General features: G+C 41.4%; 53 protein-coding genes and 1 pseudogene. 30 read left to right on the forward strand and 24 right to left on the reverse strand.

What is annotated here, in order from left to right; translation table 11 throughout:
- Together FTT74_RS14005 and metH are read right to left on the reverse strand one after the other, a co-directional pair.
- A pseudogene (locus FTT74_RS14005) lies at positions 1 to 66 on the reverse strand (helix-turn-helix domain-containing protein); the annotation flags it as partial.
- A 543-nt stretch (positions 67 to 609) separates the two neighbouring features.
- The gene (gene metH / locus FTT74_RS09275) at positions 610 to 4,299 is read right to left on the reverse strand and encodes a methionine synthase (protein WP_131261618.1); all 3,690 of its coding nucleotides are present in this window, start codon (positions 4,297 to 4,299) and stop codon (positions 610 to 612) included.
- A gap of 497 nt (positions 4,300 to 4,796) precedes the next feature.
- On the opposite strand from metH, the gene FTT74_RS09280 reads away from it, so the two are divergent.
- A complete protein-coding gene (locus tag FTT74_RS09280) occupies positions 4,797 to 6,413 on the forward strand; it encodes an inorganic phosphate transporter (RefSeq protein WP_004972047.1) in 1,617 nt (538 codons plus the stop codon).
- A gap of 128 nt (positions 6,414 to 6,541) precedes the next feature.
- On the opposite strand, the gene FTT74_RS09285 is transcribed toward FTT74_RS09280, so the two are convergent.
- The 3 genes from FTT74_RS09285 to FTT74_RS09295 form a co-directional block, all read right to left on the reverse strand.
- Positions 6,542 to 8,089 carry a hypothetical protein gene (locus FTT74_RS09285; protein ID WP_004972044.1) on the reverse strand — a complete coding sequence of 516 codons (1,548 nt, stop codon included), beginning with the start codon at positions 8,087 to 8,089 and terminating at the stop codon, positions 6,542 to 6,544.
- Positions 8,090 to 8,341: 252 nt separating this feature from the next.
- Positions 8,342 to 8,536 (reverse strand): hypothetical protein, encoded by a 195-nt coding sequence (locus FTT74_RS09290; protein ID WP_004972042.1) that lies wholly within the window; start codon positions 8,534 to 8,536, stop codon positions 8,342 to 8,344.
- A 317-nt stretch (positions 8,537 to 8,853) separates the two neighbouring features.
- The gene (locus FTT74_RS09295) at positions 8,854 to 9,471 is read right to left on the reverse strand and encodes a rhomboid family intramembrane serine protease (RefSeq protein WP_004972041.1); all 618 of its coding nucleotides are present in this window, start codon (positions 9,469 to 9,471) and stop codon (positions 8,854 to 8,856) included.
- Between the two features lie 157 nt (positions 9,472 to 9,628).
- On the opposite strand from FTT74_RS09295, the gene nfuA reads away from it, so the two are divergent.
- The gene (nfuA, locus tag FTT74_RS09300; RefSeq protein ID WP_096900978.1) at positions 9,629 to 10,267 is read left to right on the forward strand and encodes a Fe-S biogenesis protein NfuA; all 639 of its coding nucleotides are present in this window, start codon (positions 9,629 to 9,631) and stop codon (positions 10,265 to 10,267) included.
- A gap of 73 nt (positions 10,268 to 10,340) precedes the next feature.
- Here nfuA and FTT74_RS09305 read toward each other — a convergent pair whose 3' ends face one another.
- Both FTT74_RS09305 and FTT74_RS09310 read right to left on the reverse strand, forming a co-directional pair.
- Entirely contained in the window at positions 10,341 to 11,354 is a 1,014-nt protein-coding gene (locus tag FTT74_RS09305; protein WP_096900977.1) for a hypothetical protein, read from the reverse strand.
- A gap of 18 nt (positions 11,355 to 11,372) precedes the next feature.
- Positions 11,373 to 12,434, reverse strand: a complete 1,062-nt coding sequence (locus FTT74_RS09310; RefSeq protein ID WP_026438298.1) for an alpha/beta fold hydrolase — start codon at positions 12,432 to 12,434, stop codon at positions 11,373 to 11,375.
- A gap of 299 nt (positions 12,435 to 12,733) precedes the next feature.
- On the opposite strand from FTT74_RS09310, the gene FTT74_RS09315 reads away from it, so the two are divergent.
- The gene (locus tag FTT74_RS09315) at positions 12,734 to 13,348 is read left to right on the forward strand and encodes a carbonic anhydrase (RefSeq protein ID WP_004972031.1); all 615 of its coding nucleotides are present in this window, start codon (positions 12,734 to 12,736) and stop codon (positions 13,346 to 13,348) included.
- A gap of 39 nt (positions 13,349 to 13,387) precedes the next feature.
- Here the strand turns inward: FTT74_RS09315 and FTT74_RS09320 are convergent, their stop codons facing one another.
- Positions 13,388 to 14,017, reverse strand: coding sequence for an arylesterase (locus tag FTT74_RS09320; protein WP_234113847.1), 630 nt, complete (start codon positions 14,015 to 14,017; stop codon positions 13,388 to 13,390).
- A gap of 12 nt (positions 14,018 to 14,029) precedes the next feature.
- On the opposite strand from FTT74_RS09320, the gene FTT74_RS09325 reads away from it, so the two are divergent.
- Positions 14,030 to 14,779, forward strand: a complete 750-nt coding sequence (locus FTT74_RS09325) for an ABC transporter ATP-binding protein (protein WP_179988964.1) — start codon at positions 14,030 to 14,032, stop codon at positions 14,777 to 14,779.
- A 1-nt stretch (position 14,780) separates the two neighbouring features.
- Positions 14,781 to 17,270 carry an ABC transporter permease gene (locus FTT74_RS09330; protein ID WP_179988963.1) on the forward strand — a complete coding sequence of 830 codons (2,490 nt, stop codon included), beginning with the start codon at positions 14,781 to 14,783 and terminating at the stop codon, positions 17,268 to 17,270.
- Between the two features lie 46 nt (positions 17,271 to 17,316).
- On the opposite strand, the gene FTT74_RS09335 is transcribed toward FTT74_RS09330, so the two are convergent.
- Complete coding sequence (locus FTT74_RS09335; protein ID WP_096900974.1) at positions 17,317 to 18,132, reverse strand: rhomboid family intramembrane serine protease; 816 nt, start codon at positions 18,130 to 18,132, stop codon at positions 17,317 to 17,319.
- A 76-nt stretch (positions 18,133 to 18,208) separates the two neighbouring features.
- Here FTT74_RS09335 and mtgA point away from each other — a divergent pair, with 76 nt between their 5' ends.
- Together mtgA and ppk1 are read left to right on the forward strand one after the other, a co-directional pair.
- Positions 18,209 to 18,883 carry a monofunctional biosynthetic peptidoglycan transglycosylase gene (gene mtgA, locus FTT74_RS09340; protein ID WP_004972019.1) on the forward strand — a complete coding sequence of 225 codons (675 nt, stop codon included), beginning with the start codon at positions 18,209 to 18,211 and terminating at the stop codon, positions 18,881 to 18,883.
- Between the two features lie 133 nt (positions 18,884 to 19,016).
- Positions 19,017 to 21,098 (forward strand): polyphosphate kinase 1, encoded by a 2,082-nt coding sequence (ppk1, locus tag FTT74_RS09345; RefSeq protein WP_179988962.1) that lies wholly within the window; start codon positions 19,017 to 19,019, stop codon positions 21,096 to 21,098.
- 121 nt (positions 21,099 to 21,219) lie between these two features.
- Here the strand turns inward: ppk1 and FTT74_RS09350 are convergent, their stop codons facing one another.
- From FTT74_RS09350 to rubA, 5 genes are all read right to left on the reverse strand, one after another.
- Positions 21,220 to 21,855 carry a LuxR C-terminal-related transcriptional regulator gene (locus tag FTT74_RS09350; protein WP_179988961.1) on the reverse strand — a complete coding sequence of 212 codons (636 nt, stop codon included), beginning with the start codon at positions 21,853 to 21,855 and terminating at the stop codon, positions 21,220 to 21,222.
- 365 nt (positions 21,856 to 22,220) lie between these two features.
- Positions 22,221 to 23,126 (reverse strand): LysR family transcriptional regulator OxyR, encoded by a 906-nt coding sequence (gene oxyR / locus FTT74_RS09355; RefSeq protein WP_096900971.1) that lies wholly within the window; start codon positions 23,124 to 23,126, stop codon positions 22,221 to 22,223.
- Positions 23,127 to 23,139: 13 nt separating this feature from the next.
- Positions 23,140 to 24,078, reverse strand: a complete 939-nt coding sequence (locus FTT74_RS09360) for an alpha/beta fold hydrolase (protein WP_131261612.1) — start codon at positions 24,076 to 24,078, stop codon at positions 23,140 to 23,142.
- Positions 24,079 to 24,134: 56 nt separating this feature from the next.
- A complete protein-coding gene (locus FTT74_RS09365) occupies positions 24,135 to 25,313 on the reverse strand; it encodes an FAD-dependent oxidoreductase (RefSeq protein WP_179988960.1) in 1,179 nt (392 codons plus the stop codon).
- A 72-nt stretch (positions 25,314 to 25,385) separates the two neighbouring features.
- The gene (gene rubA / locus FTT74_RS09370; RefSeq protein WP_004972007.1) at positions 25,386 to 25,550 is read right to left on the reverse strand and encodes a rubredoxin RubA; all 165 of its coding nucleotides are present in this window, start codon (positions 25,548 to 25,550) and stop codon (positions 25,386 to 25,388) included.
- 495 nt (positions 25,551 to 26,045) lie between these two features.
- Here rubA and FTT74_RS09375 point away from each other — a divergent pair, with 495 nt between their 5' ends.
- A complete protein-coding gene (locus FTT74_RS09375) occupies positions 26,046 to 26,588 on the forward strand; it encodes an adenine phosphoribosyltransferase (RefSeq protein WP_004972003.1) in 543 nt (180 codons plus the stop codon).
- A gap of 111 nt (positions 26,589 to 26,699) precedes the next feature.
- Here FTT74_RS09375 and FTT74_RS09380 read toward each other — a convergent pair whose 3' ends face one another.
- Complete coding sequence (locus FTT74_RS09380; RefSeq protein ID WP_026438299.1) at positions 26,700 to 27,206, reverse strand: YqiA/YcfP family alpha/beta fold hydrolase; 507 nt, start codon at positions 27,204 to 27,206, stop codon at positions 26,700 to 26,702.
- A 316-nt stretch (positions 27,207 to 27,522) separates the two neighbouring features.
- On the opposite strand from FTT74_RS09380, the gene lysS reads away from it, so the two are divergent.
- Entirely contained in the window at positions 27,523 to 29,049 is a 1,527-nt protein-coding gene (gene lysS, locus FTT74_RS09385; RefSeq protein ID WP_096900968.1) for a lysine--tRNA ligase, read from the forward strand.
- A 73-nt stretch (positions 29,050 to 29,122) separates the two neighbouring features.
- Here lysS and FTT74_RS09390 read toward each other — a convergent pair whose 3' ends face one another.
- From FTT74_RS09390 to FTT74_RS09400, 3 genes are all read right to left on the reverse strand, one after another.
- A complete protein-coding gene (locus FTT74_RS09390; RefSeq protein ID WP_004971994.1) occupies positions 29,123 to 29,404 on the reverse strand; it encodes a HigA family addiction module antitoxin in 282 nt (93 codons plus the stop codon).
- A complete protein-coding gene (locus FTT74_RS09395; protein WP_096900967.1) occupies positions 29,401 to 29,709 on the reverse strand; it encodes a type II toxin-antitoxin system RelE/ParE family toxin in 309 nt (102 codons plus the stop codon). The genes FTT74_RS09390 and FTT74_RS09395 overlap by 4 nt, the downstream gene beginning before the upstream one ends.
- A gap of 126 nt (positions 29,710 to 29,835) precedes the next feature.
- Positions 29,836 to 30,366, reverse strand: a complete 531-nt coding sequence (locus FTT74_RS09400) for a hypothetical protein (protein WP_096900966.1) — start codon at positions 30,364 to 30,366, stop codon at positions 29,836 to 29,838.
- Between the two features lie 354 nt (positions 30,367 to 30,720).
- Between FTT74_RS09400 and cysD the strand changes: the two genes are divergently transcribed.
- Positions 30,721 to 31,629: a sulfate adenylyltransferase subunit CysD gene (cysD, locus tag FTT74_RS09405; RefSeq protein ID WP_026438300.1), complete on the forward strand. Its 909-nt coding sequence runs from the start codon at positions 30,721 to 30,723 to the stop codon at positions 31,627 to 31,629.
- Positions 31,630 to 31,773: 144 nt separating this feature from the next.
- Entirely contained in the window at positions 31,774 to 33,390 is a 1,617-nt protein-coding gene (cysN, locus tag FTT74_RS09410; RefSeq protein ID WP_096900965.1) for a sulfate adenylyltransferase subunit CysN, read from the forward strand.
- Between the two features lie 101 nt (positions 33,391 to 33,491).
- On the opposite strand, the gene FTT74_RS09415 is transcribed toward cysN, so the two are convergent.
- A complete protein-coding gene (locus FTT74_RS09415) occupies positions 33,492 to 33,959 on the reverse strand; it encodes a GNAT family N-acetyltransferase (RefSeq protein WP_131261606.1) in 468 nt (155 codons plus the stop codon).
- Positions 33,960 to 34,240: 281 nt separating this feature from the next.
- Between FTT74_RS09415 and FTT74_RS09420 the strand changes: the two genes are divergently transcribed.
- The 5 genes from FTT74_RS09420 (at position 34,241) to FTT74_RS09440 (ending at position 37,091) form a co-directional block, all read left to right on the forward strand.
- Positions 34,241 to 34,717, forward strand: coding sequence for a hypothetical protein (locus FTT74_RS09420; RefSeq protein WP_167845869.1), 477 nt, complete (start codon positions 34,241 to 34,243; stop codon positions 34,715 to 34,717).
- Between the two features lie 157 nt (positions 34,718 to 34,874).
- The gene (gene pnuC / locus FTT74_RS09425) at positions 34,875 to 35,453 is read left to right on the forward strand and encodes a nicotinamide riboside transporter PnuC (RefSeq protein WP_154320936.1); all 579 of its coding nucleotides are present in this window, start codon (positions 34,875 to 34,877) and stop codon (positions 35,451 to 35,453) included.
- A 12-nt stretch (positions 35,454 to 35,465) separates the two neighbouring features.
- Positions 35,466 to 35,750, forward strand: a complete 285-nt coding sequence (locus FTT74_RS09430) for a hypothetical protein (protein ID WP_096900962.1) — start codon at positions 35,466 to 35,468, stop codon at positions 35,748 to 35,750.
- Positions 35,751 to 35,915: 165 nt separating this feature from the next.
- On the forward strand, positions 35,916 to 36,413 hold the full coding sequence (locus FTT74_RS09435; RefSeq protein WP_004971978.1) for a DUF2505 family protein: 498 nt from the start codon (positions 35,916 to 35,918) through the stop codon (positions 36,411 to 36,413).
- A 258-nt stretch (positions 36,414 to 36,671) separates the two neighbouring features.
- Positions 36,672 to 37,091, forward strand: coding sequence for a DsrE family protein (locus tag FTT74_RS09440; RefSeq protein ID WP_004971976.1), 420 nt, complete (start codon positions 36,672 to 36,674; stop codon positions 37,089 to 37,091).
- Positions 37,092 to 37,151: 60 nt separating this feature from the next.
- Here FTT74_RS09440 and mobR read toward each other — a convergent pair whose 3' ends face one another.
- The gene (gene mobR, locus FTT74_RS09445) at positions 37,152 to 38,825 is read right to left on the reverse strand and encodes a phenol degradation transcriptional regulator MobR (RefSeq protein ID WP_179988959.1); all 1,674 of its coding nucleotides are present in this window, start codon (positions 38,823 to 38,825) and stop codon (positions 37,152 to 37,154) included.
- A gap of 417 nt (positions 38,826 to 39,242) precedes the next feature.
- Between mobR and FTT74_RS09450 the strand changes: the two genes are divergently transcribed.
- The 9 genes from FTT74_RS09450 (at position 39,243) to FTT74_RS09490 (ending at position 47,512) form a co-directional block, all read left to right on the forward strand.
- Complete coding sequence (locus FTT74_RS09450) at positions 39,243 to 39,536, forward strand: phenol hydroxylase subunit (protein WP_004971972.1); 294 nt, start codon at positions 39,243 to 39,245, stop codon at positions 39,534 to 39,536.
- A gap of 19 nt (positions 39,537 to 39,555) precedes the next feature.
- Complete coding sequence (locus FTT74_RS09455) at positions 39,556 to 40,560, forward strand: aromatic/alkene monooxygenase hydroxylase subunit beta (RefSeq protein WP_004971970.1); 1,005 nt, start codon at positions 39,556 to 39,558, stop codon at positions 40,558 to 40,560.
- 11 nt (positions 40,561 to 40,571) lie between these two features.
- A complete protein-coding gene (locus tag FTT74_RS09460) occupies positions 40,572 to 40,838 on the forward strand; it encodes an MmoB/DmpM family protein (protein WP_004971969.1) in 267 nt (88 codons plus the stop codon).
- A gap of 92 nt (positions 40,839 to 40,930) precedes the next feature.
- Entirely contained in the window at positions 40,931 to 42,457 is a 1,527-nt protein-coding gene (locus tag FTT74_RS09465; protein WP_004971966.1) for an aromatic/alkene/methane monooxygenase hydroxylase/oxygenase subunit alpha, read from the forward strand.
- Between the two features lie 117 nt (positions 42,458 to 42,574).
- On the forward strand, positions 42,575 to 42,937 hold the full coding sequence (locus tag FTT74_RS09470) for a phenol hydroxylase subunit P4 (RefSeq protein WP_104853300.1): 363 nt from the start codon (positions 42,575 to 42,577) through the stop codon (positions 42,935 to 42,937).
- Between the two features lie 68 nt (positions 42,938 to 43,005).
- Positions 43,006 to 44,067: an NADH:ubiquinone reductase (Na(+)-transporting) subunit F gene (locus FTT74_RS09475; protein ID WP_004971960.1), complete on the forward strand. Its 1,062-nt coding sequence runs from the start codon at positions 43,006 to 43,008 to the stop codon at positions 44,065 to 44,067.
- Positions 44,068 to 44,267: 200 nt separating this feature from the next.
- Positions 44,268 to 45,188, forward strand: a complete 921-nt coding sequence (gene catA, locus FTT74_RS09480) for a catechol 1,2-dioxygenase (RefSeq protein WP_004971957.1) — start codon at positions 44,268 to 44,270, stop codon at positions 45,186 to 45,188.
- A gap of 155 nt (positions 45,189 to 45,343) precedes the next feature.
- Positions 45,344 to 46,216, forward strand: a complete 873-nt coding sequence (locus FTT74_RS09485) for a transporter (RefSeq protein ID WP_004971953.1) — start codon at positions 45,344 to 45,346, stop codon at positions 46,214 to 46,216.
- A 240-nt stretch (positions 46,217 to 46,456) separates the two neighbouring features.
- Positions 46,457 to 47,512 (forward strand): ArsO family NAD(P)H-dependent flavin-containing monooxygenase, encoded by a 1,056-nt coding sequence (locus tag FTT74_RS09490; RefSeq protein WP_371972051.1) that lies wholly within the window; start codon positions 46,457 to 46,459, stop codon positions 47,510 to 47,512.
- Between the two features lie 138 nt (positions 47,513 to 47,650).
- On the opposite strand, the gene FTT74_RS09495 is transcribed toward FTT74_RS09490, so the two are convergent.
- Together FTT74_RS09495 and FTT74_RS09500 are read right to left on the reverse strand one after the other, a co-directional pair.
- Positions 47,651 to 48,343: a pirin family protein gene (locus tag FTT74_RS09495; RefSeq protein WP_004971950.1), complete on the reverse strand. Its 693-nt coding sequence runs from the start codon at positions 48,341 to 48,343 to the stop codon at positions 47,651 to 47,653.
- Positions 48,344 to 48,545: 202 nt separating this feature from the next.
- Complete coding sequence (locus FTT74_RS09500; RefSeq protein WP_004971948.1) at positions 48,546 to 49,790, reverse strand: L,D-transpeptidase family protein; 1,245 nt, start codon at positions 49,788 to 49,790, stop codon at positions 48,546 to 48,548.
- Between the two features lie 271 nt (positions 49,791 to 50,061).
- On the opposite strand from FTT74_RS09500, the gene hemE reads away from it, so the two are divergent.
- From hemE to FTT74_RS09525, 5 genes are all read left to right on the forward strand, one after another.
- Positions 50,062 to 51,132 carry a uroporphyrinogen decarboxylase gene (hemE, locus tag FTT74_RS09505; protein ID WP_004971944.1) on the forward strand — a complete coding sequence of 357 codons (1,071 nt, stop codon included), beginning with the start codon at positions 50,062 to 50,064 and terminating at the stop codon, positions 51,130 to 51,132.
- 72 nt (positions 51,133 to 51,204) lie between these two features.
- Complete coding sequence (locus FTT74_RS09510; protein WP_096900957.1) at positions 51,205 to 52,023, forward strand: DUF817 family protein; 819 nt, start codon at positions 51,205 to 51,207, stop codon at positions 52,021 to 52,023.
- 233 nt (positions 52,024 to 52,256) lie between these two features.
- On the forward strand, positions 52,257 to 52,727 hold the full coding sequence (locus tag FTT74_RS09515) for a DUF3015 family protein (protein ID WP_096900956.1): 471 nt from the start codon (positions 52,257 to 52,259) through the stop codon (positions 52,725 to 52,727).
- Between the two features lie 94 nt (positions 52,728 to 52,821).
- Complete coding sequence (locus FTT74_RS09520; RefSeq protein ID WP_179988957.1) at positions 52,822 to 54,771, forward strand: DUF4105 domain-containing protein; 1,950 nt, start codon at positions 52,822 to 52,824, stop codon at positions 54,769 to 54,771.
- Positions 54,772 to 54,876: 105 nt separating this feature from the next.
- Positions 54,877 to 56,232: a diguanylate cyclase gene (locus tag FTT74_RS09525; RefSeq protein ID WP_096900955.1), complete on the forward strand. Its 1,356-nt coding sequence runs from the start codon at positions 54,877 to 54,879 to the stop codon at positions 56,230 to 56,232.
- Positions 56,233 to 56,331: 99 nt separating this feature from the next.
- Here the strand turns inward: FTT74_RS09525 and folE are convergent, their stop codons facing one another.
- Positions 56,332 to 56,880, reverse strand: a complete 549-nt coding sequence (gene folE, locus FTT74_RS09530; RefSeq protein ID WP_171062567.1) for a GTP cyclohydrolase I FolE — start codon at positions 56,878 to 56,880, stop codon at positions 56,332 to 56,334.
- A 93-nt stretch (positions 56,881 to 56,973) separates the two neighbouring features.
- Positions 56,974 to 57,663, reverse strand: a complete 690-nt coding sequence (locus FTT74_RS09535) for a Smr/MutS family protein (RefSeq protein WP_179988956.1) — start codon at positions 57,661 to 57,663, stop codon at positions 56,974 to 56,976.
- Positions 57,664 to 57,671 lie beyond the last annotated feature (8 nt).

Consider the following 57,671-nt stretch of genomic DNA (forward strand, 5'->3'; position numbering starts at 1 on the left):
CTTGGCCAGAAAAATGAGTCGTTCTCGCTGTTCTAAACTAAGTGGTACAGAAACAATTCGAGGCATGTGTGAACATCTGTTAACTAAAAAAACTTTTTCGCATGATTAGTTATTTTTGTCAACTTAATCAAGCAAAGAGTAAAGCTACGAATAAATCACGGTTAAGACTTATTGATGGTAAAGAGATTGTAGAGTTAATTTATCGTTATTATGAAGATTTTAAACCACAATATAGAGCTTTAATCCCTTTAAAGCAGGTTTTTATTCCTGATATTGGTGACTAATTCCTAGTATCGTCAGGATTTGTTGCCTAAACATTCAGAAGCCGAATTTTCCGAAATCCATTCAAATTTAAGTAACAACTCGGATATGTGGTCTGTCTAAGTCCGTAAATTTATTTAATGTAGTCATACGTACATGAATCTTAAAAGAAAATTCTACTTTTAGATTATTTTATTTTAGGGGGATTACGATCTTCCAATAATTTGATGCAATTTAGCTAAAACTTCCTTTTAACAAAAAACCAGTGAATTTTACAATTCACTGGTTTTTGAAATGACATTATGTAGAGCGCATGGGCCGATGTACTACCCAAGCGGCATAAAGCAATTAATTAATCGAATCATCCAAGTTTGGAGCTAACCAACGCTTCGCTTCATCTAAACTCCAGCCTTTACGCTGTGCGTAATCTTCAAGCTGATCTAACGAGATTTTACCTGCGTTAAAGTACTCAGAAGCAGGGTTGGCATAGTAGAAGCCACTCACAGATGAAGGCGGCCACATCGCAAAGCTGCTGGTCAGCTGTGTGCCAATCTTTTCAGTTGAACCTAACCAGTTAAACAGTGTCGCTTTTTCAGAGTGTTCAGGGCAAGCAGGGTAGCCTGGTGCAGGACGAATCCCCACATATTTCTCTTTAATTAGCTCTTCATTACTTAGCTGCTCATTCGGCTGATAGCCCCAGAATTCTTTACGAATACGCTCATGCAAATGCTCTGCAAATGCTTCTGCAAAACGGTCACCCAAAGACTGCACCAAAATGGCAGAATAGTCATCGCCTTTGGCTTTAAACTCATTGGCCATTTCTTCCGCACCAAAAATCGACACGGTAAAGCCGCCCAAGTAATCTTGCCCTTGCTCTGTAGTTGCGACAAAGTCTGCCAAAGACAAGTTTGGTTTACCTGTGACTTTGTCTGACTGTTGACGAATATGATGGAAGGTATGCGTTACTTGATTACGTGCTGCATCATATACTTGTACTGAATCTGCCGCAGAACGGTTGGCAGGGTAAATCCCAAAGACTGCACGTGCATCAAAGCGATTATTTGCAATAATATCTTTGAGCATGGCTTGCGCTTGGTTATATAAGTCGGTTGCAGCTTCGCCCACCACTTCATCTTCCAGAATTTTCGGGAATTTGCCCGCCAAACTCCAAGAAATAAAGAATGGTGTCCAGTCAAAGTATGGCAACAAGGTTTCAAGCGGGTAATTGGTCAGCACTTGTGTACCAATTAATTTTGGTACTGCAGGCGTGTAGTTGTCCCAATCAATTTTTAAACCATTGTCGATGGCTTCTGCATACGACAATTTCGCAGCTTTTGGTTGCTTATTGGCAATACGTTCACGAATTTTAGCGTATTCCGCACGATGCTCTGCAACAAAAGCAGGTTTCATTTCAGGGGAGAGTAAGGTTGTCGCAACACCAACGGCACGCGAAGCATCGGCAACATAAATCACTGCATCATTTGAGAACTGTGGATCAATTTTAACTGCAGTATGTGCTTTAGATGTGGTTGCGCCACCAATCAACAATGGAATGTTAAAGCCTTTACGCTGCATTTCTTTGGCAACAAAAACCATTTCATCTAAAGATGGGGTAATCAGACCAGACAAGCCAATGATATCGACTTTTTCGTCAATGGCAGTTTGCAGGATTTTTTCTGCAGGTACCATCACACCGAGATCGACAATATCGTATCCATTACAGCCCAAGACTACGCCCACAATATTTTTACCAATGTCGTGAACGTCGCCTTTTACCGTTGCCATCAAGACTTTACCTTTAGACTGACCTTCGGTTTTTTCAGCTTCGATGTACGGGTTGAGCCATGCAACGGCTTGTTTCATCACACGGGCAGATTTCACCACTTGTGGCAGGAACATTTTACCTGCACCAAACAAGTCACCGACCACGTTCATGCCATCCATCAACGGGCCTTCAATCACATCTAATGGACGTTTGGCTTTCAGGCGCGCTTCTTCGGTGTCTTCATTAATAAAGGTGGTGATGCCTTTAACTAAAGCGTACTCAAGACGTTTTTCGACAGATTCACTACGCCATTCTAAGTTTTCTTCGGCTTTTTGTGCGCCTGATTGACCACGATATTTTTCTGCCACTTCTAGCAGTTTTTCTGTGGCATCCTGACCGCTTTCACCTTGGTTCTGGTTCAGAATAACGGCTTCAACTGCTTCTTTCAGTTCTTTCGGGATGTCATCGTAAATTGCCAACTGACCTGCGTTGACAATCCCCATGGTCATGCCTTGCTGAATAGCGTGATATAGGAATACCGCGTGAATGGCTTCACGTACAGGTTCGTTACCACGGAATGAGAAAGATACGTTCGATACACCGCCTGAAATCATGGCATGCGGCAGGTTTTGTTTAATCCAGCCTGTGGCTTCAATAAAATCGACTGCGTAGTTGTTGTGTTCTTCAATACCTGTCGCAACTGCAAACACGTTCGGATCAAAAATAATGTCTTCGGCAGGGAAGCCAACATCATTGACCAAAACGTCATAAGAGCGTTTACAAATTTCGCGCTTACGTGCCACAGTATCGGCTTGTCCGACTTCGTCAAAGGCCATAACAATGACAGCTGCGCCGTATTGGCGGCAGAGGCGGGCTTTTTCGACAAACTCGTCATAACCTTCTTTTAAGGAAATAGAGTTGACAATGGCTTTACCTTGTACGCATTTCAAGCCTGCTTCAATGATTTCCCATTTAGAGGAGTCAATCATGATAGGTACGCGAGAAATATCAGGCTCAGATGCCACCAAGTTCAGGAAGTGCACCATCGCACCTTCTGAATCGAGCATGCCTTCATCCATGTTGATGTCGATGATTTGCGCACCGCTTTCTACCTGTTGACGAGCAACATCTAAGGCTTCGGCAAAGTTTTCTTCACGAATTAAACGCAGGAATTTTTTAGAACCTGTGACGTTGGTACGTTCGCCCACGTTTACAAATAAAGAGTCATCATAAATGTTAAATGGTTCTAAACCACTTAAACGGCATGCAGGTTTAATCTCTGGAATTTTACGCGGTGGAATGTCTTTTACCGCATTGTAAATCGCGCGGATATGATCAGGCGTTGTACCACAGCAACCGCCTGTAATATTGATCAAGCCGCTTTCAGCAAATTCTTTGAGGAAAGCTGCGGTTTCTTCAGGCGTTTCATCATAACCACCAAATGCGTTGGGTAAGCCCGCGTTCGGGTGTGCAGAAACAAACACATCGGCAACGTCTGAAACGGTTTTAACGTGTGGACGCATGGCATCTGCGCCCAAAGCACAGTTAAAACCAATTGAAAGTAAATCGCCATGACGTACCGAGTTCCAGAAAGCTTCTGCAGTTTGACCCGTTAAGGTACGTCCTGAAGCATCGGTAATGGTACCTGAAATCATCAACGGCAATTCACGCCCGAGCTGTTTAAACACTTCTTTGACCGCAAAAATCGCAGCTTTACAGTTTAAGGTGTCAAATACAGTTTCAATGAGCAGGATATCTGCACCACCTTCAATTAAGGCATGCGCAGCTTCAATATAGTTTTCTTTGAGTGCATCAAAGCTAATGTTACGAAATGCAGGGTCGTTTACATTTGGTGAAATTGAACAGGTACGCGATGTTGGCCCAAGTACACCTGCCACAAAACGTGGTTTGTCTGGTGTTGAATATTTTTCACAGGCAGCTTTGGCTAAACGCGCTGCTTCGCGGTTAATTTCTGGAACCAAATCTTCCATGTGATAGTCAGACATAGAAACGCGTGTGCCGTTAAAGCTGTTGGTTTCAATAATGTCTGCACCCGCATCTAAGTAGGCTTCGTGAATACCCTGAATAATGTGCGGTTGGGTCAGTACCAATAAATCATTGTTGCCTTTGAGGTCATGTGCCCAATCTGCAAAACGCTCACCACGATAATCGGCTTCTTCCAATTGATGGCGTTGAATCATAGTACCCATAGCACCATCGATAATTAAAATTCTTTGGGCAAGAAGCGCTTTCAGGGTGGTAAGCGTGGACATAAAAAACCCTTTATGACTGAATCCGAAATGAGCGCTATTTTAGCAGAGTTCGCACGGCTTTCGTGCACTTGAAGCGACCAGAGAGAGTGGAAGTCGTAAAAATAGTGCATAAAGCAGTATTTTTAGGATTTTGCTGTAGCTTTTGAACCTAAATAAAAGTTGTGATGAGGAACATTCTAATTTTGATTTTACTTTGATGCGTCATCGCTTTGTCATATTGCTCAGGCAAAATTGGCTCACGGTAAATTTTGTCTGAAATTTTAGGCAAATATGACAAAGGTGTAACAATCTAAATTTGAGAGAATGGCATAAGAAAAGTAGGTTTATTTATTCTAAGTGTTTAAATTTAAATGTTAATTTTAATTTTATGCACAAAAAAAACAGCTTAAAGTGTGAAAATAAAGTATGAAAGTTGCTTTATATAGCAGCTCTTTGTCATATAATTGTCACAATTTAATTGAACAATAAGGGGATTTTAAATCCTCTTTTCTGCTTGCATGAATTCTAATCCAACTCCTGTAGATTCAGCACACAAGTCGACCACTAAATCGACCAATGTTCATGTGCCTACACCGAAATTTTTTATGCCGGTGTTTTTAACGATCATCGTTTCTACCCTTATTTATATTGGTTTCCAATTGTCTGCGGACTTATCCCACGTGCCTGCGCTAAGCATGTACTCGGTGATTTTATTGGCGACCGCTTTATTCATTGCCTTAGGCTTTGAATTTGTGAATGGTTTCCACGACACAGCTAACGCAGTGGCAACGGTTATTTATACCAATGCCCTGTCTGCACCTGTGGCAGTAATGTGGGCGGGTTTCTGTAACTTCCTTGGGGTGATGGTCGCCAGTGGCGCAGTTGCCTACGGTATTATTGCCTTACTTCCAGTCGAATTGATTATGAATGTCGGTTCAGGCGCAGGCTTTGCCATGGTTTTTGCCATGTTGATTGCCGCGATTGTCTGGAACTTAGGAACGTGGTTTTTCGGTATTCCTGCTTCAAGTTCGCACACTTTAATCGGTTCGATTTTAGGTGTGGGGATTATGAACTACTTGCTGAACTCAGGTGCGGGTGCAAGTGGCGTAGACATGGAACAAGTCATGAAAGTGGGCAAGGCTTTATTGTTCTCGCCACTGATTGGTTTTGCCTTTGCTGCGATTTTGTTCTTCTTGGTGAAAAAAATCTTCAAGAAACAAATGGAGTTGTTCCAGCCACCTGAAGGCAATAAGCCACCACCACCACTGATTCGTGCCATTCTAATTTTTACTTGTACTGGGGTAAGTTTTGCGCATGGTTCAAACGATGGTCAAAAGGGCATGGGTTTAATCATGTTGATTTTGATCGGGATTGTGCCGTTGGCGTACTCGTTAAATAAAGAGTTAGACCAAAACCACATTCAATCGTTCCAACAGCTTTCAACGCAAACAGCTGATGTGATTTATGCACAACATGTCGATATGCCAGATGAAAAAGCACGTCAGGTCATCACTAGCTATATTCAGACCAAAGAAATTACCCCTGAAGTCGTGCCTGCTTTGGCAAGCTTAACTGACCATTTGGGTGAGCGTGTGGGTCAATATGGCAACTTGAAAGATGTGCCTGAAGCTGAAGTAGCAGAAATGCGTAATGATATGTATTTAAGCACGACTTCATTCAAGCGTTTAGACAAAGCCAATGCCTTGCCTGAAATGTCGGAAGAACAGAAAAAAGTGGTTAAAAGCTACCGCAGCCATTTAGATTCATTCTTACAATACATTCCAACTTGGGTCAAAGTTGCCGTTGCCTTAGCACTAGGCTTGGGTACGATGGTCGGCTGGAAACGTATTGTGGTGACTGTTGGTGAACGTATCGGTAAGCAGCACATGACTTATGGTCAAGGTATGTCTGCCGAGCTTGTGGCAATGTCAACTATTGCTGCTGCAGATGGTTTGGGGATGCCAGTTTCAACTACACACGTACTGAACAGTGCGGTGGCAGGTACCATGGTGGCAAATAAATCGGGTCTGAATTTCCAAATGGTGCGTACAATTCTTTCGGCTTGGATTTTCACTTTACCTGCGACAATTTGTTTATCGGGTAGCTTGTTCTGGTTGTTCTTAAAAGTGTTTTAATCCATTCTCAACTTTTTTGAGTGGTTGAAAAAAGCGCTGTGATGATACAGCGCTTTTTTTATACCTGCAGATCAGTCTAGAGAAATATTTGCAGGCAAGTTTTTGAATAGATAGATTAGCGGTTTACATTACTTTTTAAATTTTTGGATGACTTTGTCCAGTGGTAATTTATCTGCAGCAAAGCCATAGAGCGCAGCGAAAGGTAGGGCCGTTCGTGCCAAATACGCCACGCGCCACAATCCACCATGGTTCGCACCTTCCATCATCAATTCGAGCGGATGCTCAAGTTTCACTTCAGGATTGGCTGCCGAGTTTGGATTGCGTAAGTCATGAATCCACAATGCCGCCATAATCGCATTGGTGGTTTCAGGGCTAAATGCTTCAACATCAAACAAACTTGCGCCACTAAATGCTGCTTTGAGTAATGGATTTTTGGTCACAGAGTGTGTGGTGGTCGAAGGTGCAATATTGATGCTGACATGCTGTCCTTGATGACGCGCTAAAATTGCACGCCATTGCTGGATGCGTTTTGCTAAAGCATAGTTTGGCCCTTGTTCAACCACCAAACAGTCGGCAATACCATAATGTTGACCATTGTCTGAAGCAATTAAATTATGCAGATTCTTTTGGAAGAAATGACTGCGTGAAATGGTTTCAATACTTTTGGTGAGTAGCTTTTGCCCTTGTGAACGCTGCTGAAACTTCTCTGCCGATGCGCTAATCACTTCTTCAGGAACGGCATAAACATCGGTTGGGGTACACATAAACATAAGGCTGCTATCAGCTTTGTGTTCGCTGACATATTGCATAATGGCATCCATCGCCATCGCAACACGCACGTGTTTTTCACCATCTAAATAGGCAATGGCTGCTAAATCTAGCGTTTCAGGTTTTTGAGCTAACCATTGTGCAATTTCTGGGGTTTGTGTCAGTAGATTTGCACCCAACTGTTCTGTTAAAATATCAAGTGGGGTATCTGCCGCGAGTTGTGTTGTACTGGGTGCATATAAGGTGGCATTGCCTTGTTGCACAGTGCTTAAAATTTTATTCCACACACGGCTATTTGGTAAATCGACTGCAATAATATTGGCTTTCCATTTGGCTAACCATGTGAGTGGCCCTGCTTCTGAAGCTGCACCAAATAGCACCATGTTACGGTCAGACAAATCAAACCATTCAGGATGCGCCATTGCAGCATTTAACGCTTCGGCATGACTTGGTTCAATAATGCCTGCTGCTAGCCAAATTGCAATTTGATCTAGTAGAGCTTGACCTTGTAACTTTTGCCCACGATACGGCACATACCATTCGGGTGCTGCTTGGCTGCTGCCTTGTAATTTAAAGGTATGTAAAGTTTCAGTAGGCAAGAGCATGACATCTTTCAGCACATATTTTTGCTCATGACGATAAAACTCAAAACTTTGATGCGCTTTTCTTAAACCATCTTCTGCAATTTGAATTGCGTTAGCTTGTTCACGAATACCATTGGTCACGAGGGCTTTAAAGTATTTTGGATAGTGTTTACGCCAGTTTTTTTCTGCCAAAGCATCGACTGAGCTTTGATGATCGACTGTGGCTAAGGCTTCGGCAATAATTTGTTTGCCCGTGCTTGAGGTGCTGGGTTTATGATTTTCTGGATGAATTGGAAACTGTAAGCCATCGTAAGAAGTGGACATGCAAAAACTCGCAAACTAAATTGAAATTAATATACAGATGTATACATTATCTATGCCAAGTTGCGATATGGGGTAGCAAAAACTACCAAAATTGAGTGAAATTTGAATAAAAAAACCTTCACGAAGTGTAAAGGTTTTTAATGTGAATGAAATGTTGTTGAGATTTAAAGGTTAGTGTTTAAATGTCTAGGTTCGAATCATAAATGAGTCTGATGCTGTATCAACAATGTTTTATTCACTCAGACCAACAGCTTAACAACGTCCTTTTTTCGCCTGACCTGGAGGACAAAAATCACCATCACCATGCGGATGTTGGTGTGGATAATAGCCTTTCGGGTAGATCGTGCGGTCAGGATCAATCACCACACTGCCTTCAGGGGTATGTACGGCACAGGCGCTTAATCCTAGACTGAGTAACAGGGCGCTTAGAAGTGCAAACTTTTTCATGGCTGACTCCTGATTGCTTGATAGTTTTAGTCTTTATATTCTTAGTATAAGTGCTTGTCGAGTAACTGCATGTTATTTGTTGTGTGCTTTATGCTGTATTGGATCATTCAGATGCTTTCATCAATCAAAAATACTTATCAGCAGTTCATAAAATGACGATTGAAAGTCGTTTTTCCCAATGAGAGAGGCTGAAGATGAGAGGCAATAAATGATGGTGTTAAGCGGATTTATGAAAGCAGTCTATTGACGGATTTGAAAATTCTTTAAAGTAGCAACGACTCAGTGGTAGATGTACCGAGTCGTTATAGTTTCAAAAGTTAAAACGGCAGTTGCGCCAGTTTATTCAGGAAGTGAGGCAAGATGCGTGGTTCAATTAAAATAGTCACAATCACACCATAGGCCGCACCCCATAAATGCGCACTGTGATTAATATTGGAATTGCCGCGTTTACCCGACCAAATGCTATACGCTACATACAGTATTGCAAAAATAATGGCAGGCACTGGAATAAAGAACACGAAAATCAACTTCCACGGCTCAAACAAAATATAGGCAAACAACACCGCAGATACAGCACCAGATGCGCCTAAGCTCGCCCAACGATGGTCATTTTTATGCTTTAAATAACTTGGAATAATCGCGGCAATCAAACCACCCAAATAGAATAAAACAAAGCCTAAATCATAGACGTATTGGCGATAAAAACTTTCAATAATGCTGCCAAAGAAAAACAGGGTAATCATATTGAACAGCAAATGCGCACCATCGGCATGCACAAAACCATGGGTAATGAAGCGGTCATATTGACCACGTTGCATAGCAGGCGGCCAAAAAATCAGACGATTCATTAATTCTTGTTTGGAAAACGCCAACATAGACACAATGACCGTAATAATGATAATGGTCACGGTATGATTAAAAGGTAAATCGAGCATAAACGCCTATTCTTTTACTTGAATTCTGCTGTAATAATGCATCAAAACTGAGTTTGAGTCGAACTTTAGGAATAAATCCGACAATTTTGGTTGATTTTTTTTTATTCCCCCGCATCTTCAGTTAAAATAGCCACTTCAGCTTGAGGAAATTATTGTTATGTCGACTGAGAACAGCAGCACAGCAGTTGTAGATGAAATTCCAAACTTATTGATTACGCCAACTGCTCAAGAGTATTTGAAGGATTTATTGGCAAAGCAAAATACACCGGGTATTGGTGTGCGTGTTTTTGTGGAAAATCCTGGTACACCGCGTGCTGAATGTTGCATGGCTTATAGTGCGCCCGATGAAGTTGTACCTACAGACTACAAACAGGAATATCCAGACTTTCCTGCATTTATTGATACGCCGTCTATTCCGTATTTATTGGATGCCGTAATTGACTACAACAAAGACCGTTTTGGTGGTCAATTGACTTTCCGTGCACCGAACTCAAAAGTGCCACGCGTAGGCCCAGATGCTTCAGTAGAAGAACGCATTACTTATGTTTTACAGTCTGAAATTAACCCAGGTTTAGCAGGGCATGGTGGTAACTGTGCTTTGGTTGAAGTGGTTGAAGATGAAGAACACGGCTTAACTGCAGTATTGAAATTTGGTGGCGGTTGCCAAGGATGTTCAGCGATTGATGTGACTTTAAAGCAAGGTGTTGAAACAACCTTGAAACAACACGTACCTGAATTGATGCGTGTGGTGGATCAGACTGACCACAGTCAATCTGAAGGTGCTTATTTTAAATAAGCTCTAAGCCTCGCTTAAAAATAACCTCCTAAATTTTAGGAGGTTATTTTTTATCTGAAATTGTCAACAGACCCTATTCATTCGTTTGTAGATTTAAAATTTGTTGTGTTTTTTCAGAATAATAAAATTTCTCTAAATAATGGCGCGCACGTTGCTTTAAATAGCCTTCAGCGATCATTTTTTGAATGACTGGATTTAACAGTTGTTGTAATTGTTGTTGGACTAGCGCTTCATCAATGTTTAAGTCGTGCAATAACAAGTCAAAAGGGCGCGCCTGATTGCGTACATACCACGCATAAACCCCATCATGCACTTGCTGTTTCAAATAGTCACTTTGGCGTAAATGATCCCAAATTTCATGTCCTAAATTGACAGTTTGGGATAGGTCTTGTACTTCAATATAATTTTTTAAAACGGAAAGTGGCAAGTCTTTAACTTTGTGCCATAAATTGGCTTGGAAGTGATACAGTTTTTCCTCATCAAAATGTTGATTAAGCACCGACTCGCTCATTTGAGTCAGCTTCTGCACATTTTTTTGCAAATAATGCTGAATGGTCTGGTCTAAATTGGTATCGGTAACGCTTTCCAAAACCGATTTACCCATTTTCATAAAACGCGATACGCCAGGCACGCTTTTGGCGATCACCGAATTATCCATATAATCCTGAATGGAATGTTGAATGAGTTGGGTAATCATGGCGGCAAAGGCAGGATTATTCACCACGGCTTTAATCAAACGCTGACGATGTCCACTTTTACTTGCAACATATTGTGCAATTTTGTCGATGGTCAGCACAGGTATCACATCGGCAATTTTACTGCTGTCATTAACAGGGTGTACCAGTGCAAAACGAATATGCTCAGCAATTTGTTCCACTAAAAATGAACTGGCAGGTGTATTTAAAATTTGATGTTGAATCAGTTGATGAATGGCTTCAGATGTCCATAAATCTTGTAAGCTTTGTTTGCGAAACCATTGGTAAAACTGCACAAATTCAGTTTGTACCATTTCACTTTGGTTAAATTCTTGATCTAAAAAATCAAGCTGAGCTTCAATTAGTTGCTCAATGATGGGATGTTTCTGCATGAAGGTTTTATATAATAATTAATTTAGAGGAATCAGTTTATCAGCAAGTGGGTTTTTTAGGTTCTGAGTTTTAGCCAGAAACGGCAAATAATATTGTGCGACTTGTTTTTCAGCTTCCAATAACGGCATGTGTCCAACATTATTAAGAATCACAGGTGTTTCGGCGCGTTTGAGTAAAGATTGTAATTCCTTCGCCACTTCAACATTAATAATGCGATCTTGCTTACCCCATAAAATCAGGGTCGGTGCTTCAATTGATCCTGCTAAACGTGCAAATGAGTCTGGAGTATAAATACGGTTGAGTTTGACAATTTGCTCAATTGCTTTACGGGTTTGTTCTGAGCGAGAAATCAGGACTTCTTCTTGCGCATGTTGAATTTGTGAGGTCATGGCAGGCGGGCTTTGCATGATTTGTTTGGCGACGTCGGCTAAATCGCCATGTTTGCTCACAATTAAGTCATTTAAAGATAATGGATTTTTGGTGTAAGGCGTATTAGCAAGTTTATAAATGCCTGCACTATTGAGTAAAAATAAACTTTGCGTATCAAAAGGATATTGCGAGGCATACACGGTTGCAATTGAGCCGCCTAAAGAATGTCCTGCCACGTGTAAGTTTTCTTCACAGTCAATTGCTTCAATAAATTGACGCAGTTGTGAAGTTACATTCGGAACTGAATTATCAAAATTGCTTGGAGTTTTGGTGTCACCGCTATTGGGTAAATCTGGAATAATCACATGATAATGTGGGGTTAAAAATTGCGCGACACGGTTCCAATTATCACGTGTGCCTGCCAAACCATGAATCAATAAAATTGTGGGTTTGCTGTGCGAGCCACCTTCGTTATAGCTCCAGACGACATCTCCAACACGAATGCTTTTAGAGCTTAGTCCTGCTTGTTTGCGCTGTTGCTGAAAATGATTTTGTAATAGTTTAAGTTCAGTTGCGTTGCTGTTACTGGCGTTATTGTTTTTTGTGAAGGTATATGGATTGGGCGCAGCGCTTTGCACAAGGCAAGATGTACTTAGTCCCAAAGCCAATAAAGTCGTATGTAGATAACGTGATCGAATAAATTTCATCATGAAAACGTCTTCCCCTGACGAACCCAAAACAGGCTCCAATAATGATAGGCACTAGCTCTTAGGTCTAATTGCACAAGTGTATTCTGTCTATTGTAGGCGTTTAAAAATGAAAGTCATCCCTTGCTTTTTTGATCAAAGCTTTGAAATTGGTAGAAAATGTGACCTATCTCAATAAAAAGTGAAAAAATTTATAACAAAAATGAATAAAGAAAAGCGCAGCTGCATATTTTTTTGCAAGTGACATTCATAAAAACTGGCTTTAGAATATCGCAACTTCAAAGATCGGTGGTAAATCAAGAATGCTAACAGCTCAAGAAGCTTTAGAACGTCTTAAACAAGGAAACCAACGTTTTGTTTCTGGTGATACCAGACATCCGAAGCAATTGTCGCACCAACAGCGTGCAGAAATGGCAGAAGACCAAAATCCATTTGCCATTATTTTAGGATGTTCAGATTCACGTGTTCCTGCAGAAATGGTATTTGACCAAGGATTGGGTGATCTTTTTGTAATTCGTGTTGCGGGCAACGTGGTTGCGCCATCACAGGTAGGTAGTGTTGAATTTGCGGCAGAGCGTTATGACTGTGCTGTGGTTGTTGTCTTAGGACACAGTCACTGTGGTGCAATTCAAGCGACAATTGATACTTTAATGTGCCCAGACTGTCCACCATCGGCAAATTTAATGTCGATTGTGAACCGTGTTCGCCCTTCAGTTGAAACCTTAATGCAGACTGAACTGAAAAATGATTTGGCGAAATTGTCTAAGCATGCAGTACGTTCCAATGTATTTGCATCGGTAAATCAATTGCGTCATGGTTCAGCAGTTTTAGAAAACCTGATTGAACAAGGTCAGTTGAAAGTAGTCGGTGCAGAATATTCACTGGAAACAGGTGAAGTGGTTTTTTTTGATTTTTAATCCGAACTGCACAGCAATTAGATTTTCCTCAAAGGCGCTTTATAAAGCGCCTTTGATATATGGATAAGCATTATTTAGCAAAATAGGCTGAGCTTTGGCATTTGGATGAATTAAATCTTTTTGCATCAATTGCTTATTGCCCGCAATACCTTCCATAAAAAATGGCAGTAATTTGACTTTATATTGCTGACTCACCACTTTATAGTTATTTTCAAATGCTTTGCTATACGCCGAGCCGTAATTTGGCGGCATTTTCATCCCAAAAATCACCACTTTCGCTTTGGCTTTTTGGCTATGCTGAATTAAGTTCGCTAAATTTTTTTGAATCATTTGTGGCGGTTGTCCACGCAAGCCATCATTTCCGCCTAACTCAATGACTACAACGTCTGGACGATGGGTCTGCAGCAATTTAGGCAGACGCGCCAAAGCACCACTGGTGGTTTCGCCACTGACACTTGCATTGACCACTTTATGCTGTTTCGGATACTGTTGTTCTAAACGTTTTTGCAATAAGTGAACCCAACCTTGTTGTGGTTGTATGCCGTAACCTGCACTTAAGCTGTCACCTACAATCATAATGGTTTTTGCAGATACCACGAGTGGGCTGAAACATAGTCCGAGCAGCAACACACGCGGGAAGACACGACTAGTTAGATTGCGATTTTGCATAATGGGAAACGTATGACTCAAAACACTAAAGAATCTAATATCATGCCACAAACGATTATTTCTGCCCAAAATTTGACACAAAAGATACAACTTGCACAAAAACAATTGACCATTTTTGAGAATTTAAACCTCGATATTCAGGCAGGCGAACAAGTTGCTATTACTGGTCGTTCGGGTTCGGGAAAATCGACCTTATTGGGTATTTTGGCAACTTTAGATCAAGCCAGTAGTGGAAAATTGCTGATTTGTGGTGAGTCGATTGCAGAATTAAATGAAGAACAACGTGCAGAAGTTCGTTTAAAGCATATTGGTTTTGTGTTTCAGTCTTTTCAGTTGTTGCCACATTTAACTGCACTGGAAAATGTGATGTTGCCCCTGCGTTTACAGGAAAAATTTAAATATGCAGAAGCTGAACAAAAAGCGCTGAATTTGCTGAAACGTGTCGGTTTAGAGCGTCAGGCACAGCAAACGCCGAAAGTGCTTTCGGGAGGCGAGCAACAACGTGTCGCCATTGCGCGTGCTTTAATTCGTGAACCTAAAATTATTTTTGCCGATGAACCGACAGGAAACTTGGATGGTGAAACTGCAACTGAAATTGAGCAATTGTTATTTGAATTGAACCGTGAGTTGGGCACAACTTTGGTGTTGGTCACGCATGACCCGAAACTGGCGGCACAATGTCAGCGCCATTACGCTTTAATTGATGGGCAATTGGTTGAGCAATTTGCAGCTAAGCCAACCGCTGCCATAACAGGAGGATGAAATGAACGCATTATTTCATCCACTGTTAAAGCAGAGTTTTAAAAGCAGTGGTGTCTATTTACTGATTATTGCGCTGACTTTAGCGATTAGCGCGACCACAGCCTTAAAGTTTAGCAATGAGCAAATTCAAAATGCTGTAGCGTTGCAAGCGGCAGAAATGTTGGCGGGTGATTTAGTCCTGAGCGACAATGAACCCATTGCACAAGACTGGCAGGATCAGGCGACTGCACATCAGTTACAACAGTCGCATGTGACTGTATTTAGTTCGATGGCACATACTCAAGCACAATTTGTGATGGTGAATGTCAAAGCGATTGAGCACAATTTTCCGTTACGCGGTGAATTACGGGTCAATCCTGCAGCGGACAAGATTCAGTCTGGCGAAATTTGGCTAAGCCAACGTGCTATGGATTTACTTCACGTTAAACTGGGTGAAACAGTAAATATTGCCGATGCAGCATTTACCGTAACTGCCAAAATTGAACATGACTCCAATCAGGAACTCGGTTTTTCAGGTTTTTCGCCGACAGTGATTATTTCACAGGCAGATGTAGCACGTACCCACGTAATTCAAGTGGGTAGCCGCATAGATTATCGTTTGTTGTTGGCAGGCAGCGCCAAAGATACACAAAATTTTGAGCAGTACTTTAAAACACATACACAGCAGCCTGCACAGGTGCAGCAGAGCGCTAGCCCTGAACAAAACTTTGAAGAACAAAGCAGTTTAAGACTACGTAATGCCAGTGAAGGCAATACGCGCTTAATGCGCCCAATTGCCAATTTAGACACCTTTTTGCAGTTGGCTAACATCCTGACCATTTTATTGTGTGGCATTGCGATTGGGTTGACCAGTCAGCGCTATGTGCAACAAAATCAGGATCATATCGCCTTATTACGTTGTATTGGTGCAAGTAAACGACAAATTTTAGCCGCTTATTTGGCGTTGCTGGCTTTGGTCTTAAGTATCGCTATGGGCATTGGCAGTATTTTGGGCGTGACGTTGGGCTATGCTTTGTTGCAAATCATGCTGCAACTGATTCCGCACCTGGAAATTCAATTTTCAGCCATGGCAATGTTGCTTGGGCCATTGCCAATCGCCATGCTCACCAGTGCTGTGGTGTTGTTGGGTTTTGTGCTGCCTAATTTATTGCAATTGCTGAATACCGCACCGATTCGCGTGATTCGCCAACAAGACAAAAGCATGCGCGCTTGGTGGTGGATGTTGCTTACAGGGACGCTAAGTCTAATCGTATTTTGTATGGTCTTGACCGAAAGTTTAGTGCTTAGTACATGGGTGATTGGTGCGATTATTGCGCTGTGCGTATTGCTGTATGGAGTGGTGTGGAGTTTATTAAAATTATTGCGTCATTCTAAAGGCAGACTCGCAGCGTATATTCGTGCGCCTGCTGTCACGGCATTTCAAATTACTGCATTGGCTTTAGGATTAAGTTTAATTACGGTACTTGCAGTGTTGCGTACCGACCTGCTAGATCGTTGGCAGCAGCAATTGCCCGAAGGAACACCCAATCAGTTTGTTTACGGCTTGCCACCGTTTGATATGCCTGAGTTTCAACAACAATTAACGCAGCAGCAGTGGCACAGCACGCCACTTTATCCAAATATACGCGGGCGTTTGGTCGCCAAAAATGATCAACCTTTTGCCGACGCCTTAATTCAGCAAAGCAATACGTTAAGACGCGAACTCAACCTGACACAGTCTGACCGTTATCCTGCCGATAATATCATTGTAAATGGGCAAGCCAATTTCAGTGCAGTGGGACAAGTGTCAGTAGAAGCAGATACGGCTGCCGAGTTGGGCATTCAAATTGGTGATCGACTCAGTTTTAGTTTGCCTGAAGGCATACTTGAAGCCGAAGTGATTAATCTGCGTACGGTGGAGTGGGAAAGCTTTAGTCCAAATTTTTTCTTTATTTTTTCACCGCACACTATGGATGAAAATGCAGGCAGTTATTTGGGCAGTTTCTATGTGCCTGAAGCAGATAAACCGAAACTAATTCAATTGATTCAGCAATTTGCCAACACAGTGTTTATTGATGTCAGCCTAATTTTGGATGAAATTAAACGCATTGTGAATGTGTTGGTGCAGATCATCACCATTTTAGCCATTTTGGTGAGTGTGTCTGGGCTGTTGGTATTAATCGCGTGTTTAAACTTGCTGATGGATGAGCGCAAACGCGAAGTCGCATTACTGCGTTCTTTTGGTAGTTCTAAACAAAAACTCAAACGTATGTTGAGTCTGGAAATCGGTTTTATGGGCTTTATAGCGGGAATAGTGGCGTGTTTATTTGCCGAAGTCATTAGTGCTGTTGCCAGTTACCGCATGGATTTAATGCTGCAACCACATTGGGAAATCTGGCTGATTTTGCCTGTATTTATGACCGTGCTGTGTGCCTTGATTGGACGTTATCGTTTAAGTTATTTATGCGATATTCCGCCACTGCAAAGTTTAAGGGAGATGAATCAGTCCTGATTCATCTCTAGTTGATGTTGTTTTACTTGCTGTAAAGGTTGATTGTTCAACCCAGACTGCGTTGCATCATGCTAAGCAGTTCTTGCCAAAGGGGTTGAATTGGAGCAAGCAGTTTATGGCAATACCAGTAAAATGCAGCACAACCCAATGGTGCAAGGAGCATCGCAAAACTGTTCACTAAGTTACTGTGTTTGCTGCGTTGTCCAAGGTACCAAATGATTGTCATGGCTGCGCCCATGAGCATGCCGCCAATATGTGCAGCATTATTAATGCCACTGATCATAAAGCCCATACCTAAGTTCAGTGCCATCACCATCACCAAAGTCTTGCCATCCAACAGAAATTTTTGGCGAGGTAATTGGGGCAATAACGCCAATACCGTCAGTGCAGCTCCAAGTCCCATCACTGCACCCGATGCACCTGCACCCACGCTAGGTAACAGCTTTGGATTAGCGACACCTTGTTCGAGCAGGGTATAGCTGTCTTGAATGCTGACATAGCCACTAAGCAGGCTACCCATCAAACCTGCGCAAACATATAACACTATAAAATAGACACGCCCAAACAACTGTTCACTGACGCTGCCAAAAATATACAAGGCCCACATATTTAACATTAAATGTACTAAACCGAAATGAAAAAACATGCTGCTGAACAGGCGAATGGGTTCCGCCAAAAAGGTTAAAGGTGCATAATCAGCACCCCAGCGTATTGCATCTTGCGGGCTAGGATTGCTAATGTTCATGCCGTTGAGCACTTGCCATGCAAACAAAGCCACGTTTATTGCAATCAGGGCTGCGGTAATCCACCACAGGTGAATTTCAACTTTATTGTTGCGCAGGTTTGGGGGATGTTGGGACATATATTTGAATATTGTGTCGTAGTGATCAATCTAAGCTTAACACGAAAAAATAACGCTTCAGGAGCCATGCACCAAGATGAAAGCTTTTTTTATACGAACTTTGTTAATTCTTGTTAGTGTGGTGCTTTTGGTTCAATTATGGATTTTTAGCAGCTTGGTGTGGTGGCGTACGCAGCCTGTGCAATCGACCATGATGATGCGTTTGGATTATTGGGCTGAACCGAGCAAGCCTATTCAACACCAATGGCGCGACTATGACCAACTCAGTGACAACTTAAAACGTGCTGTAGTGACTGCCGAAGATGGCAAATTTATGCAGCATCATGGTTTTGACTGGGAAGGTATTCAAACTGCGCTGGAACGGAACAAAGATGAAGGCAAGGTTGTTGCAGGTGGTTCTACAATTTCTCAGCAGCTCGCCAAGAATTTGTTTTTATACAATAAGCGTTCTTTTTTGCGTAAAGGCCAAGAAGTTGTGGCGACATGGATGATGGAACGCATGTGGTCAAAGCAGCGTATTTTAGAGGTCTATCTCAACTCGGTAGAATTTGGCGATAATATTTATGGTGCCGAAGCTGCGGCACAGCATTATTTTGGCAAAAGTGCAAAAAGTTTAAGCCGTGATCAAGCAATTTTCTTGGCTGCGATTTTAACCAATCCAAAATATTTTCAGGAACATCGTAATGCGGGGGCATTAAAAGCCCGTAAACAGATGGTGCAGCGCTATATGCGTTATGCGGAAATTCCCTAAATTGAGCGAAAACAAACTATAAAATGTGAAAATATCCACAAAGCCTAATTTTTTAGGCTTTTTTTATGAAAATGTCACAAAATTGAAGCATACTTGTAGCAGTGCCAAACATTTTAAAAAAGCATAGGTGGGTATGAATACGGCAACAGGCGCGACTCCTGCGCAAACAGAATATACATATAATGATCGCTACATTAACCGCGAACTGTCTATTTTAGATTTCCATTTGCGCGTGCTTGAGCAAGCTGTCGATCCGTTGCATCCTTTGTTGGAACGCATGAACTTCCTGCTGATTTTTTCACGTAACTTGGATGAGTTTTTTGAAATTCGTGTTGCGGGCATGATGGAACAATTGGACTTGGGCAATGAAAGCCGTAGTCCAGATGGTTTAACCCCTAAGCAGGTGTTAGATCAAATTTCTAAAACAGCACATGCTGCTATTGAACGCCAGTACCGTATTTTAAATCAGGAAATTTTGCCAAAATTACGTGAAGAAGACATTTGTTTCTTACGTCGTGGTGAATTAACCCCTGCACAATCGGCATGGGTGAAAAAATATTTCCAAGAGCAAGTTGCCCCTGTATTAACCCCAATTAGCCTAGACCCTGCACATCCATTTCCACGTTTGGTCAATAAAAGTCTGAATTTTATTGTGACTTTAGAAGGGAAAGATGCTTTTGGTCGTCAAATTGATTTGGCGGTTGTTCCTGCACCACGTTCATTACCACGTGTAGTTCGTTTACCCGATGAACTTACAGGCGGTAAAGAGCACCACGTCATGCTTTCAGCAATTATTCATGAGCATGTGTCTGACTTATTCCCGGGCATGACTGCGACTGGATGCTATCAATTCCGTGTGACCCGTAATGCAGATTTGGCGTTAAATGAAGATGTAGAAGACTTGGCCAAAGCCCTAAAAGGCGAATTAAACTCACGCCGTTTTGGTCGTGCGGTACGTTTAGAAGTAACGCACAACTGCCCGAAAGCCATTTATGATTATTTGCTAGATGAGTTCGATCTTGAAGAAGAACAACTTTATAAAGTAGATGGCCCAGTGAACTTGGCGCGTTTATTGTCTAATTTTAAACGTCCACATTTACGTTATGATTCACATACACCCGCCATTCCAAAGGTGTTAAAAAAGTCTGAAAATATTTTTTCAGCGATGCAAAAGCAAGACATTTTATTACACCATCCGTTTGAATCTTTTGCACCCGTGATTAACTTGCTGCGTGAAGCTGCACGTGATCCACAAGTCTTGGCAATCAAACAAACTTTATATCGTAGTGGCGCAGATTCTGAAATTGTACAAGTGCTTGCAGAGGCTGCACGAAACGGTAAAGAAGTGACTGCGGTGATTGAACTGCGTGCACGTTTTGATGAAGAATCTAACATTGCTGTGGCTAACGTGTTGCAAGAAGCGGGCGCTGTGGTTGTGTACGGTATTGTGGGGTATAAAACCCACGCCAAAATGATTTTGGTGGTGCGCCGTGAAAATAATAAATTGGTGCGTTATGTACATTTAGGCACAGGTAACTACCACGCAGGCAATGCGCGTATTTATACCGACTATGGTTTACTGACCACAGACAAAGAGCTGTGTGAAGATGTGCATCGTATTTTCCAAGAGCTAACAGGCATGGGTAAAATGGCAAAACTGAAAAAGTTGTTGCATGCACCATTTACCCTGCACGTACAGTTGGTGAATTATATTGATGAAGAAATTGCCAATGCTAAAGCAGGTAAGCCCGCACAAATTATTGTGAAAGTGAATGCACTGACTGAAATGCAATTGATCAATAAATTGTACGAGGCGTCTCAGGCGGGTGTGCAAATTGATCTCATCATCCGTTCAATTTGCTGCTTGCGCCCAGGTTTGCCGGGCTTATCGGAAAATATCCGTGTGCGTTCGATTGTCGGACGTTTCCTTGAACATACCCGTGTCTATTATTTCTCTAATAATGGCAATCCACGTATTTATTGTTCAAGTGCTGACTGGATGGATCGTAACTTATTTAACCGTGTTGAAGCGTGTTTCCCAATTGAAGATCCTGCCTTGAAAAAGCGTATTTATGAGCAAGGTTTATTGACCTACATGCAAGACAATCAACAGGCGTGGTTGTTGCAGGGTGATGGAACTTGGGTGCGTGTAAAAGCAGCTGAGGGTGAAGAGCCACACAATGCGCAGCGTATACTGACCGATAGTATTGTTTAGTTTAAAGCATTTATAACAGGTAAAAAGAGCGATGCCAGACATCGCTCTTTTTTGTTTCTAATTAATTGTTTGATGCTTATTTAATACTTATGTTTTTGATTTATCTTTTATATTGATCAGCTTAAGAAAAACAGCACATCGCATCATCCGCATTCATAATTTTCCGATAAATACTTTTCACATAACCATGCACCAGTTGTTCCGAAGCATGCAAGTTGGCTGCGACTTGTTGTGAGGGCAAACCTTGTCCTGAAAGCGCCAATATTTCATGTTCAGTTTTAGAGAGTGCCAAAGAATGGCCATGTGCGACAATGGATTGTTCGCAGGCTAAAATTTCATTGGCCAAGTTGACATCTAGCGGTGAGCCACCACGTAAAATAGTGCGAATCTGGTTTTGCATGCCTGTAGCAGATTGGTCGCTAAAGACATAGGCTGAAATGCCTAAATGGATGGCTTGTAGCAATTGTTTGGGCATACTGGAAGGCAGCACTGCCACAATTAAGGTGTCTTTACGGAAATGTTTGAGATTTTGAATAAAATCAATTTGAGCTTTTGACCAAGACTGTAAATTGATAAATACCAAATTAGGTAAATGTTGCTGCACCATCAACACTGCATTTGCGAGCGATGAGCTACAAAGCAAAACCTCTTTAGGGTAGCCAAAATTTTGTAAAATGTGGCTTAAATTTTTTAGTGCTTCTACCTGATCATCAATCAGCAGAACAGGCACAGGTAAAACGAGATCTCTGTGAATCATGACAAATACTCCTGTGCTGTTCTATAAATAATTTTGATAAATAGATTGTGCGTGATATTGCTGTAACTGAATATCCTTAAATATAGTGATTTTTATATAAAAAGGGTAAATATAAGTAATTGTTGCTGAATATGTTTTTTTGAAATGTGTTGAAAATGTGAGTAATGTAACTCGATCCTGTTCTTTCGTTCAGTGGTAAGAGTGAATTGTTGAATTTGTGATGAATCTCACATTTTAAAAACTTGTTCATATTTATAAGTCACTTAAATCATCCTGAACTGCAAAAACAATACACATTTTTGAACGAAAAATAAAAAAGGAGCCAGATTGGCTCCTTAATGAAATGTTGGATCATGTGTCTAAATTTAGACTGCGTTTTGAGTGATTTTCTGTAAAATCTGCAGCAAAACGTCAAATTCACTTTGTAATGGCGTGCTTTTACGCGTCACTAAAGCCAAAGTACGGCTTGGTGCAGCCTCAATACTTTTGATCTGTAAATCTGGATTCGATTTGATCATGGCATTATGAATTGCAATTTCAGGCAATAGGGTAAAGCCTAAATTTGCAGACACCATTTCAACCAAGGTCGGCAAAGAGCTGGCTTTTAAACGATGATCGTTTTTGCGTTCACCAATCGGGCAAGCACTTAAAGTGTGATCACGTAAGCAATGACCTTCTTCAAGCAGCATTAAACGCGATAAATCCAAATCATCTAAAGAATTGGCCTGCGCCGATTTTTGATCGCCCTTGTGATAAACCAAGAACAAATCTTCTTTAGAAATTTCAGCCACTTTCAAACCACGCGTATCGAATGGCAGGGCTAACACCACCATATCTAAATTGCCGTGTTCCAGTTTTTCGACAATTTTTTCACTTTGCGCTTCGTGTAAATGCAATTGAATTTTAGGTAGCTGCTTATGCACTTCATCTAACAGTTGCGCCAAAATAAATGGGGCAATGGTTGGAATCACGCCTAAGTGTAAATCACCTGTGAGAGGCTCACTCATTTCACGGCTTAAACGCATTAAGTCCTGTGCATCTGCTAACAGAACACGGGCGCGTGCTACGACTTGTTCACCCAATGGGGTTAAACGTACATTCTGTCGATCACGTTCTACCAGTACGCCGCCAAGCAGGCGCTCCAGTTCCATGATCCCGCCAGACAAAGTCGACTGAGTTACAAAAGAACGGCGAGCCGCTTCTGTAAAATGTAACGTTTCAGACAGTGTAACGAGGTATGACAGCTGTCTTAAAGATGGTAATGCAGCCATAGTGTCCTAATGATTATGATTTAAAGTGGTGAGCAAACAGTTCGCTAAGATGAGGAATAAAGTGTGGAGGAATATCATGCCCCATTCCTTTGATTAATTCAAACTTAGCGCCCGGAATCGCTTTCGCAACAGCCTTACCATGCCCTGGTGGGAGCAAACGATCTTGCGAACCATGTACCACAAGGGTAGGTTGCTGAATTTGTTTGTCCAGTTGTAGCAACGAGCCTGTACATAATATTGCTAAAAACTGTTGAAGTACACCCGCAGGGTAATAACTTCGCTGATATAATTTGCGTGCAGTTTGCATCGTTTCGAGTTGATTCACATAGCCAGGTGAGCCTATCACCTTAAATAGTTTTAAACTATGATCAACAATGCCATTTTCATCTTGTGATTTTGGTCTTTCTAGCAAGCTGAACAGTTGTTTCGGAAATGGTGGTGGTAAAAAAGGCTGGTTATTACTGGTAAATAATAAGCCTAAATTATTCACGCGATCTGCATATTTGGCTGCCAAAATTTGTGCAATCATGCCGCCCATAGAAGCACCAATCACCTCGGTCTTTTCAATGCCTAAGCGCTCTAATAGCAATGCAGCATCATCCGCCATATCAAATAAGTTATAAGGCGCACCGTGGTTTTGCAGACCTAAGCTAAAACGCCCCATCATTTTATAGGTGTTCAGACGCGGGCCTTTGTGGCGAATTTTGGATGACAAACCAATATCGCGGTTGTCATAGCGAATGACACGATAGCCCTGATCAATCAGTGATTTACAAAAGAAATCGGGCCAGTACAACATTTGTGCGCCTAAACCCATAATCAGCAAAATAGGTGGATCTTCAGTTTTGCCGCCCACTTCGACATGCAGCTGAATTCCGTTGCCTAAATCGACTTTGGTTTCGTGCATAAATGCCGTATAGGGCGATGTGGTGAACTGAAGTGCACTATTCATGTTGTGATCCTCATGTCAGGCAAGGGCGAAATCAATCGCCCTTTATTGTTTTTATTTTATTCCGATACAGGCAATAAGTCTGGCACTAATTTGGTCAAACTCAAGCGTTGTTTGGCCGCTGTTGCGCCTAATAGGACAAAGCCACGTAAGGTATCGGTTTGGTCATAGGCTCTGGCAATCATGCCATCGTCAAATTCTTCGGTATGCCAGTTGACATCTACCCCTAGTGGCGCAGGTAAAACGGTCAGTGGTGCAGCAGGTGTTTTCACTGCAACAGGCATGGCAGGGTAGTGTACCTGAGTAGTTTCACCATTTAAGGTTTTGGCTAAGGCACGTGCTTGCTGCATGATTGGCATCACATACGGCAATAAAATACCATTCACTTCCGCACAGTCACCTACTGCATAGATATCAGCTTGGCTGGTTTCAAGTTGCGCATTGGTTAAGACCCCACGACTGGTTTCGATGCCTGCTGTTTTAGCCAAAGCAATGTTTGGTTGTAAACCAATGGCAGACAGTACCACATCGGCAATTAAAGACTGACCACTGGTAATGGTCACTAAATAGTCGTCATTTTTAATTTTCGAAACTTTTTCAACGGTTGTACCCAATACAAAATGGATACCCGTTTCTTCTAGGTTTTGTTTAAAAGCATTGGCTACATAATCCGGCAATAAACGACCTAGTGGTTGTGGTGCAAGGTCAATCACCGTGACTTGGTGTCCTGTTTGCTGCAAGTCATTGGCAAATTCACAACCAATTAAACCTGCACCTAAAATCACCACACGTTTGTCTTGACGTTGTTCAAGCTGTTGGCGAAATGCGGTGTAATCACTTAAATTATTTACCACATGAATGTCATCACTGCCATCGCCCGCAATGGCTAAACGTACAGGATTCGCACCCACTGCCAAAACCAATTTAGAATAAGGTTGTTGGCTGCTTACACCCTCTTTTTCTAATTCAAGTACATGCGCTTCTGCATCAATTGCTTTAACCCAAGTGTGGGTTTCAATACGCATATTGAGTTGGCTTGCCATTTTAGCTGCATCGCCCAATGCAATTTGAGCAGGGGCTTTATTGCCCGCCAATGCGTTAGATAAAGTTGGTTTGGCATAATTGGCAGCATCATCTGCACAAATCATGACTAACTCTTGTTCTGCATTTAGCTTACGAAACTCGCGTGCAACAGTATAACCTGCCATGCCTGAACCAATAATAACGATAGGATGCATAAGGTGTACTCCAAATGAGGGCATAGAAATTGGCGTTAAAAAAAGACCATCGGACATGGTCTTTTCGTGGTCTTAAACTTCAATCATTTCAAAATCAGCTTTTGAAACGCCGCAGTCTGGGCAAGTCCAGTCATCAGGAATATCTTCCCATAATGTACCTGCCACAATACCATCTTGAGGCCAGCCTTCTGCTTCGTCATAAATCCATCCACAAACGATGCATTGATACTTTTTCATTCAATTCTCCATAAACCGATCTTTAAATTTCCAGATCAGCAAAAAACTTATCTACGACTAGTTGTATGATATATCTATTTGATTAAATTTTTACGCAGTTATACGGCTAAAGTAAAGTAAATAAGCGATTTTAATCTGTGCTTTTATAGAATGAATAGCTGCATGGGACATAACCGCGCAGAAAAGACCTCTTTTGATATAGATACGGCATTGTAATGAGAGAATGGCTGCAGGAAAAATCACGTTTTTATGCGTTTAAATGCCATTTAAGACCTTGGTCGTACAGTAAAAGTCTTATATTTTTGCTATTTTATTATGGAATAAATATATATTAATATTTTTAAGTATTTTTTAAGTATATTAAAGTTTATATAAATCAAAATCTTGTAGTGTTTTGATGCGTGATTGATGGCAGTCTTGCCGATTCGATCACTAGCCTTATGTGAAAATAAACGGTAAAATTCAACCATTCTTTAGTCACATTTCTGATCTTCCATGAGCAATTTGTCTACTTTTTTGTGGTCGCATATTCGTACAGTTCCTCATTTTCCAAAACCAGGCGTAGATTTTTATGATTTAACGCCTTTGTTTATGAATAATTTGGATTCATTAACAGATGCTTTAATTGCCAGCATTCCTGCAGAAAAATTAGCTGAAGTTGAAAGCTTTATTGCAGTAGAAGCACGTGGTTTTGTATTGGCGAGCCTTTTGGCACAGCGTACAGGCAAAGGTTTGGTACTTGTGCGTAAAGCAGGTAAATTGCCACCACCAGTTGTGGGTGTGGGTTATAGCTTAGAATACGGTTTAGACCGTTTAGAAATGGCTGCCGATGTGCAAGCGCAAAAAGTCATTATTGTAGATGATGTATTGGCGACAGGTGGCACTTTAAAAGCAGTGAAACAATTGGCTGAAAAATGTAATCATCAAGTTTTAGGTGCAAGCATTTTCCTAGACTTACCAGATTTACACAAAAATTTAGGTTTAGATATTTGGTCCGTATTGGACAATAAATCTAAACCAGAACAAGCAGTGGCTTAATCCTTTTAAGTTATTGTAACTGCTGTAAAAAAGCCTGATCTCCATAGTTGTGATCAGGCTTTTTTTAATGGGTGATGTTTAATTGATTATTTTTAATGGATAGCTTTGACTTTATTTGGCAAGATAAGCTTGTTCGATTTGCTGAATACAAGAATTAATATTTTCTGGATGCAATAAGCGATGATGCCCAGACTCAAAAGTAGAGGTCTGCATATAGTTTTCTAAAAATGCTTGCGCGGCATGCATATCCAAAATTTCATCGCCCAATTCTAAATAAGCCAATTGTGGAATATCGTGCTGCAAGTCATCATCTGAAATTGCAGGATAGTCATTGCGAAACGTGGGAGCTAAACTTGGATTTGCCACCACACACGGAATATGGTGCGACAAAGACATTTTGAGTGCCCAATAGCCGCCTAGACTATGTCCCACCAAAATTTCAGGCTTAATTTTTTGAATGATATTGTGATAAAAATCGGCAACAGTTTGATAATTTAAGTTGCGATAATCGACATTGATACAAAATTTTTGTTTTGCATCTATGGCATGGAATTTAGTCGACTCCCGCGAGGAATCTAATCCATGTAAAAACAAGACTTTTAAAGCACATGTATTCATTGCCAGATTCACAAAGTTAAACATCTTGAGTCAAACTGAGCCTAAAGATAAAGTGGATAGAAAATAAAATATTTAGACTGATACATCAGCAGGTTTAAAAACAGCAAAATACGGTCTTTTTCATCTATTTTCTGAACAATATTGTAGTGCGCTTAGCCTGAGAAAGAAGTTAGCTTTTGGTCTAAGTCTACAAAAAATCACAAAAGCAAGTGGCAATTTAAAAAATAAATTGCTCGAGTCAGAGAAGGCATACGAAATCGTGTCTAAATCTGCTATTCTATTGAACTTCTTTTTTTAGTAATTATTCGAGGCAGAGATGACGCAACATAACGCTCAATCGACTTCTGAACCCACTATTTCCGAAAACGATTTAATTGCGCAGCGTCATGCCAAGTTAAAGCAAATTCAAGAACAAGCGCAGGCGAAGGGAACTAGCCCTTGGCCAAATACGTTTAAGCGTGAAAACTACGCAGAAGATTTGCAGGCACAATTCGCAGAAGTTTCTAAAGAAGAAATTGAAGCAGGCGAAAAAGTGTATGTGTCTGTAGCAGGTCGTGTGATGTTGAACCGCGGTTCATTCATCGTAATTCAAGACATGACAGGTCGTATTCAGCTGTATGTGGCGCGTAAAGAACTTAGTGCTGAAACATTAGAGACGATCAAGAGCCTAGATTTGGGCGATATTATCGCAGTGAAAGGCTATATTGGTCGTTCAGGCAAAGGCGATTTATATGTTCATATTCAACATTTTGAATTGTTGACCAAATCTTTACGTCCATTACCAGACAAATATCATGGTTTAAGCGATACCGAAGCGAAATATCGTAAGCGTTATTTAGACTTAATCGTAAATGAAGACACCCGTAAAACCTTTGAAATTCGTGCCAAAGTGGTTTCGGGTATTCGTGCATTTTTAACTGAACAGCGTTTTATGGAAGTTGAAACGCCAATGATGCATGTGATTCCTGGCGGTGCATCGGCACGTCCATTTGAAACGCATCATAATGCTTTAGATATGCCGTTATTCTTGCGTATTGCGCCTGAATTATATTTAAAGCGTTTAGTGGTTGGCGGTTTTGAACGTGTGTTTGAAATTAACCGTAACTTCCGTAATGAAGGGGTGTCTACACGTCATAACCCTGAATTTACCATGATCGAATTCTACCAAGCTTATGCCGACTATAAAGATTTGATGGCATTGACTGAGCAAATGCTAGAAAAACTGGCTTTGGATATTTTGGGTACTACCGATGTGCCGTATGGCGATGAAGTGTATAGCTTCAAAGGCCCATTCAAGAAAATTTCTATGTTTGATGCCATTCTTGAGCATAATCCACAATTCACGCCAGAAAATGTTAATGACCGTGATTTCTTGGCTAAATTTGTGCAGGAAGAATTGAAAGAACAGGTGAAGCCTGGTTTTGGTTTGGGCAAACTACAAACCATCGTGTTTGAAGAAACCGTAGAAACTCAATTACGTCAGCCGACTTTCATTACAGAATATCCTGCAGAAACGTCGCCTTTGGCACGTCGTAATGACGATAACCCACACATTACTGACCGTTTTGAGTTCTTTATTGGTGGTCGTGAATTGGCGAATGGTTTCTCAGAATTAAATGACCCGATTGACCAAGCTGAGCGTTTCCAAGCACAGGTTGCAGAAAAAGACGCAGGCGATGATGAAGCGATGCATTACGATGCAGACTTTGTTGAAGCTTTGGAATACGGCTTACCACCAACTGCAGGTGAGGGCATCGGGATTGACCGTTTGGTAATGTTGTTTGCCAACGCTGCGAGTATCCGTGATGTGATTTTATTCCCACACATGCGTCATAAAAACTAAGTTTTAGCGCATCGTTGACGACATAAAAAACAACCTGCAGAAATGCAGGTTGTTTTTTTGTTGTAACTTAAAGTTAAACACTTGCCACCAATTTTTTGATCATAGGTCGCTGGCGTTGACTGGCAAGCCATAAATCATGCTGCATTTGTAAATTCAACCAAAACTCTGGTGAGGTTTCTAAGGCTTCACTCAAACGAATCGCCATATCTGCAGAAATTCCAGTATGACCATTCAAAATGCGAGATAGGTTTGCACGTGTCACTCCAAGTGCTTGAGCCACTTCAGTCACAGAAGTTTCACCAATATATTCGCGCAACATTTCGCCCGGATGAGGTGCATTAAACATCATATTCATCTTTGTACTCCTGCGCTAGAAGCTATGTGATAATCCAAATAATCTACAATGTAGACATCACCATCTTCAAATTTAAAAATTACACGCCAATTACCATTTACTGTTAGTGACCATTGATCTTGTAGATTTCCACTCAATTTATGTAAACGCCAATTGGGTGGAGTTCGCAAATCATTCACCGTAGATGCAGCATGTAGTGCTGCAAGTATTAAACGTAATTTTGTAGAATGCGCTGCTTGAATACCTGCTGTTGAACCAGTTTGGAAAAAAGCCTGAAGACCTTTATGTTTAAAACTCTTAATCAAGCCTTAGTATCCAAGTGTATTGTGTATATGTACAGTATACGATAATTTCGAGTTTAATCAATCAACCAGTTTTGGCGGGGTTTAAGTGCATCTTGCGTAATCCGCAGAAACTTAAAGTGATGATGCTTATAACAACGCCGTTTGAATCCGTACTTTCATCTCTAAAGCTTGCTGTAAAATATGCGCTTTCATCCAAGTTACTTGTGTACCCATGGGGTTGGTTTTAATAGCAGTGTTTAAGAAATCCAGTTTTTCTTGCGAAAATAATTGCGTTTCAATCGCTTGATGCAGTTCTGCCGTGGTTGCATTTAAAGGCACATCTACCAAATAAAAACCTTTAGGATAATTATAAAATGCATACATTAAGTTAAAGGCTTTTTGTTCGGCCTTTAAATTGCCCGCACCAATTTCATAGCTGCGGTCTTGATTGCTATGCGTCACGCCTATTAAAAAGGAGAGTTGTTGATCACGGCAACGCAAACCAAATTGCAGCCCAATCTGATCTGCACTGAGTTCATGTTGCACAAAAACATTCAGCATTGAAGCATCATCGTTTAAAGGCTCTTGTAGGACGAGTAGCTCAGGGCTGTGCTGATACAAAAAACCAGCCAGCTGCGCCTGTTCAAGTTTGGATTTGATCTGTTCAATCTGTGGCATGGGAGCATCTTAAAAATAAAAAAATATGTTTTTACTTTAAGCATTTTTTGTTCATGCTTGAAGCACTGAATTAGATGAATAATCTATGAAGTTATTCAAAAATGAGCAGCTTGTAAGCGCGATTTGTATGTATCAAACGTAGCGAGAATGACGTTAAATTTCAATATATGATGGAATAAACTATTGATTAAATAAAACTTATACTGCTTATTGGTTTTCTTTTATATGAGCTTTTTGCATATAAATATAATAAAACAAGCAATAGTCTGCATAACTAAGTCACTATAATGAAAATCAAATTCTATCTGTGTTATTCGTACACAAGTTTAAGTACATCTGGTGTGATCAATGTCAATAAATCAGGAAAGACTTACTCATCTTAAACAGCTTGAAGCTGAGAGTATTCATATTATCCGTGAAGTTGCAGCCGAGTTTGAAAATCCAGTCATGTTGTATTCGATTGGTAAAGATTCAGCGGTAATGTTGCATTTGGCTTTAAAAGCATTCTATCCAGCGAAACTGCCATTTCCACTGTTACATGTGGATACAGGCTGGAAATTCAAAGACATGATCACTTTCCGTGACAACATGGCAAAACAGCACGGTTTTGACTTGATTGTTCATCAAAATAAAGAAGGGGTAGATGCCAACATTAACCCATTCGATCATGGCAGTTCTAAATATACCGACATCATGAAAACCCAAGGCTTAAAACAAGCTTTAGATAAATACGGTTTTGATGCGGCATTTGGTGGCGCGCGTCGTGATGAGGAAAAATCACGTGCCAAAGAACGTGTTTATTCTTTCCGTGATGCAAAACATCGTTGGGACCCGAAAAATCAGCGTCCTGAATTGTGGAATTTGTATAATGGCAAGGTCAATAAAGGCGAAAGTATTCGTGTGTTCCCATTGTCTAACTGGACTGAATTGGATATTTGGCAATACATTTACCTCGAAAGTATTCCATTAGTACCGTTGTATTTGGCTGCAGAACGTCCTGTCGTTGAGCGTAGCGGCACTTTAATTATGGTCGATGACGAACGCATGCCGTTGCTAGAAGGTGAAGTTCCACAAATGAAATCGGTACGCTTCCGTACTTTAGGTTGTTATCCACTTACGGGTGCAGTCGAATCAGAAGCGAATACCTTGCCTGAAATTATTCAGGAAATGCTATTGGCAACCAGTTCAGAGCGTCAGGGTCGTATGATTGACCACGATGAAGCTGGCTCGATGGAAAAGAAAAAGCAAGAAGGTTACTTCTAATCTCTCCTGAAAAATCTCCCCAAACCCCTCTTTATAAAGAGGGACTTATAAAAAGCGGAGCAAAGCCTCCCTTTATAAAAGGGAGATTTAGAGGGATTAAAGATTAAAAAACCGATTTCTAAAAAATATGTGGAGCTTTGAGCAATGTCTCATCAATCGAATTTAATTAGCCAAGATATTTTGGCGTATTTAAAACAGCACGAAAACAAAGATCTACTGCGCTTTTTAACTTGCGGTAACGTAGACGATGGTAAATCGACATTAATTGGTCGTTTGTTGTATGACTCAAAATTGATTTATGAAGATCAATTACAAGCCGTGACTCGTGACTCGAAAAAAGTCGGCACTACGGGCGATGCACCTGATTTAGCTTTATTGGTCGATGGTTTGCAAGCCGAGCGTGAGCAGGGCATTACCATTGATGTGGCTTATCGTTATTTTTCTACTGAAAAGCGTAAGTTCATCATTGCCGATACACCTGGGCATGAGCAATATACACGTAACATGGCAACAGGTGCATCGACTTGTGACTTGGCGATTATTTTGATTGATGCGCGTTATGGCGTACAAACTCAGACCCGTCGTCATACTTTTATTTCTAGTTTATTGGGCATTAACAATATTGTGGTTGCCATCAATAAAATGGATTTGGTGGATTATTCAGAAGCACGATTTAACGAAATTCAGACGGAATATGCGAACTTTGTGAATCAACTGGGTGATCGTAAACCATCGAATATTATTTTCACGCCAATTTCTGCCTTAAATGGCGATAACGTGGTGAACAAGTCTGAGCATACCCCTTGGTACACAGGCGATACTTTAATGGGAACATTGGAGTCGGTAGAAATTAACCGTAACTCGGCTCAAAATGATTTCCGTTTCCCTGTGCAGTATGTCAACCGTCCAAACCTTGACTTCCGTGGTTTCTGCGGCACGATTGCTTTGGGCGATATTCATGTGGGTGACCGCATTGTGGCATTGCCATCGGGCAAAAGCTCGACAGTAAAAGAGATTGTGACTTTTGATGGCAATCTTGAACATGCAATTGCAGGTCAAGCAGTTACCCTAACACTGAACGATGAAATTGATATTTCACGTGGTAATGTGTTGGTGCGTGAAGATCAAGTGCGTCCTGAAATTTCACGTGCTGTAAATGCCACTGTGGTGTGGATGGCTGATCAGCCACTATCTATTGGCAAGCTGTATAACTTAAAAGTGGGTACACAAACTGTGCCTGCAAAAGTCACAGCCATTCATTACCGTACCAATGTGAATACTTTGGAACAGGTGCAGGTTGAACAGCTTGAACTGAATGCAATTGCCAATGTCACCATCGAATTTGATGCGCCTGTGGTATTTGACCGTTATCAAGACAGTCGTTATACGGGTTCGTTTATTTTCATTGATCGTTTAAATAACGTGACCATTGGCGCAGGTATGGTTGAAGCTTGCGTAGAATGGACTGCACACAGTACACCTGTAACAGCCGAAGACCGTGCTGCACGTTTGGGTCAAAAACCTGCAGCGGTATGTGTACCAAGCCAAGCACTTGAACAGGCACAAGCACTTGAAAGCTTGCTGATTCAGCAGGGTATTGTTGCCATTGCCAAAGCAGGTTTAGATGCTGCGCAGGTTGCATTACTCCGCGAAACGGGCATTGTGGTCATTAGTGATGTAAACAGTGGTGCAGATGCAGAGTTGACTGCGACAGCTACAGAAGAACTGGCAGAAAAAATTATTGCCCTAGTTCGCTTATAAAATTAGATTCGTTTATAAAATCGAATCCACATCCCCAAAAAACCGCTTTCACCTGAAAGCGGTTTTTTTATGTGCGTTCACTATATTGGAAAGTTTGTTTTTTAAGTGTGCTCTAAGGGTTCGCCATTGAGATGTTTGAGCATGGGTGTGAAGTGCCCATAGCTAATTTTTTGAGGTTGTATTTCAAAGCCATTTTTTTCATAAAAACTTAAAGCAGTCTGTGTGCTAAATACACTCATGTGCGATACATTTTTGCGCTTTAAATCGCTTATTGCTTCAAATAACAAGGCTTGACCAATACCGCGTTGTTGTACTTCGGGGGCAATGGCATGTTGTAAAATTTGCCCGCGATCACTCATCATAATAAAGCCAACCACCACATGCTGTAAGACATAGACCCAACAATTGTTGTAATGCAGCAGCATTAAAATATTTTCATAGCTTTTATTTTCTAGCCATGCCTGAATTTTGGCTTCATTGCGTTGATGATCTTGAATACAAGAGCGAATACTGGCGTGTAATACCGCAACCAAATTGGCGACATCTTGAATTTGTGCAGCTCTAATCATCTAGGCTTAGGGTGATAGATAAAAACAAGGCTCTATTGGAAGCGAAAAGTGTTTAAAGAAATAGCAGAAAATTGTTGTGTTTTACTGCGTTATACTGCAGCACAAGTCCTATTTTTAAGGCAATCGGTATCATTGTGTAATTGAGCATTGCACTTTTTAGCGATGCATGGATGGAATCATCTGTTAAAGCATAAGCGTTGAAGCGTGCAGCAGCGAATAGACGCTAAGCCCTGAAATGGTTATACTTTATTGAAACGCCTGAAATAAGAGCGAAGACCAAGATGGCAAAACTATTGTTATGGATTTTGTTGTTGATTGCCGTATATGCAGTCTGGAAAGTCTGGTTCAAAATAAAAATTAATCGTACTTTTCAGCAAAGCTGTCAAGATATTGCCAATATTGTCCAAGACCCGATTACCCACAAAGCACCGCGCCCTGTAGAAGAGGTGGTGGAAGAAGTTGCCGAATACGAACAGCAATTATTTGATGATATCGCAGAAATATTTTTAAGCTTAAAAGTATCTAGTCGTGACCCTGAAGATGCCGAAACTATTCAACAAGAAGTGCTGAATAAAATGCCTGCCAAAGCACATACGCAAATTCGTCAGTTAGACTTGGGGGAGTGGTCAATTTACTGGAGTTTTTACGAGCAATCCCTTGAATATTTTGTCGGCAAATACGGAGTTTTTATTACCCATGTAGACCGCTTTGGGCAAGAGCATAAATACAATAATTCAGAGCAGTTTCAAACAGATTGATTTTCATGCCTGATTTTATGTTTATGATTTTACAGAGGTTTCTTGAAAATTAATTGCAGCATCTTCTTGTCAGTTAAGTGTTTGGTTAAATGTTGAGTTTTGCGCTATTTTCCCGAAAAGAGGTATCATGCCTTTTTCTTTTACATAGGCAGCATCAATGTCAGTTTTAGAAATCATTGCTGTGTTGATTAGTGTTTTAGGCGTGACCTTAACCATTAAGCGACATATAGCTTGCTGGGTGGTGAATTTTATTGCCTGTTTGCTGTATGCCTATTTGTTCTTTGAATATCAATTGTATGGCGAAACGGTATTACAAACCCTATTTATGGGCATGGCTGTTTATGGTTTTTTCCAGTGGAAAACTGCACAGCAGCAAAAACAACATATCATCATTCAAAGCTTGCCACTCTCTAAAATGTGGCTGCAAATTGCACTGAGTAGCATACTGGGTTTACTGTTTGGGCTAAGTTTAAAGTGGTGGACGCAGGCTTCACTGCCTTTATTGGATGCACAACTGGCAGTTATGAGTCTATTGGCAACCTATTGGACCAGTCGTAAATACTTGGCTACATGGGTGTTATGGATTGTGGTCGATCTGGTGTATATCGGCATGTTTATTTACAAAGAGTTGCTGTTAACGGCTGTGTTATATGCAGGTTTTGTGGTTCTTGCTTATTTGGGCTGGCGTGAATGGCATAAAATCCGACAACAACATGCGGCACATTCTGCGGTGTGATGGCGTGTAGCGATGAGCAATTTAATTGATTTTAAACAGGCGCAGCTTAAACAATTTGATTTATTGGCATTGGATATTTTAGCGTATCCTGAGCGTTATTTACAGTTTGATTCGATTGCAGATTTTTACCAAGCCCAGTGGTTAGATGATTTCCCCAAAGGGACGACATGGTGTTCCACAGGACTAGATGATGGCGCAGAACATTTTTATGCCAAAATTGAATTTTATGGGCATTATTTAACTATTTATAGCCATGAAACCTATGCCGCTGAATTTGGCATCATTCACACAGAATAGACAAAATAGAGTCAATGACAGCAGGCGGAAAAAACATTTTAATAGCCTGAAAATAAAGTTGTATTTAGGATATAAAACAGCTTATACCCGTTGAGCATCAGCCAAATTATATTGCACGATGATGCTAGACCTACTCCATCAATAAACAAAATAAAAGGAACTCAAATGGCTCATCAATTTACTGTAAACGCCACCATTCATGGTGTTTCAATTGACGAATTTAAGCGTTTAGTGGCAGATGTTGCTTTGCATGAAGCAGTCTGCAAGCGTATTCCTGGTGAAAATTTGGAAATTTTAGAATCTAAAAAGAACGGTGATATTTACACTTTGCGCCGTGCTTATAATTTAGATGTGAATATTCCAGATATGGCTAAAAAATTATTAAAAGATGCATTTCGTTTAAAACGCAATGATGTGACCCATTTAACGGCGCTTACTTCTACCGTGGAGCTTGGTGCAAACTTGCCTTTAGAAGCTAAAGGCGAGCGTAGTGTGACAGGCAACCATGAAAAAATTGATATTCAATTAAACTGGACAATTAAGGTTAAAGTGCCATTGATTGGCGGCATGTTGGAAAAACATGCAGAAGGGGAAATCCGTCGTTTCAGTGAATTGGAAATTGGGATTGTGGAAGATGAACTCAAGAAAAATTTAGCGGCTTAACCCTTCATTTCTACTAGAAAAGATTGCTCTTAAATACATGCTTGGCGCTGCCGTTTTCGGTGGCGCTTTGTTTTTTGGACGTATTGAATTGTGATTGTTGATGCTGGGGTCATTTTACAGTGATCAATTTTTGATTTTTGAAAAAGTTTAGTGCTTGGCTTTATTGCATACAGACTATCGTCTTAATTTATTATTTAAATATAGTATATTTATTATGCTAATATTTTGACCAGATTTAAATTGAGTGTGAGTTCTGCCATGAAATTGATTCAGTTGTTATGTTTATCGGTTTTGCTGACCTTTGCCAGTCTATCTCCAGCAATGGCAGAGAGCAAAAAAGATCCACTTTTTGTCTTGCTTACCAGCAGTGATGCGCACCGCACCAAAATGGCAATTGGCATGAGCAATAACCAATTTGGCAAAGGTCATCCACTGACGATTTATTTGGTCGATCAAGGCGTAATGTTGGCATCTAACCGCTTTGAACATAAATATGCAGAGCATCAGAACATGCTGAAAAGTATTATCGCCAAAGGTGGTGATGTGTATATCTGCAAAATGTGTATGGAGCAGTACGGTGTTGTTGAAGGTGACTTAATGAAAGGTCTGAAATATGCCAATCCAGATGCTATGGGTGAAGCAATTTTCCGTCCAGGCACTCAGACACTGAGCTGGTAATTCGGCTGCTTGAAATGCAAAAGCCTTGTTGAAAAACAGGGCTTTTTTATTGCGGAATTTCTAGCGCATGGCGTATTTTTTTAAACGATAATCCAGTGCAGCGCGGGAAATTCCCAATAAGCGTGCCGCTTCAGATACATTGTGTTTGGCTTTTTGCATCGCGGTGATAATCAGTTGTTGCTCATGCTGTTCTAAATCAAAACCTTCGGTTAAAAGCGTGTCTAAATCTATGCTGTCTTGCTCATCTACAGTATGGTCGCTGTGCATTTGCGGAAACAGGGCATTCAGTTTAATCAGTTGTTGATCTTCCGTCAGTAGTACCGCACGTTCGAGCAGGTTTTCCAGTTCACGAATATTGCCAGGCCACGCATAGCTTTGCATAAAGTTAGTGGCTTTTTCACTGACGCCTTGAATTTGTTTGTCATACATTTTTTCAAAGCGTTTTAAGAAATGTGCAACCAATAATGGTAAATCTTCACGGCGTTCACGCAGCGGAGGAATCTGCACAGGAAAAATGTTTAAACGGTAATATAAATCGGCACGGAAACGACCTGCTTTAACCGCTTGTTCTAAATCTTCATTGGTTGCAGCAATCACGCGAACATCAATATGACGGGTTTGCGAATCTCCAACGCGTTCCACTTCACCTTCTTGTAGCACACGCAGCAAAGCCGCTTGAGCGCGTGGCGAAAGTTCAATCACTTCATCTAAAAAAATAGTACCGCCATGGGCGCGTTCAAATTTACCTAAGCGTGATTGATGTGCACCTGTAAATGCACCTTTTTCAACACCAAACAGTTCAGATTCAATCAGTTCAGGCGGAATTGCCGCACAGTTGACCGCAACAAAAGCATGTTCTTTACGCTGACTCAGTTCATGCACACCACGGGCAAAGGCTTCTTTCCCGACCCCTGTTTCACCTTGCAGCAAAATGGAAACTTTGGCACCTGCGGCTTTTTTGAGTAAGTCACACACCCGCTGATAAGCCGCCGATTGTCCGACTGAGCTGAACATGCTGTAGTCATTTTTACTGGTGGCATAAATCGACTTTTTCAGTTCATACAATTCGGCTTGCAGTGCAATGAGTTCCTGTTCCATCGGTTCAGGCGACATGAACTGAATCAGCTCATCGGCATTTTCCCATTCACTGAGTTGTTTACCAATAATACGGCAATGCTCACGCCCGCAGGCTTTACATTCCACTTCCTGATAAATAATGGTCATGCCTGTGGCAAAACTGCTGTAACCGCAAGCATAGCCCAGCAGCATCCAGCAGGAAGGTTCGTGACTCAGTCCAAATTGCTCAACATGCACATCGGCTTCAAAAGAGTTATGCCAGTTTAAGTCTGCATAAAACTGTTTTTTCTTTTGATTTAAAATCAATTGATTGGCAGAAACTTGCACCATGCCACGAATACCGTGCATTTGCGGCCCTGCCATAAAAGCCTGTTCTTCATTTAAACCTGGGCGCATTTTAGTAGTGACTTCTGCATCTTTCAGACCTGCCTGATAGCCCAAACGAATAAAAAAGCGTTTGGTGCGTTCCATTCCAATCATATTGGCAAGGTCTTTACGCAAATAGCCCATGATGCTGGTATGCATCAGCAACATGCGATATTCATCAAACCAGATTTGTCCACGCTCAGTGTCAAAATGTAGTTTGGAAAGCAGGTCGTGAATTTCCTGAGGATGACCTGCATATTTGCCGCTGCTGTCGTATTTTACTCGTACCATGCGCCGTGTTTAATCCATTAAATTCGAGGCTGTTTAGCCATCTTATGCAAATTCGTGAAAATTCAATAATACCTAAACAGCATCATGCCAAACCTTAAAGGTATTTAGTTGTATCTATATGTTTTTGTTGTTTTTATTCCGTCTTTATCATAAGTGAATTGCATAAAGCCCAAGGGTAAATTTTTGTATCTGTACGGGCTGTATTTCATCAAATCATGAAATCTTAAATTTTTTAAACATCAAAATTCATCAAATCATGAAATCCAAATTCTTATAAAAACACTCAGATTTTTTAAGTTGCTGTTTTTCAATGTTTTTATAAAGTTGGCACGCTTGTTGTAATAGTAAAAGTAAGCAACAGATGCATGAAGCAACTGAAGCAAGTTCTGAATGAATCAGATCTTGTAGGAGAACAATATGAAGGATGCAACAGGCGCATTGCCCTTAACCAAATATATTCGGGTAACGGGCGATATTAATGCCGCATTTGTCGAGTTCGACTTTGCCATTCACGATCCCACTTTATATGTGGAGTTGGTGTTACCGCAGCAAGCATTCCGCGAGTTCTGCGCAACCAATCAAGTGGTGGAAATGAGCGAACAACAGCAAGCCGTGAATGATGCTGAAGAAGACAAATGGCGTTACGGCATTGAACACGACACTTTAGTCGGTGCACAGCGATACAACATTGATCATGAAGATCAACACTGAATGCTTAAGGAGATAAGCGATGACTTTAGAAATTAAAACAGCGGGTATTGAGCCAATTCGTCAAAACTATGCCTATATTGAGCGCCGTTTTGGCAACAAGCCAGCCACCCGTTATCAGGAAGTCAGTTTTGATATTCAGGCGGAAACCAACTTTCACTATCGTCCGCTGTGGAAACCTGAAAAAACCTTAAATGATAAAACCCATACTGCAATTGAAATGCAGGATTGGTACGCATTTAAAGACCCGCGTCAGTTTTATTACGGAACTTATGTGCAGCATCGTGCGCGTTTGCAGGACATTGCCGAAAGTAACTTTAGCTTTTTTGAAAAGCGTCAGTTGGCAGAGCATATTTCTGAAGATGTCAAAGCCAAAGTGATTGCCTTGTTTTTGCCGTTTCGTCATATCGAACAGACTGCCAATTTACACATGATGTCGGGCAGTGCTTATGGTTATGGCACGGTGCTGACCCAAGCCTGTATTTATGCTGCGATGGATCGTTTAGGGATGGCGCAGTACATCTCACGGGTTGGTTTGGCACTCGATGGCAACACGGGCGAATCTTTAATTCCAGCCAAACAAGCATGGATGCAGGATGAAGCATGGCAAGGACTGCGCAAGCTGTGTGAAACCAGTTTGATCGAGCAGGACTATTTCAAACTGTTTTTATTACAAAACTTGGTGATTGACAGCTTTATGAGCGAATTGGTTTACACCCAATTTGATCAATGGTTGGCACAGCATCAAGCACGTGACTTGGCGATGCTGATGGAATTTATGCAGGAAGCCATGGCAGATTTACGCAAATGGTCAGACAGCGTATTTAAAACCGCAGCTGCAGAATCTGCACATAACAAACAATTGTTGAGCCAGTGGTTAGCCGAATATTTACCTGAAGTGAAAGCGGCATTTGCAGCGTGGGCAGCTGAGGCGTTGTCTGCAGATGCAGTCGACATTGCAGAACAAAAACTGCTGGAACGCAGTAAAAAAATTGGCATCGAACTCGAACAAATTTTGCAGGCTTAAGGAGAAGCAGCATGTCTAAGGTTTATCTCGCATTACAGGACAATGACACGTCGCGCTACATCATTGAAGCGATTGAAGAAGACAACCCAGATGCCACGATTCAATATCTGCCAGCCATGATTCGGGTAGAAAGCGAAACAGGTCTGATTGTTAAAGCAGAAACGGTATCTGAAAAACTTGGACAAGATTGGGATATTCAGTCTTTACAACTCAACATGATTACGTTGGGCGGCAACGTCGAAGAAGATGATGACAGTTTCCGTTTGCACTGGAACTAGGAATAAGGATGTGCACTGAGCCAATTTGAGTACAGTGCCGCCAGAACATATTGCTGCATAGATTGCCGCTAAAAAATTTAAGGATGATGAGCATGAATTCACAAGTTAAAACCCCAGCAAAAAAACTGAATGCCAAAGACCGTTATCGCGCACTTACTCGTGACTTGGATTGGGACTTTTCTTATGCAGACCGCAAAGAAGCCTTTCCATACGAAGAATTTGAAGGCATTAAAATTACAGACTGGTCTAAATGGGAAGATCCATTCCGTTTAACCATGGATGCTTACTGGAAGTATCAGGCAGAAAAAGAGAAAAAACTTTACGCCATTTTTGATGCTTTTGCACAAAACAACGGTCAAATGAACGTGACCAATGAGCGTTATTTGAATGCCATCAAACTGTTTTTAACTGCGGTAACTCCGCTTGAATATCAGGCATTCCAAGGTTATGCACATGTAGGGCGTCAGTTCAGTGGTGTAGGCGCACGTATCGCATCACAAATGCAGTCGATTGATGAATTACGTCACGTGCAGACGCAAATTCATGCCATGAGCCATTACAACAAATTCTTTGATGGTTTTCAGGATTGGTCGCACATGCATGACCGCGTTTGGTACTTGTCTGTACCAAAATCTTTCTTTGAAGATGCGCGTTCAGCAGGGCCGTTTGAGTTCTTGTTAGCCATTAGCTTTGCCTTTGAATATGTATTGACCAACTTGTTGTTCGTACCGTTCATGTCAGGTGCAGCACACAATGGCGATATGGCAACGGTCACCTTTGGTTTTAGTGCACAGTCCGATGAAGCACGTCACATGACTTTAGGTCTAGAAATCGTGAAATTCTTGTTAGAACAACACGAAGATAACGTGCCAATCGTACAGGAATGGATTGATAAGTGGTTCTGGCGTGGGACTCGTCTGTTATCTATAGTTGGCATGATGATGGACTACATGCTGCCAAACAAAGTGATGTCGTGGAAAGAAGCGTGGGAAACCTACTTTGAAGAAGCGGGCGGTGCGTTATTTAAAGACTTGAGCCGTTACGGTATTCGTATGCCGAAATATTCAGAAGTAATTACCAAAGAAAAAGAACACGTGTCGCATCAAGCGTGGTGGATTTTCTATAACTTCGGTCATGCAGCAGGTTTCCATACTTGGATTCCAACCGATCAGGAAATGGATTGGTTATCTGAAAAATATCCAGACACCTTTGACAAATACTACCGTCCAAAGTGGGAGTTAGCACGCAAGATGGAAGCAGAAGGCAAGCGTTTCTACAGCGCAGGCTTACCGCAATTGTGCCAAATTTGCCAAGTGCCAATGACTTTCACCGAAATGGATGGCGATCCGACCATGTTTACGTATCGTGAGTCTGTTTATAAAGGCGAGCGTTACCACACCTGTTCAGATGGTTGTCACGATATTTTTGAACGTGAACCTGAAAAATATGTGCAGGCATGGTTGCCAGTGAACCAAATTCTACAAGGCAACTGTGGTGGCTTAGATTTGGAAAACATGCTGCGCGAATATTATCGCTTCAATGTCGGTGCAGATAACTTGGATATTGAAGGTTCACCAGACCAGCAACGCTGGAAAAAATGGAAAGGTGATGCGGCTTAACGCTCATTCACTATCTAAAGTAAATATCTAAAATTTAAGTTATTTCAAGATTCAAATTTAAAAGGATTTCGGTTTGAGTCATTTGCGGCTCAAACCACCCCAATACGGAGAATGACCATGTCAGTACGCGCTATTCGCCCAGATTACGACTTTGAACCACGCGACCTACAAAAACACTATGGCGACAACATTTTGGTGTATGTGGGTTGGGATCATCACACTTTATATTGTTCTGCACACGCCATGTTGGTTTCGCCGCAGCAAACCTTTCAGGAATTTTTGGATCAGCAAATGCAGGCGGGTTTCCATCAACATCCTGACTTTGAAAACATTAAATGGGATGAAGTGCAATTTACTTTAAACAAACAGGTAATTCAGCCACGCCCTGAACAGACCTTGGCAGAAATTGGCTTCGATCAAAAATCACTACTGCGTTTTGTGACCCCAGGACTGAATGGGTACAAGGGCGCACACGTTTAAAACAGTAAGATCACAACAAAATAAAGACAGCAAAGCACAGTCAGTAAGTACAAGACAGGAGGTCGCAGATGAGCTATCAAGTCACAATTGAGCCAATTGGCACAACCATTGAGGTTGAAGAAGATCAAACCATTTTAGATGCCGCGTTACGTCAAGGCGTGTGGTTGCCATTTGCTTGTGGGCATGGCACTTGCGGCACTTGTAAAGTCCAAGTCACCGATGGTTATTATGATGTCGGCGAAGCGTCACCTTTCGCGCTGATGGATTTGGAACGTGAAGAACACAAAGTGTTGGCGTGCTGCTGTAAGCCTGAATCAGACATGACCATTGAAGCCGATGTTGATGAAGACCCAGATTTCTTGGGATATTTGGTTCAGGATTATCAGGCCAAAGTCCTTGAGGTAAAGGACTTATCTCCAACCATTAAAGGTGTGCGCTTGCAGTTAGACCGCCCGATGGAGTTTCAGGCAGGGCAATACATTAACGTGCAATTCCCGGGTATTGAAGGCACTCGTGCCTTCTCAATTGCCAATGCACCAAGCGAACTAGGCATTATTGAATTGCATATTCGTCATGTGGTGGGCGGCAGTGCTACGACCTATGTGCATGAGCAGCTTGCGGCAGGCGACGCACTGGAAATTTCAGGGCCATACGGACAATTCTTTGTACGTAAATCGGATGATCAGGATGCGATTTTTATTGCAGGTGGTTCAGGTTTATCTAGCCCGCAATCTATGATTTTAGACTTACTAGAGTCGGGTGATACCCGCACCATTTACCTATTCCAAGGTGCGCGTGATGTTGCGGAATTATATAACCGAGAACTGTTTGAGCAGTTAGTCAAAGACTATCCAAACTTCCGCTACATTCCCGCATTAAATGCACCTAAAGCAGAAGACCATTGGACAGGATTTACAGGCTATGTGCATGAAGCGGTTGCCGATTATTTTGAGCAGCGTTGCGGTGGACACAAAGCCTATTTATGCGGCCCACCAGTCATGATTGATGCAGCAATTTCGACCTTAATGCAAAGCCGTTTGTTTGAACGTGATATTCACACTGAACGCTTCTTGAGTGCTGCCGATGGTGCAAGTGGTCAGTCACGTTCAGCATTGTTTAAACATATTTAACACATATTTAAAAGTGGATAGGTGTTGCAATATTGTACTGAGCCTATCGAATTGCAATAGATAAAAAGTTTCCAAGGAAGTCGGTCAGTGTTGAGGCATTTAGCTCAGCACTGACACCATCATCAACACAGTAAGGCAGTGTCAAAAGCCAAAATAGCAATGCGACAACCAGCAAAGCCAAAATAGCCAAGGAGAGTTACATGGACCGTCAACAAATTGATACTTTAGTGAAGGAAATGAACGTAGACACCGCTACACGCCCTGTCGATCAGCGTGTGCAGCAAATAGTGGTGCGTTTAGTGGCAGATTTATTTCAAGCCATTGAAGATTTAGACATTCAGCCTTCAGAAGTGTGGAAAGGTCTGGAATATATTACCGATGCAGGCAAAGCCAATGAACTTGGTTTACTTGCAGCAGGTTTGGGTTTAGAACATTATCTAGATTTACGTGCCGATGAAGCCGATGCCAAAGCAGGCGTAACAGGCGGTACACCACGTACCATTGAAGGGCCACTTTATGTTGCAGGTGCGCCTGAATCAGTCGGTTTTGCGCGTATGGATGATGGTTCAGAATCAGACCATTTAGATACGTTAATTATTGAAGGTACAGTCACTGACACCAATGGCAATATCATTGAAAATGCCAAAGTCGAAGTTTGGCATGCCAACGGTTTAGGTAACTATTCATTCTTTGATAAATCTCAGTCTGACTTTAACTTACGCCGTACTATTTTCAGTGATGCCAATGGTAAATATGTGGCGCAAACGACCATGCCAGTCGGTTATGGCTGCCCACCAGACGGCACGACTCAAGCTTTATTAAACAAACTAGGTCGTCATGGCAACCGTCCATCTCACGTGCATTACTTCATTTCTGCACCAGGTTACCGCAAACTCACTACGCAATTTAACATTGAAGGTGATCAATACCTGTGGGATGACTTCGCATTTGCGACCCGTGAAGGTCTGGTTGCAACAGCGGTAGATGTGACCGATGCTGCAGAAATTCAGCGCCGTGGTTTAGACAAACCATTTAAGCACATCACCTTTAACTTTGAATTAGTCAAAGACACTGCAAATGCACCATCGACTGAAGTTGAACGTCGTCGTGCAAGTGCTTAATCCCACACCTTAAAACACAAAGTTTTAACACGTTCGCCAATACAGCATCAGCAAGTTCTTTGTTGATGCTGCCCTTAAAAGTCGGCTGTTCGCGCATGAATGATTCAGGCGCAGCAGGCAGACTTCATCAAAATTTCTATTGAATAGGATGTTCTATGAATAACAAAATTTGGGCACTCATGCTTTTGGGTGTCATGGCGACACACGTCAATGCAACAGAAAACGGTTTAGATACATTTGGATTAGGCGCAGAAGGCATTGCAGCAGGGGCTTTACCACCAGCTGGGGTATACTTACTCAACTACTATCAGAACTATCATGCCAGTGAGTTTAAAGACGGCCCAGACAATTTCCATGCCGATGTGAATGTCTATATTCCACGTTTGGTATGGATGACCCCCCAACACATTGCAGGCGGTCAGTTGGGTTTATATGCTGCACAGCCTTTGGTCGATTTGCGTTTAAATGTGATGGGCATGTCAGACTCTAACAGTGGTTTGGGCGATTTGATTATTGGCAGCATGTTGGGTTGGCATAAAGGCAATCATCACAGTGTAGCTGCTTTAGAAGGTGTGCTCGCAACAGGCGATTATGAAGATGCCAATCCACAACGTCCTGTAGTTGCCAACTTAGGTAAGAACTACAACACCATTCGTCCTATCTTTGCGTATTCTTATTTGCAGCCGCAAGGTTGGGAGTTTTCCACCAAAATGTCTTATAGCTTCAACAGTGAAAATGACGACACAAATTATCAGTCGGGGGATTATTTCGCTGGAGATTATGCAATCGGTTATCAATTGAATGATCAAGTCAAATTGGCACTCGAAGGTTATGTATTTAAACAAACCACAGATGATGAAGTGAATGGTGTCAGTATTGGCAATAAAGGACAGGCTCTATCTTTTGGTCCCGCGATTCAATACAAACGTGATAATTGGTCTTTGGAAGCAAAGTTTTTGAAAGAAACCGAAGTGGAACATCGTCCTGAAGGACACTCTTCGACTTTGAAATTGGTTTGGGCTTTTTAAAGCCCGAACCTGATTCTGCAGTGTTGCACATCAAGCTATCTTACAAAACAAAGTCAAGTTGAAAGACTTGGCTTTTTTGCAGCATCATTTTTCAAGATGGCTTGCTTCTAATTACGTGCTTCCATAAGTTGAGTTTGGTGGACTGAATTTTTAATCTCTCACGTGTTGCACTTATGCGCTAAGATTAGGCATAGCAACAGGGTGCGTATTGCGAGCAGGAGAGCCATTTTGAATCAAATAATGGATGCCGATGTAATTATTATTGGTGGCGGACAAGCAGCATTGGCCACGGCTTACTTTTTAAAACGGCAAAAAATCAATTTTCTGATCTTGGATAATCAAACGCAGTCGGGCGGTGCGTGGCAACATGCGTGGGATTCTTTACAGCTGTTCTCTCCAAATACATGGAGTTCTTTGTCCGGCTGGTTAATGCCAAAAACCGAACAGGAATATCCGAAACGATTAGAGGTGATTGACTATTTAACAGCGTATGAAACACGCTATCAATTTCCTGTGCTGCGTCCTGTGCAGGTCGAAAAAGTCCTGAAGGAAGGCAATGATTTAATTGTGTGTTCGGCACAGCAAAGCTGGCGAGCCAAAGCCGCTGTGAGTGCTACTGGAACGTGGAGTCAGCCTTTTATTCCTGCTTATACAGGACGCGAACGCTTTTTAGGCACACAAATTCATTCGGCTCATTACCGCAATGCCAATGCTTTTCAGGGCAAAAGAGTCATGATTGTCGGCGGGGGTAACTCAGGCGCACAAATTTTGGCAGAAGTGTCTAAAGTGGCCGAAACTTTTTGGGTTACACAGCAACCGCCAAGTTTTTTAGCCGATGATGTAGATGGACGGGTTTTATTTTTACGTGCCACGGAGCGCTTAAAAGCCCAGCAGGAAGGTCGCAGTATTGAACAACCGATCGGTGGTTTGGGCGATATTGTGATGATTCCAAGTGTCAAAGAAGCACGGCAACGTGATGTATTACATGGTCTGCCGCCATTTGACTATTTAACCGAACATAGTGCAGTTTGGGCAGATGGGCGCGAACAGGAAATTGCTGCCATTATTTGGTGCACAGGTTTTAAGGCAGCATTGTCGCATTTACAAAGTTTGAATGTGGTTAATGCACAAGGCACAGTCGATGTGTTAGAAAATCGAGCGTTACAACAGCAAAATTTATGGTTGGTTGGTTATGGCGATTGGACAGGCGCAGCCTCGGCAACTTTAATTGGTGTTTCCCGAACCGCACGGAATGTGGCAGAGCAAATTGCTGCGTATTTGCAGACAACAGCGTAAAGTCATTAACGTGACAAAAACTGTGTTTAAAAAATGAATCATGCAATTTCAGCCATAAAAAAGCCCTCTGTAGAAGAGGGCAAGAGGGTAACTCAAAAAATTAAAGATGCTCAATCATAATAAGGTGACAGTCAGGACTTACTGTTTTGGTAAATCAAACCAAATGAACTGGCTGTCTTCTTTTGCTTCAATCACAGCATTATCAGCAAATAACAAAGCATCGCCCGCTTTAACTGTTTGCTCGCCAATGGTGATTTCACCACGAATTACATGCACATAGTTTACCGCTTGTGTTGCTGTAACTTCTAAACGATGTCCAGTTTCTAAAACAGCTGCTTTTACTTCTGCCTGTTGACGAATGTGCATTGGGGCATTGTCATTCGGGCCGACAATTAAATGCCACTGGTTGGGTGCTGTATTTGGGTCACGTTGAATTTGCTGATACGTCGGCTCTGCATCGCGTACATTCGGCTGAATCCAAATTTGCAGCATGTGTACTTCTTCATCACCATTGTTAATTTCGCTGTGCTGAACGCCTGTACCTGCGCTCATTAACTGCCATTCACCTGCAGTAATATGGCGTTCATTGCCCATGCTGTCGCGGTGGGAAATCGTACCACTTAATACACAAGTCAAAATTTCCATGTTGTCGTGTGGGTGAGTACCAAAACCATTATGTGCGGCAATACGGTCATCGTTAATGACACGTAAGGCACTAACACCCATATATTTCGGGTTATACCAATTACCAAAAGAGAAACTATGTTTGGTGTCTAACCACCCCATTTTCACATGACCACGATCTTCACTACGGTGTAAATAAGCATTCATGATAATGTTCCTATCATTTTTTTAACTTGAACTAATCTTAATCTTTTCACCGCAGCCGACCTAGAGGCGAACTGCAACATGCCGTTCTAAAATTGCAACATGTGTAGATTTTTTGCAGAACCTAGACATTTTAGAGTTTTATCGCGGCATTAAAAAACCCACGTAAAAACGTGGGTCTTTTGCGGTTTAAAGCGATCACTGATTATTCAAGGAATTTTACAGTCACGCCAGAACGTACTTTACGACCTAAATCGTTTGCATCCCAGTTGGTTAAACGGATACAACCATGCGACGCCGTTTTTGAAATGGTCGATGGGTTTGGTGTGCCGTGAATACCGAATGATTTTTTACTTAAACCAATCCAGATATTCCCCACAGGGCCGTTAGGGCCTGGTGGTAAAGACAGCGGTTTTAAGTTTTTGCCCTGAATAAAGTTACTTGGTGAATAGCTGTACCATGGGTTTGGTGCAACACCTGTCACTTTATAAGTACCTGTTGGCGATGGAGTATCTGCACTGCCAATGGTTGCTGGGAATGAGCCGACCATTTGGTTTTGTTTGTTGAACAAATACAGTTGTTTTGCACCTTTGTGCGCCACAATCAGGTGAATGTCTTCAGGTAAGTCATTGCGAACGTTGGTCACCAATAACTTTTCACCCACTTTATTAAATGTTGCATTCGGATTTAATTTCTTTAAGAAATTTTCATCCATGTGGAATTTTTCACCTAACATTTCACTTACGCGGGTGTAGTACAAGCCTTTCATTTTGGCTTGTTCTGCATAGTCATGCGGAATAGATTTCGCATAAGGACCTTTTAAGTCCGCTTCAGTAACCGTGTATTCTACAAATGCAGGACGTGAACCTTGACGTGCAACCAACGCATCCCAAGTTTCTTTGGTTAAAATACCCGTTGGGCTAATGCCATTCATTTGCTGGAATGATGCAATTGCTTTTAGGGTGTTCTTACCACTAGTGCCATCAATTGCACCTGGAGAAGCATGTGAATTGTTCAGCATCACGTGTGCACGTGCATACACAGGGAACTGACCTTTACCAATATTTTCATACCAAGTGGCATTATTTAAACCATCTAAAGTCCATGAAGCTTTTGGTGCTGCTGTGTTGGATGTAGCAGTTTGGCTTGCAGAGCTTTTTGTTGGTGCAGTGCCTACATCGGCAGTGGTATCTTCAGTTTTGTGTAGATCATCTAAGGTTTTTGAAGCCTTATTTAAATCATTTTGTTCTTGTTGCGTAATAGCAGTGTCTGTTGCATTTAGATTATTTTGTGCAGCCGATGCTTCTGTCGCTAAAGGATCAATCGGATCTTCAATAGCGGTATTGCTAATCACTTGTGGATTTAACGGTTGTTCAGCAGTAGATGCAGCAAAAGTAGTCCCTGCAAAAATGCAACTTAAACTCATTGCGAGTATTGTGCGAACCAACATGTAATTCAACCTTGAGAATTATTCATTTACATAGATAAAAACTAGCCAAGTATTGCAGAAAAACTAAGGAGATGCAGTAGTTGTTTTGTGTAAATATGCAAGATAACCCCAATTTTACAGTGACTTTTGTTTGTGTGATGTATTTCACATAAACGTAAGCTGAATTTGAACACTTAGAATAGGCTGAAAAGACGAGCAAGAAATGAAGTTATTAAAACTTCAACCTTTTTGATATGATGGCTGCAAGATTGAAAATGAGTTGGGAAAGTAAATGACGACCTTAAAAAATGATCGTTTTCTTCGTGCCTTATTACGTGAGCCAGTAGATTGCACGCCCGTATGGATGATGCGTCAGGCAGGACGTTATTTACCAGAATATCGTGCTACACGTGCGCAGGCAGGAGATTTTCTTTCTCTATGCAAAAATACTGAATTTGCCTGTGAAGTGACTTTACAGCCTTTGCGTCGTTATGAATTAGATGCTGCGATTTTATTTTCAGATATTTTAACTGTACCCGATGCATTAGGCTTAGGTCTGTATTTTGAAGTAGGCGAAGGGCCAAAGTTTCATAAAACGGTGCGTACCGAGCAAGACGTTGCCAATTTACCTAAATTTAATGCCAAGTCAGACTTAGACTATGTCATGAATGCAGTATCGACCATTCGTTCTGCTTTGGGCGGACAAGTGCCTTTAATTGGTTTTTCAGGTAGTCCATGGACTTTGGCAACGTATATGGTTGAAGGTGGTTCAAGCAAAGATTTCCGTTTCACCAAAAACATGATGTACGCACAGCCTGAAGTTTTACATGCACTATTAGACCGTTTGGCCGATGCAGTGACCGAATACTTAAATGCACAAATTGATGCAGGCGCACAGGCAGTACAAATTTTTGATAGTTGGGGCGGTGCATTGGCCCATCGTGAATATCTTGAATTTTCACTCCACTATATGCAGAAAATTGTGTCAGGTCTGCAACGTGAAAAAGATGGACGTAAAATCCCTGTTATTTTATTTACCAAAGGTGGCGGTCAATGGCTGGAGCCAATGATTGCAACAGGTGCAGATGCTTTTGGTCTGGACTGGACAACACCGTTAAATGTCGCACGTCAAACGGTGAGTGGTCGTGCCGCATTGCAGGGTAACTTAGACCCAGCCACTTTGTACGGTTCACCTGAAGCAATTGCCAAAGCAACACGTGCGATGCTGGATGATGCCTATGCCAATGGTGAAAAAACAGGTTATGTAGCCAACTTAGGGCATGGTATTACCCAGTGGGTAGACCCTGAACGTCCTAAAGTATTTATCGACACGGTACATGAATACAGTGCCAAATATCTATAATCGCACAATGATATAGATGGATCATTTGTAGATGTATAGGTGTAATCTCAGCTTCGGTCAGGTTGTCAGATCATGTGGATAACATGGTTAAAGTCAGGACTTGAGTTTTCGACTAAGGCAGCTTCGGCTGCCTTATTTGGAATTTTATTGCTGATTGCATTTGCACTCACTGCATCAATGGGTAGCCAGGAATATTTCGGATTTTTCCGTTACGACTATTTATTGTTTTATGCCTTAATTATTCAAGTTTGTCTTTTATATTTAAAACTAGAATCTTGGGCAGAAGCCAAAGTCATCGCCTTGTTTCACATTTTGGCGATGATCATGGAAATTTTTTTAACCCATCCACAAATTGCATCGTGGCAATATCCTCAACCTGCTGTCTTTAAAATTATGACCGTACCGTTTTTTGCAGGCTTTATGTATTCTGCAGTTGGCAGTTTCTTTGCGCGTTCTTTGCGTTTGTATCGGGTATCTTTGCTGAATTTGCCGACTTTTAGCAATTTGTTGGCTTTGGCAGTGTTGTCTTATATCAACTTCATGAGCAAGTTTTTTATCCCCGATATTCGTTATGGCTTGTTTGCGTGGAGCGTTGTGATTTTCTGGAAAACCAAAATTCGTTTTCAATTACAACGGTCTCAATTACAACTACCGATGTTGCCTGTATTGCTGCTTTTGGCTTTTATTATTTGGGTGGCAGAAAATATTAGCACCTTTTATCAAATATGGTTGTATCCAAGTCAGGTCGATGCATGGCACATGGTCGGCTGGGGAAAACTCGGTTCTTGGTATTTATTGCTTTTACTGAGTCTGGTTTTGGTCATGAAAATTTTGGGTTATCGCGATGCCCAAGGTCAGTGGAGACTGAAAGCTGAAAATCAGCAGCACTAAATCTAAATACGACCTCGAACATACAGAATCTATCTTTAAACTTAAACCCAAATTTGAAGATAAAATCAATCATCGCTACAAAAATGCACAAAAATAATGCATGACTTTGGTATAAATGTTTTGCGTTCTCAGCTACATCTCGCTATCTTAAAGCGGTGTAATAAATGTTACACAAAGCAATAATAATGATTCGAAGCATAATTTTTCGAATAATAAATCTCTGGAGTAAGGTGATGATTAAAAAATTAGCATTGGCTGCTGTCTTGGCAGTGGGTTCTACAGCAGCATTTGCAGACCGTGATGCAGGTTGTGGTATCGGTTCTCAAGTTTGGGCAGGTCAGTCTGGCAAAGTTGCAAAAATTTTAGCAGCCACCACCAATGGTATTTTTGCGAACCAATTGTTTGGTATCACATTTGGTACTTTAGGTTGTAGCGGTACAGGTACAGTAACTGCACAAGTTGTGACATTTACCAATGAAAATGCTGAAACATTGGCACGCGATATGGCAGTTGGTGAAGGCGAAAGCTTGAACGTATTGGCTGAATTATTAAGCATTAAAGCAGAAGATAAAGCACATTTCTTTGCGGTTTCTAAGCAAAACTTTGCATCTATTTATTCTGCAGAAAACCAGACTTCTTTAGAAGTATTGGCATCTTTACAGAACGTGATGGCGAATGATGACGTTTTAAAAGCATACGTTTAAGTTTGAATAAAAGCCCTGCATTATTCGCAGGGCTTTTTTATAGCACAAGAATACGTTTAAGCCTGAATATGTATATAAAATTTATAAAATGTCCATGAAATCCATTATTTTAAGTAGTTTAGTTTTTTTATCTCCTACGGTTTTTGCGTTATCTCCTGAAATATCTCCAATACAGATTCAGCCACTTACAGCCACTTCTACAGTACAAAATACAAATAAATTAGCAATATCTTCCGCACATTATGTGCAAAAAGCCAAAGACCTACACTTGGCAGAACAGATGACTTGGCAGCGTTTAATGTATGCGCAGCAAGGCAAAAGTAAAGTGCAATATGCAGGCTATTTTGTGTCGGAACAAGGCGGAAGCAATTTAAACCAAGAGTTACTTCGCAATGTGCAGGCATTATTTGAAACAGCGCCTGCCAATCAATCGGTGCAGTGCAAATTTCCTGCACGTAGCCGCTGGTTAATTGAACAATTAAAAATTCCTCAACAAGATTTGGCACAGGTGCAATGTCCTGAATTGGACGAATGGATTGGACAAATTAAACCTTATAAAGCAGTGCTGATTTATGCCACAGACTTTATGGGCAATCCAAGTTCTATGTTTGGGCATACTTTATTGCGCTTAGACCCAAAAGATCAAAAACAGCTGAATTTAATTTCCTATGCTGTCAATTATGCAGCAACGGTAACGGGCAGCGAAGATTGGTCTTATGCATGGAAAGGACTTACAGGGCAATATCCAGGTGAATATTCACTGATGCCGTATTACCGCAAAGTAAAAGAATATGGTGATTTAGAAAGCCGAGATTTGTGGGAGTACGAACTGGCACTGAATGAGCAGGAAACCACATTTTTGGTGCAGCACATTTGGGAAATGAAGCATGTGCAATTTCCGTATTATTTTATCAGTGACAATTGTGCCTATCGCTTATTGGGCTTAATGGATTTGGTGCGTCCTGAGCTAAATTTACAGCAGCAGTTTAAAGTCGCATCTATTCCAATTGAAACACTAAAAGCTGTAGAGCAGGAAAATTTAGTGGCAGATGTTGTCTATCGTCCTGCTTTGGAAACTCAGTTATTGGCGCAAGCCAGACAACATGGTACAACTTTGGCAAAAACTGCCCATCAAGTGGCCGAAGCAGAACCTGAAAATGTGGCGGCAATTTTGCAAAATTACAGCCAAATCGATCAAGCTAAAATTCTGGAAATGGCTTATGACGATTTGTATCTGAAACTGATTGGACGCAAAATTGAAGCCAAAATTGCACAACCGCGACTGAGACAAATTTTAAGTTTAAGAAGTCAGATCAATTTAGAAAAACAACGTCAGGATGTCGCACGCCCTCAGGTCGATCCTGTGCAGGGGCATCATGCACGAAGCTTTGCTGTGCGTACTGGCGAGGTGCAAGGCGAGCATTTTGTAGAGTTGAGTCATCGACAGGCTTACCATGACTTACTTGATCCGCAAGGTGGTTTTCGTACAGGGACGCAGCTCAACTTTTTAGAAGCTTCTGTGCAATATCGTGAAGACCGCTTAAAACTGAATCAGTTAGATTTACTCTCGGTGAACTCTTATAACCCAATGACCGCATTTAAAACACCACTTAGTTGGGGCTTTAATTTGGGTTGGCAGCAAGAAGCCCTGAATTCGCACGGGGCTTTTAGCGAAACGGAACAGCATGGTGTTTTAAGTTTAAAAACACAGTTTGGTTATAGCGTGGCTAATCAAGCGCGTGAACATTTGTGTTATGTGCAAATTCAAAATCATGTGCAAGCGGGTAAGGCTTTAGACAAAGGCTGGCGTGTTGGAATTGGCCCAACACTGGGTTGTCAAAATATCTGGTCAGCACGCATGAATAGTTTGGTTCAGCTTGAATTACCGTATTGGGAAGATCGTCACCAATGGCAATTTAAGCTGAACAGCCAGTTGCAATATGTACTCAACCCGCAGCATGTGTTGCGATTGGGTTGGGAATATCAACAACAGGACAAACAGGACTGGAACAAGACCAGTTTAGGCTATGTGCATTTTTTTTAAAGAGCTGTTGAATTTATACTGAATTGTAAAAAACCAGCTAAACAAGTTGAGTTGCTGGTGAAACCCGTTAAAATTTAGCAGTTTCTTTTGGCTGGGTTGTTGTGGATGTATCAAGAGTGTACGCATGAGCTTGCAGAGCAATGGAAGTCAATTTGCGAGCAATTTAAGCCAGAAGATTTGCAAGCGACATTCCAGTTTATTCAAGCACATGCAGAAGATTTTGTGATCGAGTTCTATCAGCAAATGTTGCTTGAAGAACATGCGACAGAATTTTTGTCTGCAGAGATGGTGAAGAATCGCTTAAAAAACTCTTTATATCAGTGGCTAATTTCCAGTTTTGAAGTTCCGTTTCAACACAATTATAACGAGATTGTAGAAAAGCAATTTAAAGTGGGCGATGTGCATGCACGTGTACAAATTCCATCTTGGCTGATTATTCGTGGTGTGCGCGTTATTATAAAAAAGGCTTTTGAGTTTTTTGCAACAGAAGCCAATAGCAACTTAAATCAGTTTAATTATTTAAGCCAAATTTTATGCTTTGCCACAGAAATTATGTGCCGATCTTATGAAATGAAGGTCGAAGTACATAATGATATGAAACATACCTATCGCTTATTTTCTGCCATGCAAGATGTTGCCGTGCACAAAGATCGACAACGCGGAACTTTGCTGGATTGGGAAAATGAACTGATGTTTCAGGTGGTGTCCGATCACACCAAAATGACGCAACCGATTTTATCTAAAACAGAATTTGGTTTATGGTTTATTCATAAAGCGGCTTATGCATTTTCAAGTTCGGAACAAGTACAAACTATTACTGAATTTATTTATCAGGTGGATGAATTAATTCAGAAAATTGGTCAATGTGAAAGTCAGGCACAGGCAATTGAAATGATTCAATCCATTCGTGCCAAGAATCGTGAAATTTTGCATTTAGTCGATCAAATTTTTCAGGTGTCTGAATATATCAGTTCAGGCAATGATGCTTTAACTCAACTGCTCAACCGCCGTTATTTAAATACCATCGTGTCCCGTGAAATTAATTTTTCACGAAAAAATAATTCGCCTTTAACATTGTTGGCGATAGATGCCGATCATTTTAAATCAATCAATGACCGTTATGGACATGCAGCAGGAGATGATGCATTACAGTTTTTAGCTGATGTGATTTTGCAATATGCAAAAGGCAGTGACTATGCCTTCCGAATTGGCGGCGAAGAATTTTTACTGTTACAGATTGATACCACCATTGATCGTGCCTTAGTGGTTGCAGAAAATATTCGTAAACGTGTCGAAAAAGCCACTTTAAAAACATCAACAGGTGAAGAATTTAACTTTACTATTAGTATTGGTGTGCATGAATATGATGGACATCCAGACTATCAACGTTTTTTTGAAGAAGTGGATAAAGCCTTGTATATGGCAAAAAATAATGGACGCAACAATGTGTCTGTAGGCTAAAGATGAAGATGTATCAAGCTGATTTTTTAATCTAAAACCAAAAAAATCCCGAACATAAATTTCGGGATTTTTTATTTGATTGTGGAACTTAGCCACAATTTAAAAACTTTCAGGCACCGCACTTAAAAATTCACGACGGGCTTCTTTATCTGTTTTAAAGTCACCTACAAAAGACACAGTACGTGTGGTCGATTCCTGTTTGCCTACACCGCGCATCATCATGCACATGTGGGCTGAATCAATCACCACAGCAACACCGCGTGCTTTGGTCACTTCGGCAACAGCTTCCGCAATTTGCTGAGTTAGGTTTTCTTGAATTTGCAAACGACGTGCAAACATTTCGGTGATGCGGGCAAATTTAGACAAGCCTAAAACATTGCCTTCAGGCAAATAAGCAATATGCACGCGACCATAAAATGGCAATAAATGATGTTCACACAGTGAGTAGAACTCAATATTTTTCACCAAGACCATTTCACGGTTGTCGGATGGAAATACGGCATTATTGGTCACTTCGGCTAGCGTTTGGCTATAGCCCGAAGTTAAATACGAAAAAGCTTTAGCAGCACGCATCGGCGTATCTTTTAGACCTGGACGATTAAGATCTTCACCAACGGCGGTTAGGATGTTTGCGTAGGATTGCTGCATAGACATAAGACGTGTTCACTTACACTGATATTGAACAAGGTCGGCATTGTAACAGAAAACTATTGCAATGCCTTGTTTAAAAGATGAAACCGATTACTGTTTAAACTTTGGGTTCTTTTCGCTGCGTTTAAGCAACACTAAAACTGCACCAGTGCCACCTTGTTTTTCGGGTGCACTCACAAAAGCCAAAACATCACGATGCTGACGTAGCCAACCATTTACATAAGTTTTTAAAATAGCTTCAGGGCCTTTGCCATGCACAATTTTAATCACGTTCTGGTTTTCATCTTTAGCCAGATGAATGATTTGCAAAACGGCTACCCGCGCTTCTTCTACCGTACAGCCGTGCAGATCCACAGCTTCAAACCAGCGTAAGTTGCCTGCTTTTAAATCTTCAAAGACTTTATGTTGCAAAGTTGCAATACGATAGCTCAACGACGCTTGGCTGCCCACAGGGTTGAGCATGGCTTGGGTATCGGACAGCAAGCTATCATCGGTTTCCATAGGGCCTATGGCTGCTGCACGTTTGGCCAGCGTTTGGGCATCTGGTTTTTTCTTGGCAGTATGTTCGATTTTTGCAATATTGCCTGCGTCCATTTTTTGAACGCCTTGCATTTGCTGACGAAACAATGCGAGATCATCTTCCTGTTGTTGCTCAGGCGTCTGAGCTTTGGGTTCAGACGGCTTGGCAATGCTTGAAGTATGAGGCTGAGTGATTTGCTTTTTAAAAGATTTTAGTAAATTGTACTGTTCTTTAGAAAGCGAAGAATCATGTTTACTCATGGTATTTC

The organism is Acinetobacter sp. YH01007 (assembly GCF_013420425.1).
Taxonomy (GTDB): Bacteria; Pseudomonadota; Gammaproteobacteria; order Pseudomonadales; family Moraxellaceae; genus Acinetobacter; species Acinetobacter towneri.

Coding starts and splice junctions, on each gene's coding strand:
- FTT74_RS09515 (WP_096900956.1), top strand. CDS start 52,257: ATGATTAAAAAATTAGCATTGGCTGCTGTCTTGGCAGTGGGTTCTACA.
- FTT74_RS09380 (WP_026438299.1), bottom strand. CDS start 27,206: ATGAATACATGTGCTTTAAAAGTCTTGTTTTTACATGGATTAGATTCC.
- lysS (WP_096900968.1), top strand. CDS start 27,523: ATGACGCAACATAACGCTCAATCGACTTCTGAACCCACTATTTCCGAA.
- FTT74_RS09465 (WP_004971966.1), top strand. CDS start 40,931: ATGAATTCACAAGTTAAAACCCCAGCAAAAAAACTGAATGCCAAAGAC.
- FTT74_RS09495 (WP_004971950.1), bottom strand. CDS start 48,343: ATGAATGCTTATTTACACCGTAGTGAAGATCGTGGTCATGTGAAAATG.
- FTT74_RS09475 (WP_004971960.1), top strand. CDS start 43,006: ATGAGCTATCAAGTCACAATTGAGCCAATTGGCACAACCATTGAGGTT.
- metH (WP_131261618.1), bottom strand. CDS start 4,299: ATGTCCACGCTTACCACCCTGAAAGCGCTTCTTGCCCAAAGAATTTTA.
- FTT74_RS09310 (WP_026438298.1), bottom strand. CDS start 12,434: ATGATGAAATTTATTCGATCACGTTATCTACATACGACTTTATTGGCT.
- mobR (WP_179988959.1), bottom strand. CDS start 38,825: ATGGTACGAGTAAAATACGACAGCAGCGGCAAATATGCAGGTCATCCT.
- folE (WP_171062567.1), bottom strand. CDS start 56,880: ATGCAGCAATCCTACGCAAACATCCTAACCGCCGTTGGTGAAGATCTT.
- FTT74_RS09455 (WP_004971970.1), top strand. CDS start 39,556: ATGACTTTAGAAATTAAAACAGCGGGTATTGAGCCAATTCGTCAAAAC.
- FTT74_RS09325 (WP_179988964.1), top strand. CDS start 14,030: ATGACTCAAAACACTAAAGAATCTAATATCATGCCACAAACGATTATT.
- ppk1 (WP_179988962.1), top strand. CDS start 19,017: ATGAATACGGCAACAGGCGCGACTCCTGCGCAAACAGAATATACATAT.
- FTT74_RS09520 (WP_179988957.1), top strand. CDS start 52,822: ATGAAATCCATTATTTTAAGTAGTTTAGTTTTTTTATCTCCTACGGTT.
- FTT74_RS09360 (WP_131261612.1), bottom strand. CDS start 24,078: ATGAATAGTGCACTTCAGTTCACCACATCGCCCTATACGGCATTTATG.
- FTT74_RS09470 (WP_104853300.1), top strand. CDS start 42,575: ATGTCAGTACGCGCTATTCGCCCAGATTACGACTTTGAACCACGCGAC.
- FTT74_RS09420 (WP_167845869.1), top strand. CDS start 34,241: ATGGCAAAACTATTGTTATGGATTTTGTTGTTGATTGCCGTATATGCA.
- FTT74_RS09375 (WP_004972003.1), top strand. CDS start 26,046: ATGAGCAATTTGTCTACTTTTTTGTGGTCGCATATTCGTACAGTTCCT.
- FTT74_RS09390 (WP_004971994.1), bottom strand. CDS start 29,404: ATGAATATGATGTTTAATGCACCTCATCCGGGCGAAATGTTGCGCGAA.
- FTT74_RS09460 (WP_004971969.1), top strand. CDS start 40,572: ATGTCTAAGGTTTATCTCGCATTACAGGACAATGACACGTCGCGCTAC.
- cysN (WP_096900965.1), top strand. CDS start 31,774: ATGTCTCATCAATCGAATTTAATTAGCCAAGATATTTTGGCGTATTTA.
- pnuC (WP_154320936.1), top strand. CDS start 34,875: ATGTCAGTTTTAGAAATCATTGCTGTGTTGATTAGTGTTTTAGGCGTG.
- nfuA (WP_096900978.1), top strand. CDS start 9,629: ATGTCGACTGAGAACAGCAGCACAGCAGTTGTAGATGAAATTCCAAAC.
- FTT74_RS09525 (WP_096900955.1), top strand. CDS start 54,877: ATGTATCAAGAGTGTACGCATGAGCTTGCAGAGCAATGGAAGTCAATT.
- FTT74_RS09450 (WP_004971972.1), top strand. CDS start 39,243: ATGAAGGATGCAACAGGCGCATTGCCCTTAACCAAATATATTCGGGTA.
- FTT74_RS09500 (WP_004971948.1), bottom strand. CDS start 49,790: ATGTTGGTTCGCACAATACTCGCAATGAGTTTAAGTTGCATTTTTGCA.
- FTT74_RS09305 (WP_096900977.1), bottom strand. CDS start 11,354: ATGCAGAAACATCCCATCATTGAGCAACTAATTGAAGCTCAGCTTGAT.
- FTT74_RS09335 (WP_096900974.1), bottom strand. CDS start 18,132: ATGTCCCAACATCCCCCAAACCTGCGCAACAATAAAGTTGAAATTCAC.
- FTT74_RS09350 (WP_179988961.1), bottom strand. CDS start 21,855: ATGATTCACAGAGATCTCGTTTTACCTGTGCCTGTTCTGCTGATTGAT.
- FTT74_RS09285 (WP_004972044.1), bottom strand. CDS start 8,089: ATGTCCACTTCTTACGATGGCTTACAGTTTCCAATTCATCCAGAAAAT.
- FTT74_RS09290 (WP_004972042.1), bottom strand. CDS start 8,536: ATGAAAAAGTTTGCACTTCTAAGCGCCCTGTTACTCAGTCTAGGATTA.
- FTT74_RS09535 (WP_179988956.1), bottom strand. CDS start 57,663: ATGAGTAAACATGATTCTTCGCTTTCTAAAGAACAGTACAATTTACTA.
- FTT74_RS09295 (WP_004972041.1), bottom strand. CDS start 9,471: ATGCTCGATTTACCTTTTAATCATACCGTGACCATTATCATTATTACG.
- FTT74_RS09365 (WP_179988960.1), bottom strand. CDS start 25,313: ATGCATCCTATCGTTATTATTGGTTCAGGCATGGCAGGTTATACTGTT.
- mtgA (WP_004972019.1), top strand. CDS start 18,209: ATGAAAGCTTTTTTTATACGAACTTTGTTAATTCTTGTTAGTGTGGTG.
- FTT74_RS09490 (WP_371972051.1), top strand. CDS start 46,457: ATGGATGCCGATGTAATTATTATTGGTGGCGGACAAGCAGCATTGGCC.
- FTT74_RS09435 (WP_004971978.1), top strand. CDS start 35,916: ATGGCTCATCAATTTACTGTAAACGCCACCATTCATGGTGTTTCAATT.
- hemE (WP_004971944.1), top strand. CDS start 50,062: ATGACGACCTTAAAAAATGATCGTTTTCTTCGTGCCTTATTACGTGAG.
- catA (WP_004971957.1), top strand. CDS start 44,268: ATGGACCGTCAACAAATTGATACTTTAGTGAAGGAAATGAACGTAGAC.
- FTT74_RS09400 (WP_096900966.1), bottom strand. CDS start 30,366: ATGCCACAGATTGAACAGATCAAATCCAAACTTGAACAGGCGCAGCTG.
- FTT74_RS09320 (WP_234113847.1), bottom strand. CDS start 14,017: ATGCAAAATCGCAATCTAACTAGTCGTGTCTTCCCGCGTGTGTTGCTG.
- FTT74_RS09280 (WP_004972047.1), top strand. CDS start 4,797: ATGAATTCTAATCCAACTCCTGTAGATTCAGCACACAAGTCGACCACT.
- FTT74_RS09315 (WP_004972031.1), top strand. CDS start 12,734: ATGCTAACAGCTCAAGAAGCTTTAGAACGTCTTAAACAAGGAAACCAA.
- FTT74_RS09330 (WP_179988963.1), top strand. CDS start 14,781: ATGAACGCATTATTTCATCCACTGTTAAAGCAGAGTTTTAAAAGCAGT.
- rubA (WP_004972007.1), bottom strand. CDS start 25,550: ATGAAAAAGTATCAATGCATCGTTTGTGGATGGATTTATGACGAAGCA.
- FTT74_RS09440 (WP_004971976.1), top strand. CDS start 36,672: ATGAAATTGATTCAGTTGTTATGTTTATCGGTTTTGCTGACCTTTGCC.
- FTT74_RS09430 (WP_096900962.1), top strand. CDS start 35,466: ATGAGCAATTTAATTGATTTTAAACAGGCGCAGCTTAAACAATTTGAT.
- FTT74_RS09485 (WP_004971953.1), top strand. CDS start 45,344: ATGAATAACAAAATTTGGGCACTCATGCTTTTGGGTGTCATGGCGACA.
- FTT74_RS09510 (WP_096900957.1), top strand. CDS start 51,205: ATGTGGATAACATGGTTAAAGTCAGGACTTGAGTTTTCGACTAAGGCA.
- oxyR (WP_096900971.1), bottom strand. CDS start 23,126: ATGGCTGCATTACCATCTTTAAGACAGCTGTCATACCTCGTTACACTG.
- FTT74_RS09415 (WP_131261606.1), bottom strand. CDS start 33,959: ATGATTAGAGCTGCACAAATTCAAGATGTCGCCAATTTGGTTGCGGTA.